Annotated in this window: 46 protein-coding genes (1 of these 46 cut by a window edge); 26 read left to right on the top strand and 20 right to left on the bottom strand. The window is 38.3% G+C overall.

The window, feature by feature from the left end; translation table 11 throughout:
* Positions 1 to 450 precede the first annotated feature (450 nt).
* Positions 451 to 996 carry a gamma carbonic anhydrase family protein gene (locus H4J38_RS05095; protein WP_182130010.1) on the top strand — a complete coding sequence of 182 codons (546 nt, stop codon included), beginning with the start codon at positions 451 to 453 and terminating at the stop codon, positions 994 to 996.
* 9 nt (positions 997 to 1,005) lie between these two features.
* Here the strand turns inward: H4J38_RS05095 and H4J38_RS05090 are convergent, their stop codons facing one another.
* The 6 genes from H4J38_RS05090 to H4J38_RS05065 form a co-directional block, all read right to left on the bottom strand.
* On the bottom strand, positions 1,006 to 1,239 hold the full coding sequence (locus H4J38_RS05090; RefSeq protein WP_182130008.1) for a hypothetical protein: 234 nt from the start codon (positions 1,237 to 1,239) through the stop codon (positions 1,006 to 1,008).
* Positions 1,240 to 1,259: 20 nt separating this feature from the next.
* The gene (aroE, locus tag H4J38_RS05085) at positions 1,260 to 2,072 is read right to left on the bottom strand and encodes a shikimate dehydrogenase (protein WP_182130006.1); all 813 of its coding nucleotides are present in this window, start codon (positions 2,070 to 2,072) and stop codon (positions 1,260 to 1,262) included.
* 117 nt (positions 2,073 to 2,189) lie between these two features.
* The gene (locus H4J38_RS05080) at positions 2,190 to 2,867 is read right to left on the bottom strand and encodes an OmpW family protein (protein ID WP_182130004.1); all 678 of its coding nucleotides are present in this window, start codon (positions 2,865 to 2,867) and stop codon (positions 2,190 to 2,192) included.
* A gap of 230 nt (positions 2,868 to 3,097) precedes the next feature.
* Positions 3,098 to 4,003 (bottom strand): oxygen-dependent coproporphyrinogen oxidase, encoded by a 906-nt coding sequence (gene hemF / locus H4J38_RS05075; protein WP_182130002.1) that lies wholly within the window; start codon positions 4,001 to 4,003, stop codon positions 3,098 to 3,100.
* Complete coding sequence (locus H4J38_RS05070; protein WP_182130000.1) at positions 4,000 to 4,545, bottom strand: Sua5/YciO/YrdC/YwlC family protein; 546 nt, start codon at positions 4,543 to 4,545, stop codon at positions 4,000 to 4,002. The genes hemF and H4J38_RS05070 overlap by 4 nt, the downstream gene beginning before the upstream one ends.
* Positions 4,546 to 4,688: 143 nt before the next feature.
* Positions 4,689 to 6,320, bottom strand: coding sequence for an acyl-CoA synthetase (locus H4J38_RS05065; protein ID WP_182129998.1), 1,632 nt, complete (start codon positions 6,318 to 6,320; stop codon positions 4,689 to 4,691).
* 282 nt (positions 6,321 to 6,602) lie between these two features.
* Here H4J38_RS05065 and purE point away from each other — a divergent pair, with 282 nt between their 5' ends.
* The gene (gene purE / locus H4J38_RS05060) at positions 6,603 to 7,085 is read left to right on the top strand and encodes a 5-(carboxyamino)imidazole ribonucleotide mutase (RefSeq protein ID WP_182129996.1); all 483 of its coding nucleotides are present in this window, start codon (positions 6,603 to 6,605) and stop codon (positions 7,083 to 7,085) included.
* Positions 7,086 to 7,095: 10 nt separating this feature from the next.
* Positions 7,096 to 8,250 carry a 5-(carboxyamino)imidazole ribonucleotide synthase gene (locus tag H4J38_RS05055; protein ID WP_182129994.1) on the top strand — a complete coding sequence of 385 codons (1,155 nt, stop codon included), beginning with the start codon at positions 7,096 to 7,098 and terminating at the stop codon, positions 8,248 to 8,250.
* A 54-nt stretch (positions 8,251 to 8,304) separates the two neighbouring features.
* Here the strand turns inward: H4J38_RS05055 and H4J38_RS05050 are convergent, their stop codons facing one another.
* From H4J38_RS05050 to H4J38_RS05035, 4 genes are all read right to left on the bottom strand, one after another.
* Positions 8,305 to 8,871 carry a type I DNA topoisomerase gene (locus tag H4J38_RS05050; protein ID WP_182129992.1) on the bottom strand — a complete coding sequence of 189 codons (567 nt, stop codon included), beginning with the start codon at positions 8,869 to 8,871 and terminating at the stop codon, positions 8,305 to 8,307.
* A 93-nt stretch (positions 8,872 to 8,964) separates the two neighbouring features.
* The gene (locus H4J38_RS05045) at positions 8,965 to 9,438 is read right to left on the bottom strand and encodes a DUF494 family protein (protein WP_182129990.1); all 474 of its coding nucleotides are present in this window, start codon (positions 9,436 to 9,438) and stop codon (positions 8,965 to 8,967) included.
* Between the two features lie 2 nt (positions 9,439 to 9,440).
* Positions 9,441 to 10,580, bottom strand: coding sequence for a DNA-processing protein DprA (gene dprA / locus H4J38_RS05040; RefSeq protein ID WP_310733441.1), 1,140 nt, complete (start codon positions 10,578 to 10,580; stop codon positions 9,441 to 9,443).
* 32 nt (positions 10,581 to 10,612) lie between these two features.
* Positions 10,613 to 11,701 carry a LysM peptidoglycan-binding domain-containing protein gene (locus H4J38_RS05035; RefSeq protein ID WP_182129988.1) on the bottom strand — a complete coding sequence of 363 codons (1,089 nt, stop codon included), beginning with the start codon at positions 11,699 to 11,701 and terminating at the stop codon, positions 10,613 to 10,615.
* Positions 11,702 to 11,817: 116 nt separating this feature from the next.
* Between H4J38_RS05035 and def the strand changes: the two genes are divergently transcribed.
* The 4 genes from def to trkA are packed head-to-tail and all read left to right on the top strand — an operon-like array spanning position 11,818 to position 16,097.
* Positions 11,818 to 12,333 (top strand): peptide deformylase, encoded by a 516-nt coding sequence (def, locus tag H4J38_RS05030; RefSeq protein WP_182129986.1) that lies wholly within the window; start codon positions 11,818 to 11,820, stop codon positions 12,331 to 12,333.
* Positions 12,334 to 12,383: 50 nt separating this feature from the next.
* Positions 12,384 to 13,385, top strand: coding sequence for a methionyl-tRNA formyltransferase (fmt, locus tag H4J38_RS05025; protein WP_182129984.1), 1,002 nt, complete (start codon positions 12,384 to 12,386; stop codon positions 13,383 to 13,385).
* A gap of 3 nt (positions 13,386 to 13,388) precedes the next feature.
* Positions 13,389 to 14,705 (top strand): 16S rRNA (cytosine(967)-C(5))-methyltransferase RsmB, encoded by a 1,317-nt coding sequence (gene rsmB / locus H4J38_RS05020; RefSeq protein ID WP_182129982.1) that lies wholly within the window; start codon positions 13,389 to 13,391, stop codon positions 14,703 to 14,705.
* 12 nt (positions 14,706 to 14,717) lie between these two features.
* Complete coding sequence (gene trkA / locus H4J38_RS05015; protein ID WP_182129980.1) at positions 14,718 to 16,097, top strand: Trk system potassium transporter TrkA; 1,380 nt, start codon at positions 14,718 to 14,720, stop codon at positions 16,095 to 16,097.
* A 31-nt stretch (positions 16,098 to 16,128) separates the two neighbouring features.
* Here trkA and H4J38_RS05010 read toward each other — a convergent pair whose 3' ends face one another.
* From H4J38_RS05010 to H4J38_RS04995, 4 genes are all read right to left on the bottom strand, one after another.
* The gene (locus H4J38_RS05010; protein ID WP_182129978.1) at positions 16,129 to 17,595 is read right to left on the bottom strand and encodes a TrkH family potassium uptake protein; all 1,467 of its coding nucleotides are present in this window, start codon (positions 17,593 to 17,595) and stop codon (positions 16,129 to 16,131) included.
* A gap of 8 nt (positions 17,596 to 17,603) precedes the next feature.
* Complete coding sequence (locus tag H4J38_RS05005; protein WP_182129976.1) at positions 17,604 to 18,227, bottom strand: YigZ family protein; 624 nt, start codon at positions 18,225 to 18,227, stop codon at positions 17,604 to 17,606.
* An 11-nt stretch (positions 18,228 to 18,238) separates the two neighbouring features.
* Positions 18,239 to 19,558: a Xaa-Pro dipeptidase gene (gene pepQ / locus H4J38_RS05000; protein WP_182129974.1), complete on the bottom strand. Its 1,320-nt coding sequence runs from the start codon at positions 19,556 to 19,558 to the stop codon at positions 18,239 to 18,241.
* A 73-nt stretch (positions 19,559 to 19,631) separates the two neighbouring features.
* Positions 19,632 to 21,551, bottom strand: a complete 1,920-nt coding sequence (locus H4J38_RS04995) for a transglycosylase SLT domain-containing protein (protein ID WP_182129972.1) — start codon at positions 21,549 to 21,551, stop codon at positions 19,632 to 19,634.
* Positions 21,552 to 21,784: 233 nt separating this feature from the next.
* On the opposite strand from H4J38_RS04995, the gene tusA reads away from it, so the two are divergent.
* Complete coding sequence (gene tusA / locus H4J38_RS04990) at positions 21,785 to 22,033, top strand: sulfurtransferase TusA (RefSeq protein WP_182129970.1); 249 nt, start codon at positions 21,785 to 21,787, stop codon at positions 22,031 to 22,033.
* A 309-nt stretch (positions 22,034 to 22,342) separates the two neighbouring features.
* Here tusA and glyS read toward each other — a convergent pair whose 3' ends face one another.
* The 6 genes from glyS to dnaA all read right to left on the bottom strand — a co-directional run bounded on the left by glyS (position 22,343) and on the right by dnaA (position 31,498).
* Complete coding sequence (gene glyS, locus H4J38_RS04985; RefSeq protein WP_182129969.1) at positions 22,343 to 24,409, bottom strand: glycine--tRNA ligase subunit beta; 2,067 nt, start codon at positions 24,407 to 24,409, stop codon at positions 22,343 to 22,345.
* Positions 24,409 to 25,344 carry a glycine--tRNA ligase subunit alpha gene (gene glyQ, locus H4J38_RS04980; RefSeq protein ID WP_182129967.1) on the bottom strand — a complete coding sequence of 312 codons (936 nt, stop codon included), beginning with the start codon at positions 25,342 to 25,344 and terminating at the stop codon, positions 24,409 to 24,411. Before glyQ ends, glyS begins: the two co-directional genes overlap by 1 nt.
* Positions 25,345 to 25,521: 177 nt before the next feature.
* Positions 25,522 to 27,966 (bottom strand): DNA topoisomerase (ATP-hydrolyzing) subunit B, encoded by a 2,445-nt coding sequence (gyrB, locus tag H4J38_RS04975; protein WP_220465410.1) that lies wholly within the window; start codon positions 27,964 to 27,966, stop codon positions 25,522 to 25,524.
* 10 nt (positions 27,967 to 27,976) lie between these two features.
* Positions 27,977 to 29,074, bottom strand: coding sequence for a DNA replication/repair protein RecF (recF, locus tag H4J38_RS04970; RefSeq protein WP_182129965.1), 1,098 nt, complete (start codon positions 29,072 to 29,074; stop codon positions 27,977 to 27,979).
* A complete protein-coding gene (gene dnaN / locus H4J38_RS04965; protein WP_182129963.1) occupies positions 29,074 to 30,177 on the bottom strand; it encodes a DNA polymerase III subunit beta in 1,104 nt (367 codons plus the stop codon). The genes recF and dnaN overlap by 1 nt, the downstream gene beginning before the upstream one ends.
* Before the next feature lie 28 nt (positions 30,178 to 30,205).
* Entirely contained in the window at positions 30,206 to 31,498 is a 1,293-nt protein-coding gene (dnaA, locus tag H4J38_RS04960; protein ID WP_404842588.1) for a chromosomal replication initiator protein DnaA, read from the bottom strand.
* A gap of 548 nt (positions 31,499 to 32,046) precedes the next feature.
* Between dnaA and rpmH the strand changes: the two genes are divergently transcribed.
* The 18 genes from rpmH to atpD all read left to right on the top strand — a co-directional run.
* The gene (gene rpmH / locus H4J38_RS04955) at positions 32,047 to 32,181 is read left to right on the top strand and encodes a 50S ribosomal protein L34 (protein ID WP_182129960.1); all 135 of its coding nucleotides are present in this window, start codon (positions 32,047 to 32,049) and stop codon (positions 32,179 to 32,181) included.
* Between the two features lie 41 nt (positions 32,182 to 32,222).
* Positions 32,223 to 32,579 (top strand): ribonuclease P protein component, encoded by a 357-nt coding sequence (gene rnpA / locus H4J38_RS04950; RefSeq protein ID WP_182129958.1) that lies wholly within the window; start codon positions 32,223 to 32,225, stop codon positions 32,577 to 32,579.
* Positions 32,546 to 32,794, top strand: a complete 249-nt coding sequence (gene yidD / locus H4J38_RS04945) for a membrane protein insertion efficiency factor YidD (protein ID WP_182129956.1) — start codon at positions 32,546 to 32,548, stop codon at positions 32,792 to 32,794. Before rnpA ends, yidD begins: the two co-directional genes overlap by 34 nt.
* Before the next feature lie 6 nt (positions 32,795 to 32,800).
* A complete protein-coding gene (gene yidC / locus H4J38_RS04940) occupies positions 32,801 to 34,447 on the top strand; it encodes a membrane protein insertase YidC (protein WP_182129955.1) in 1,647 nt (548 codons plus the stop codon).
* Positions 34,448 to 34,635: 188 nt separating this feature from the next.
* Positions 34,636 to 36,021, top strand: a complete 1,386-nt coding sequence (gene mnmE, locus H4J38_RS04935) for a tRNA uridine-5-carboxymethylaminomethyl(34) synthesis GTPase MnmE (protein WP_182129953.1) — start codon at positions 34,636 to 34,638, stop codon at positions 36,019 to 36,021.
* A gap of 39 nt (positions 36,022 to 36,060) precedes the next feature.
* On the top strand, positions 36,061 to 36,504 hold the full coding sequence (mioC, locus tag H4J38_RS04930; protein ID WP_182129951.1) for an FMN-binding protein MioC: 444 nt from the start codon (positions 36,061 to 36,063) through the stop codon (positions 36,502 to 36,504).
* 411 nt (positions 36,505 to 36,915) lie between these two features.
* Positions 36,916 to 38,805: a tRNA uridine-5-carboxymethylaminomethyl(34) synthesis enzyme MnmG gene (gene mnmG / locus H4J38_RS04925; protein ID WP_182129949.1), complete on the top strand. Its 1,890-nt coding sequence runs from the start codon at positions 36,916 to 36,918 to the stop codon at positions 38,803 to 38,805.
* A 30-nt stretch (positions 38,806 to 38,835) separates the two neighbouring features.
* Positions 38,836 to 39,462: a 16S rRNA (guanine(527)-N(7))-methyltransferase RsmG gene (gene rsmG, locus H4J38_RS04920; RefSeq protein WP_182129947.1), complete on the top strand. Its 627-nt coding sequence runs from the start codon at positions 38,836 to 38,838 to the stop codon at positions 39,460 to 39,462.
* Positions 39,463 to 39,501: 39 nt separating this feature from the next.
* The gene (locus tag H4J38_RS04915; protein ID WP_182129945.1) at positions 39,502 to 40,302 is read left to right on the top strand and encodes a ParA family protein; all 801 of its coding nucleotides are present in this window, start codon (positions 39,502 to 39,504) and stop codon (positions 40,300 to 40,302) included.
* A gap of 14 nt (positions 40,303 to 40,316) precedes the next feature.
* Positions 40,317 to 41,207 carry a ParB/RepB/Spo0J family partition protein gene (locus H4J38_RS04910; protein WP_182129943.1) on the top strand — a complete coding sequence of 297 codons (891 nt, stop codon included), beginning with the start codon at positions 40,317 to 40,319 and terminating at the stop codon, positions 41,205 to 41,207.
* 331 nt (positions 41,208 to 41,538) lie between these two features.
* The gene (locus tag H4J38_RS04905) at positions 41,539 to 41,937 is read left to right on the top strand and encodes an ATP synthase subunit I (RefSeq protein WP_310733440.1); all 399 of its coding nucleotides are present in this window, start codon (positions 41,539 to 41,541) and stop codon (positions 41,935 to 41,937) included.
* A gap of 24 nt (positions 41,938 to 41,961) precedes the next feature.
* Positions 41,962 to 42,771, top strand: coding sequence for a F0F1 ATP synthase subunit A (gene atpB / locus H4J38_RS04900; RefSeq protein ID WP_126670568.1), 810 nt, complete (start codon positions 41,962 to 41,964; stop codon positions 42,769 to 42,771).
* A 172-nt stretch (positions 42,772 to 42,943) separates the two neighbouring features.
* Positions 42,944 to 43,171, top strand: a complete 228-nt coding sequence (gene atpE / locus H4J38_RS04895; protein WP_077284459.1) for a F0F1 ATP synthase subunit C — start codon at positions 42,944 to 42,946, stop codon at positions 43,169 to 43,171.
* Positions 43,172 to 43,203: 32 nt separating this feature from the next.
* Positions 43,204 to 43,674 (top strand): F0F1 ATP synthase subunit B, encoded by a 471-nt coding sequence (gene atpF / locus H4J38_RS04890; protein WP_182129941.1) that lies wholly within the window; start codon positions 43,204 to 43,206, stop codon positions 43,672 to 43,674.
* A 14-nt stretch (positions 43,675 to 43,688) separates the two neighbouring features.
* On the top strand, positions 43,689 to 44,222 hold the full coding sequence (gene atpH / locus H4J38_RS04885; protein ID WP_182129939.1) for a F0F1 ATP synthase subunit delta: 534 nt from the start codon (positions 43,689 to 43,691) through the stop codon (positions 44,220 to 44,222).
* A 13-nt stretch (positions 44,223 to 44,235) separates the two neighbouring features.
* Positions 44,236 to 45,777: a F0F1 ATP synthase subunit alpha gene (gene atpA, locus H4J38_RS04880; protein WP_182129937.1), complete on the top strand. Its 1,542-nt coding sequence runs from the start codon at positions 44,236 to 44,238 to the stop codon at positions 45,775 to 45,777.
* Between the two features lie 29 nt (positions 45,778 to 45,806).
* Complete coding sequence (gene atpG / locus H4J38_RS04875; RefSeq protein ID WP_182129935.1) at positions 45,807 to 46,667, top strand: F0F1 ATP synthase subunit gamma; 861 nt, start codon at positions 45,807 to 45,809, stop codon at positions 46,665 to 46,667.
* A gap of 57 nt (positions 46,668 to 46,724) precedes the next feature.
* A protein-coding gene (gene atpD / locus H4J38_RS04870; protein ID WP_182129933.1) for a F0F1 ATP synthase subunit beta crosses the window boundary here: on the top strand, positions 46,725 to 47,133 show its beginning. It continues 977 nt past the right edge of the window; 409 of the gene's 1,386 nt are visible here — the first part of the coding sequence; the start codon lies at positions 46,725 to 46,727; the stop codon falls past the right edge of the window.

The raw sequence follows: 47,133 nt of genomic DNA, 5'->3' as shown, positions 1-47,133 counted from the left end.
CCTGAAGCGAGATGCGCATTCTACGCACCTGAGTTTTAATGTCAACGTTTTATTTAAATTTATTTTAAAAGTTTGAAACTTTCAAAACCAACCAGTTTAAAACGTTAAGTTAATCAAACTGGCCTGAACCGCATTAGATAACTTATTAAAACAGCTCGTTGGGGTTACCCCTTGGAACTGGAGCGCATTTTAGAGATTTTTGGCTTCACGTCAACACCTAAATAGCATTTAATTGTGAATAAGGGTTTGTTTGCTTTTTATTTGTACAACGCCTACTGTGATTGAGTTTTTAATGTTCAATACGTTGATTAATCACACGGTTTTATCTCCTGCTACTTCTCTGCTTATAATTAGTTTAGATAATTAGCATTAAACTATTATCCACAGAACACTATTTAATGGCTGATTTTTGCTAAGATATCTGAATCAATCATTTAAAACCTTTTATTTATGCATAAAAATAATTTTCGAAACTATCGTGGCATCACTCCTATATTAGGTAATGCTGTTTATATTGATGAATCAGCTGTGCTTGTTGGAGACATTACTTTAGGTGATGATACGAGTGTTTGGCCTTTGGTCGCCGCTAGAGGAGATGTGAACAAAATTACTATTGGTGCTAGAACCAATATTCAAGATGGTACTGTTTTACATGTCACCCGCAAAAGCGCGGGTAATCCCGATGGTAATCCTTTAATAATTGGTGATGATGTTACTGTGGGGCATAAGTGTATGTTGCACGGCTGTGCTTTGGGTAATCGTATACTGGTGGGTATGGGCGCTATTATTATGGACGGTGCTATTATTGAAGATGATGTTTTTATCGGTGCGGGTAGTTTAGTACCACCAAACAAAACACTTAAAAGTGGCTATTTATATGTTGGCAACCCGGTAAAGCAAGTTAGAGAGTTAAAAGAGAGTGAAGCTAACTTCCTCAAGCAATCAGCAATTAACTATGTTGAATTAAAAGCTGAATACTTGGCTGATAATAGTTAACTTATTTAGTTATCTCATTTCTACATGTATTTCGTTATCTTCTGGTTCGTTTTTCTCGAGCCAGAGTTCCGTTATTTCTTCTAAATCATATTTAGTGCAATTATCAATTTCTGCTAACTGCTTTAATTGCATGGAATGAAAATATACCGTGACCTTCTGTCCCGACAGTTGACCAGTGAAACACCAAGCGTCATGATGCTTATTAAAATGTAAATCATCATTAAATAAAATTGCTTGGTTCATATTGTTATTCTCTAAATTTTCTACTTTAATTGAGTTCTTAAGGATGCAAGTACAGATTCAACATCTGGGCTAACGCCTCTCCATAGCTGAAAGCTTGCGGCAGCCTGCCCCACCAACATACCTAAGCCGTCAATAACATGTTCAACGCCAAGTTGTTTTGCTTGTTTTAAAAAGGCAGTTGGCTCTTTGCCATACACCATGTCATAGCAAGCTATTGAGCTTTCAATAGTTTGATCTAAAATGGGTAAGCTATCACCCGATAAACCTGCTGATGTCGCGTTTATGATGATATCAAAGACTAAATTTTCGGTATCGGCAAAAGTAACTGCCTTGATAGAACCTTCGGGATACTGCTGGGTAATTGCTTGTGCTTTGCTTAATGTTCTATTGGCGATAGTCAACGACTTAGGAGATTGTTCCAATATTGATTGCACAACACCCTTCGCTGCTCCGCCAGCCCCCAGTAATAAAACCTTAGTATCTCGCAGTTGAACTTGAGATCTGAGTAAGTCACTCACTAAGCCTACACCGTCAGTCGTATCGCCATAAATAACGCCGTTAGAAAAAATCAAGGTATTGACAGCACCAGCTAATTTCGCTCTTTCACTGAGCTCATCGCACAATGCAAATGCTTGTTCTTTAAATGGCGCAGTCACATTAGCGCCCTTTCCTTTGTTAGCAATTAAGTTTTTGACCGCGCACGAAAATTGGTCAAGCTCAACCAACTCACTTAGGTAGTTCATTGTTTGCTTTGTCTGCACAGCAAATTGTTGTTGAATAAAGGGAGATTTTGATTGGGCAATAGGATTACCAAATACGCGATATTGATCCATTGGATTACTAGCTTAAGTGTTTAGTTGTAGACTAACGCAGTTATGAAACGATGAAAACAAAAAAGCAGTCACTCAATGACTGCTTTTTATATTAATTCTCTCTGACTAAGAATCTAATTAGAACTTATAGCCTAACATTAATGAATAAACCATAGGGTCAATATCGATATCTGCTCTACCAATGTTACTACCAGCGACATCAAACGTTGCATCGGTATTAATATCGATATAACGAATAGAAGCGTTTAGAGACCATTTTTCATCTAAATGGTAGTCAGCGCCAATTTGTGCGGATAACCCAAATGAACCATCTAAATCCAAATTACTTAAACCTAATGATTTTGGTGCCGCAGCGAAATCTTCATCAAAGAAAACCGTGTAGTTTATGCCGACTCCAAGATAAGGTTTAAATGCACTGTGGGTATCAAAATAATATAATGCACTTAATGTTGGTGGTAACTGTGATACCTCACCTAAGTTTGCACCGTCAACACCAAGTACTGAGTTTTTATCTTGAATGGTAATATCATGGGTGAAAGGTGTTGCGGCTAAAAGCTCTATTGCCCAGTTGCTATCGTAAAAATAAACGAAGTTCAAACCTAGCTGGGTATTATCATCAACCGTGAGTGTCATACTTGAATCTGCACCACCTAACATTATAGTTGATTTATCACTGTCTGGATTAACCATAGTTGCCCCACCACGGATAATAAAATCGCCAGCTTGGTTTGCAAGTGCGAGTGGAGATAATGTAAGAGTGGAAAGAATTAGTACATTAATTATTGAAGTTTTCATGAGAGCATTACCTTTTGTAAAATAAAGAAGATATTAAATTTTCACTAGGGTAATTTTACGCCTGCTCAATAATAGAGTAATTGATCTAGCACAAGGTTTGTTTAAAACCTTAAAAAACATTAGGGTTTAATATAAAAATATAGCTTTTGTGATTTAACGCACAAACATCATGATAGCAGGCATTTTCTGCTGATATATATTTGTGCGTTATTGAGAGTCGCTAAAACAGCTTACAACCAATCTTGAGCGACTAAGTAGTCTTGCAATTCAGCTTCTGCACTGCCAGTGCCTGCTTGAAAGTTATATTCCCATCGCACGAGTGGTGGCATCGACATTAAAATTGATTCTGTTCTACCACCTGATTGCAATCCAAATAGCGTACCGCGGTCGAAAACTAAGTTAAATTCAACGTAACGGCCTCGGCGATATAGTTGGAATTGACGATTATTATCATCAAATGGTGTGTCTTTGCGCTTTTCCATCAAAGGTACGTAAGCATCAATAAAACCAGTACCAACCGCTTTAATATAATCAAAGCACTGCTCAAAGCCCCATTGATTAAGATCATCGAAAAACAAACCACCAACACCACGTGTTTCATCGCGATGCTTTAAATAAAAATATTCATCACACCACTTTTTATATTTAGGATAAACGTCATCACCAAAAGGTTGGCAGATGTCTTTCGCCGTTTGATGCCAATGCACAACATCTTCTTTGAATGGATAAAATGGCGTGAGATCAAAACCGCCACCAAACCACCACACGGGTGCTTCACCTTCTTTTTCAGCAATAAAAAATCTTACGTTAGCATGAGACGTTGGAATAAAAGGGTTTTTAGGGTGAATAACTAATGAAACACCACAAGCTTGCCATTTTCGGCCCGCTAATTCTGGTCGGTGTGCCGTTGCAGACGGGGGTAATTTATCACCAGAAACTACCGAAAAATTCACCCCACCTTGTTCAATAACACTACCATTGGTTAATACACGAGTTCTCCCACCACCACCTTCTGCGCGCACCCAATTATCTTCAATAAATTTGCCACTACCGTCAGCGGCTTCTAGCGCAGAACAAATTTGATCTTGCAACGCTTTTAAAAATTCAACAACAACATCGATATTTATAGTGCTCATGAGCGAATAACATCTCCAGATAATGCATCAATAATAGTAGAAGGCTGATCAAAGCCTAAAGTTTTGCCTTTAAGAATAAAATCAATTTTATCAGCGAGTTCATCAGGAATTTCTTGCCAAGTTTTGGCTGGGGGTTTACCACTTAAATTAGCGCTGGTAGATACAATTGGCTTATTGGTTGCCAAACAAAGTGCCACTACGTCTGGCTGGCTAGTAACACGCACAGCAATCGTGTCGAAGCGCCCAGTTAACAAAGTAGAAGTGTCCGCATTTTTAGCGACTAATTGCGTAATACCATCGGGCCAGCGAGATAACACAGCAAAGCGTTTATCTTGCGGTATTTTACTGTCGTCTATATAGGGTAAAAGCTGAGAATAGTTGCCAGCAAGCAATATTAAGCCTTTGTCGACCGAGCGTGACTTAATAGACAATAGCTTCTCAATTGCTTGGTCGTTATCAGGATCACAGCCTAAACCAAAGACCGATTCGGTCGGGTAAGCTAAAATCCCTCCCTGTTGAAATGTTTCTAATGCTGTTGCCATTGGTTTTATGATGTAAGTTAAGTAAAATTAATTAACGGGGATTATACGTTTTTTACACTTAAACTACATGCCTAGAAATAAAAAACGGTAAGAGTTTATAAAACGCTTACCGTTAAATACATAAACTTTAAGTTGAGCATAGCTTACGACTCAAACAAATCTTTAACCTTCTGGCGTAAAACAAACTTTTGCACTTTACCTGTTGAGGTTTTTGGTAATTCACTAAAAACAATAGTTTTAGGCACTTTGAAGCCAGCCATATGCTCACGACAATGTTTTATAACCTCTTGTTCTGTTAGTGTTTGTCCGTTCTTCAAGCCAACAAAAGCACAGGGTGTTTCGCCCCATTTATCATCTTTTTTTGCTACAACAGCGGCTTCTAAAATAGCAGGATGCATATAGAGTATCCCTTCTACTTCTACCGATGAAATATTTTCACCTCCAGAAATAATAATATCTTTAGAACGGTCGCGAATTTCAATATAACCATCTGGGTGCTTTACTGCTAAATCCCCTGAGTGAAACCAACCATGTGCAAAAGCTTCTGCCGTTGTTTTTTCGTTTTTCAAGTAACCTTTCATGGTGGTGTTGCCACGAAACATGATTTCCCCCATGGTTTCGCCATCAGCAGGAACAGGATTCATAGTGTCGGGGTCGAGCACGTTAACTTCTTCTTGTGTAGGGTAACGCACACCTTGACGGGCTTTTAATGCTGCTCGTTCATCAGCACTTTTGTCATTCCATTCATCCTTCCATTCGCTAACCACACATGGACCATAAACTTCAGTTAAACCATAGCTTTGTGTTATTTCAATGCCGAGGTTTTCAATGCCTTTAATCACGGCGGCAGGAGGTGGAGCACCTGCAGTCATCGCTTTGATATTTTTAGGTAATTTTGCCAATAAATTTTCGTCTGCATTTAATATCATATTAAGCACAATAGGCGCACCACAAAAGTGGGTAACTTTATGATCTATCATCGCATTAACGATTGCCCCTACTTCAGCTTGTCTCAAACAAATTTGCGTGCCACCAACCGCTACTATGGTCCAAGGAAAACACCAACCATTACAATGGAACATGGGTAAGGTCCAAAGATAATTTGTTTTATTGTTTGTTGGCCAAATAAAGTTATGTCCAATGGAGTTAAGGTAAGCACCACGATGTGAATAAACGACACCTTTGGGGTTACCTGTAGTGCCCGACGTGTAATTTAGTGCCAATGCTTGCCATTCATCATGCACAAAGGATTGGGTAAAACTCTCATCGCCTTGCGCTAATAACTCTTGATACTCGATCGTTCCAAGCCTGTCACCGCCTGGCCCTTCAATATCATCAATATCTATAACTAGTGGTTTACGCGATGAAAGTGCCAGTGCTTCTTCGATAACACATGAAAATGCCGTATCGGTTAGCAATACATCACATTCGCCGTGATCTAATATAAAAGCAATATTTGCTGCATCGAGACGAATATTGATGGCATTAAGTACAGCGCCTATTTGCGGCACAGCGAAATGTGCATCGAGAAATTGGGGGATATTCGCCGCCATAATACTAACGGTTTGTCCTGGCTTAACACCAAACTTAATCAAACTTGACGCTAAACGACGAACATTTTTACGATATTGTTGATATGTAAATTTTTGCTTGCCGTGAATAATGGCTATTTTGTCTGGATAAACATCGGCTGTACGATTTAAAAAATTAATCGGCGTAAGTGGCTGACTATTCGCAGCGACCTTATCTAAACCTTGGTTATAGATGTTACTCATGAACTTCCTCACTTGTTTACCTAAATGATTTTCAACATGGCTGTTTAGCTACATTCGGCTTTTCAATCTAAAATATCATACGCACATAATTAAATTAAAAAACTATCCTTTGGTCTACATCAGCGCAAATTAATAGTCATTCATCACTATCGTTAAAGATTTCTCATTTCAGAATATTTGTAAACACGTTATAATCTCAGATTAATTTTCACCTGATCGTTAAGTCAGACTGCTAGTTTTAACGTTAGGTTTCAAATCACATTATCAAAAGGCACTACGCGTATGAAAGTTGGGATTATCATGGGGTCAAAATCAGACTGGCCAACCATGCAGCACGCTGCTGAAATGTTAGATTTATTTAATGTTCCTTATGAAACAAAAGTAGTTTCAGCACATAGAACCCCGCATTTACTTGCTGAATATGCCGAGAGTGCTAGAGATCGAGGCATTACCGTTATTATTGGTGGCGCCGGTGGTGCTGCACATTTACCGGGTATGGCAGCTGCTTATACTAGCTTACCCGTGTTAGGTGTTCCTGTGCAGTCGAAAGCATTAAATGGCCAAGACTCATTACTCTCAATTGTACAAATGCCAAAAGGCATTGCAGTTGGTACATTAGCCATTGGCACTGCAGGTGCGGCTAATGCTGGTTTATTGGCTGCTCAAATTATTGGTACCTTTGACCCCACAGTACAAGCTGCTGTTGAAAAATTTAGAGCAGAGCAAACACAAACGATTCTTGATAATCCAAATCCTGCAGAATAAGGCTAGCTAGATGAATGTTTTAGTATTAGGAGCAGGACAACTGGCTCGTATGATGGCATTGGCTGTTAAGCCTTTAGATATCAATATACGAGCTTTTGATGTTGGTTCTAACAATGTAGTAGACCCACTTTCAACGAACATTACGTTTGGCAATTTAACACAAGGCATTGATTTTGCTGATTTTATCACCGCAGAATTTGAGCACATTGACCATCAAACACTTGCGCTGTGTCAGGCATCAGGAAAACTACGCCCTTCAAGCCAAGCCATTAAAGTTGGCGGTGATAGAAGATTAGAAAAAGATCTTTTGGTAAAATGTTCTGTAGCAAATGCTGAGCACAAAATTATCGAAACAAAAGCTGATTTTGACCAAGCGTTAAATAACTTATCTTTCCCGCTCATTTTAAAAAGCGCATTAGCCGGTTACGATGGTAAAGGTCAGTGGCGATTAAAAGATAAAGCAACAGCGGAAGAAACTTGGCTTGATATTAAAGCTTTTTTTGATGGCGGTGAGCAAGGTGTTAAGCATGCTGTAGTCGCTGAGCAAATGGTACCATTTGATCGCGAAGTCTCTTTAGTGGGTGCTCGTGATAGCCAAGGTAATACAGTTGTTTATCCGTTAACCGAAAACCATCATACTCATGGTGTGCTGAGTATATCGATCGCCACTCAAGTAGATGAAGTTCTGCAAACACAAGCAAAGAAAGTGTTTGATAGTATCGCAAAAGAGTTAAATTACATTGGCGTGCTAGCGATTGAGTTCTTCCAAATTGGCGAGCAATTGTTAGTGAATGAAATTGCTCCTCGTGTACACAACTCAGGTCATTGGACCCAACAAGGTGCGGATACTTGTCAGTTCGAAAACCATTTGCGCGCTGTATGTGATTTGCCTCTTGGCAGTACTGAACTAATTCGTCCATCTGCTATGATTAATATACTGGGTGAAGATGAAGTACCTAATGAAATATTAAACGTGGCGAGCACCACTTTACATTGGTATGGAAAAAGTAAACGCGCTGGCCGTAAAATGGGCCATATCAATGTTTCAGGCAATTCTGAACAACAATTAGCTGCGCGATTAACGTTATTGGCTGACATTTTGCCAGCATCGGCATTTGATGAGCTTAAACCTTATGTCACTGCATACCAGAGCAAAATAAGTTAAAGTCAGAATGCGCAAAAAAAAACCAGCTTGTTGCTGGTTTTTTATATCAACAGATTAATTCTTTTGAAAGTGGCCGCAAGGTTTAGACGCGCATTGCAATTTTTCGCCTGCCGCCATTTGTCTTTTCAATAATAAATCAAAACCGCACTTTTCGCATTCGCCAACAACAGGCTCATGATTAACAACAAACTTACATTTAGGGTAATGATCGCAGGAATAAAAGGTTTTACCAAAACGGCTAACTTTTGACTGTAAGTTGCCTTTTTTGCAATCTGGACAAATGACATTTTGTTGCTCAAGTTCATTGTTATCTTGCGCCACGATATAGTGGCATTTGGGATAGTTTGTACAGCCAATAAACATACCGTAGCGGCCTTGCTTTACCGCCAGCTCATTACTGCATTCAGGGCATTCGCTGCCAACCAGTATTTTGTCGTCAACTCGTTCATGCTCTACAACAGCTCGAGTGTATTCACAGCTAGGATAAGTAACACAACCAAAAAATGAACCTGATTTACTGTGTTTAATAGCGAGCTGAGCACCGCATTCAGGGCAAACTTCAGCTGTTTTCTCTAAGGCATGTTCATGACGTGAAAATAGTGGTTTTTCAGAGTTTGACATAATGTACACCTAAAATATTAGGAGCACATTATGTCATATTTTTGCAGTATTACTGTAGGGTATTTTTCGTGCAAGCGCGGCTTAAAAACTTAACTAGTGCAACGGACCTTCTTGCTCATCAAAAATAAGGTCTTCCATTTGAGAATAGGCATTTTCTTTACCTGGCACATTAAATAGCACCATAAGTACAACCCACTTTAAATCATCAATACAGAAAAATTTAGTATCTAATTCCATCACACGATCAATAACCATTTCACGGGTAGTAAAATCTAATAAATTAACCTGCTCTAAAAACATTAGAAAACCACGACATTCTACATCAAGAATTTGGTTCTCTTGTGCTGTATAAATACGAATAGATTGATTACCTACTCGCGTTAAATAAGGATAAGCTTCAGTGTCTTGCAAGGCGGCAAGCTTTTCTAGCCAAGCAAGTGCTTTATAAATTTCATCTTGGTGAAAACCAGCACGCGTTAATTCATCCGTGAGCAGTTCATGATCCACCATTACCTCGGCTTCACTATGAATATAGTTTTCAAAAAGGTACATCAAGATATCAAACATAACTAGCCCCTATTCAATTTAAGGTAGCCCCCTGGCACGGCAGACACCAGACCTCTAAGCTCAAGTACTGTTAAACGAGTTAGCACTACATCTATAGGTAGTTTACTGCGTGAAACCACTAAATCCACAGGAGTGATTTCATATCCCACACTAGCTAACATTGGATCGTTACACAAGTCTTGATTTTTACTTTTTTCTGTCAGATTATCTTTCTCTTTGTTTCTACTTAAGTTTAGGCTATCTGTAACAATATCCTCAAACTCTTCTATTATATCGGCAGTATCTTCAACAAGTTTAGCGCCTTGTTTAATTAACCAATGGCAACCTTTTGCTTGTGCATTATAAATAGAACTTGGTACGGCAAATACTTCTCTACCTTGCTCTAATGCACAACGCGCCGTGATCAATGAGCCACTTTTCAATGACGCTTCAACCACCAAAACCCCCAAACTTAAGCCACTAATTAAACGGTTTCTCTTGGGAAAGTGCCCAGCCTTAGGTGCTACACCTGGCGCAAACTCACTAATAATAAGACCGTTATTTTCAATAATATTTTTTTGTAGTTCTTTATGTCGAGCGGGATACGTTATATCTAATCCTGTTGCTACCACGGCTATAGTATAGCCCTGATTATTTAAAGCCCCTAGGTGCGCTTGTGCATCAATACCGAGTGCTAAGCCGCTAGTAACAACAAATTTTTCTGTTAACTGCCCGGCCAACTTATGCGCAATTTCTCTACCTGATATGCTGGCATTTCGACTACCAACAATGGCAATTTTAGCTAGTGATAAAAGTTCAACATTACCGCGGGCAAAAAGTACCAGAGGCGGATCATAAATTTCTTTTAATAAGTGCGGATATAAGGGATCGTCGAAGGCTATAATTTGACTTTGGCATTGCTGGGAATCAGATATTATTTTTGTCAACAAATCCCAATCAATAGAACTTATTGCAAGGCGTTGCGGATTGGTTAGACCTGACAATGTTAAGTCAGTAGTCGCCGCGAATAGCCTGGCTAAACCAAACTTTTCGACAAGGGCGATTTTTTTATGATTGGCTAGCCGTGGAATAGCTTTCACCGCTAGCCAATAATGCGCAGATGTTAATTCCGTTGTATCACTGCTATTTATCGTATTTGCCACCTGCTTCTCCTTAAGAGTGGCCAACTCTAAGGTTACGGTGCAGCAACCCCATCAAGCACGCGTAATGGTATTTCAGAATGAAGAATTAACGCCATACTGACCTTGTCATACACTTTAAAAACCATCACTTGGCCAATTACTTCAGCCGGCATATCGTAATCTGAATGGTTGTTATTGGCTAATTTGTTCCAACGAGAAGTGTCTTTGGTGTATTGCGGACCCTTGTCTGTTTCGACAACGCCAGGGCTTTTTCTGCTAACGGTTAACACATCACCAACCTGAACGGCATTGCTGACGCCTTGATTAATCATTACCACATCAAATTTAGCAAATTCACGGAGCTTAGTGACAGAACTAACGATTAAGCCTTTGGTATCTTTAGCACCAGCTCGCATGGTAAAAACAGACGGGTAATGTTGCTCCTCATTTACTGGCACAACATAAGCACCAGAACGAATTTCACGTTTTGCGCCATCAACAAAAACAGTACTTGGCTGTTTCTTGCTCATATCACCGCTTTGTGATGCTTTACCTGTACCAACAAGCCTAATGTTATAACCTAAAGTTTCGTTGGTTACGGGATCAACAATGGCATCACCTTTTTGATATATGCCATAACTTTGCCCAACAATCAGGTCACTATTAATATAAACCTTAAAGCCATCAATACTCGAGTTATAGCCTTCATCACTACCAATAACATGAGGTAGACCTTCTAATTCAGCTAAACTTTTAACACTGTCATAACGAATATAAGGTGCGATAGCGTGTAAAGGTAAAGTACTAACGGGGTTTTGGTCTTTTAATTGCTTACGCACTTTAGGTGACCATTTAAGTTCTGGCTTGCCTTTAACCAACATAGGTTGGCCTTGCGAGTCAAATACTAAGCGCAATTCATCACCAGGATAAATTAAATGTGGATTATTAATTTCAGGGTTGAGGCGCCATAATTTAGGCCACAACCAAGGTTGATTGAGGAATATACCTGATATATCCCACAAGGTATCTCCTTTCTTAACGACGTAAGATTTAGGAGCATCTGATTTTATTGTTAGCTCATCAGCCATTATAGATACTGACAAAGCAATGCCGAGTATCAACGAAAATATTCTTATTAGCATGTTAATCTGCCTATTATTATAGGTTTTATCCTAAACCACTATGATTAATTATAAATAATGGCTAAAATTGAAACATAACACTCTATGCGACATTTCGCGAACACTTTTGATAAATTATGGCTATTTTACCTGTATTACGATTTCCTGATGAGAGATTGAGAACAAAAGCACAACCTGTAACTGAAGTTAACGATGAAATTCGCACTATAATCAGTAACATGTTTGAAACTATGTATGACGAGAATGGTGTCGGTTTGGCAGCAACTCAAATTGATATTCACCAACGAATTGTCGTCATTGATGTTTCAGAAAATAAAGAACACCCTTATGTATTAATCAATCCTGTCATCACCCGTAAAAGCGATGACACACTTATCAACGAAGAAGGTTGCTTATCGGTGCCTGGCTGTTATGCCAAAGTTGACCGAAGTGTTGATGTAACGGTTACCGCCCTTGATGAAAATGGCAAAGAATTTTCCTTAGAGGGAGAAGAACTATTAGCCATTTGTATTCAACATGAACTTGATCATCTTGAGGGAATTTTGTTTGTCGATTATTTATCGCCACTTAAACGCCAACGCATCAAAACAAAGTTAGAAAAAGAAGCACGTATAGATAAAGCTAACGCTTAAGCTTGTTTGTTTGTTTAATAATATAACTCAATTGCATTTTGGAAATAACTTTGCCCAGCCCCGTATCTAAACCATTGAATATTATTTTTGCTGGTACCCCTGACTTTGCCGCGCAACATTTAGCGGCACTTATACAATCAGAGCATAATATCGTAGCGGTTTATTGTCCGCCTGATAAACCCGCGGGTCGCGGCAAAAAACTTACGGCTTGTGCAACTAAACTATTAGCGTTAGCACATAATATTCCAGTGCAGCAGCCTGACAACTTTAAAACCTTAGAATCACAGTTAACCATGGCAAGTTATCAGGCAGATGTCATGGTAGTGGTTGCGTATGGATTACTACTGCCAACCGTTATTTTAGAAACACCTGAGTTAGGCTGTATTAATGTTCATGGTTCCATTTTACCAAAATGGCGCGGAGCAGCACCTATTCAACGTGCTTTAGAAGCAGGTGACCCGCAAACGGGCGTGACCATAATGCAAATGGATAAAGGCCTAGATACCGGTGATATGATTTTAACCGCCACTTGCGACATTACAGCGATAGACACCAGCACCAGTTTGTACAACAAGTTAGCTGAGCTGGGACCAAAAGCGTTATTAGAAACATTAACGTTGATGGTTTCGGGCGAATATAAACGTCAACCGCAAGACAATGCGCTAGCAACGCACGCCGCCAAGCTTGATAAAGCCGACGCTGAGTTAAATTGGCAACAGCCTGCCACTGTACTTGATAGTAAAATCAGGGCATATATTCCATGGCCTGTCGCGCAATTTACTTTTAATGAAAACAATAAAGAGCATCGTATTCGAGTATGGCAAGCCAGTGTTATTGAGCTTGAGCATAATCAAAACCCCGGCACTATTATTAGCTGCGATAAACAAGGCATTGTGGTTGCCACAACAACAAATGCTTTACGGCTTGAAATATTGCAACTTCCGGGTAAAAAAGCGTTAGCCGTAGCTGACATACTTAATGGCAAAGCTGATTGGTTTGCCATTGGCCAATCGATCAATGGGCTAAGACAGTCACAACAAGAGTTAACTTAAATTATGGCCGCTAACCTCAGAGCACTCGCTGCTCGCTGTACCTTTGCCGTTGTTGATAAAGGGCGTAGTTTGTCTGACGAACTACCACAACAAATCGCAAAAATAGATATTAAAGATAAAGGCTTATTACAAGAACTTTGCTATGGCGTATTAAGACATTTACCCGAACTTGAAAATGATGTTCGTGACTTCATTAAAAAGCCTTTTGTCGGTAAACAACGCGTAGGTCACTTTTTATTATTGGTTGGGGTTTATCAAATTAAATATACCCGTATACCTGATCACGCAGCGTTTAATGAAACCGTTTCAGCCTGTAAACAGCTAAAGTGTGAGCATTTAAAAGGTGTTATTAATGGCATATTAAGAAATTTTCAACGCCAACAAGCACAATTAATTGATAAAAACGTGCAGCCTGATACCAGCAAACTACCTGCAGCTATCGCATTTAATCACCCTTCTTGGTTTATTAAAAAATTACAAGCTGGCTACCCTGATAGTTGGCAAAATATCCTCACCGCTAATATGCATAGACCACCAATGTGGTTGCGCGTTAATGTGCTACATCACAGTCTTGAACAATATCTGACACTATTAGCTGATGCAGAAATTGAATATGCCTACATTGATGAAAAATCCTCTGCCATTCGATTAGTTGAAGCTGTCGACGTTAACAAACTGCCAGGATTTCAACTTGGTTGGGTATCAATTCAAGACGGTGCAGCGCAACAAGCCGCACTTTTACTTGATTGCCAACCTGATGACAATGTACTCGATTGCTGTGCTGCCCCTGGCGGTAAAACCTGCCATATTCTCGAAGTAAGTCCAAAAATAAAAGCGATGACAGCACTCGATATTGAAGAGTCTCGTTTGCTGCGCGTACATGAAAACCTCCAACGTTTAAACCTGCAAGCGAATGTTATTACCGGTGATGCCGCCACACCCGAGAAATGGTGGGATGGGCAACTTTTTGATCGAATATTACTTGATGCCCCCTGTTCTGGCACCGGTGTAATTCGCCGTCATCCTGATATTAAATGGTTACGTAAAAGCCAAGACATCGCAGTATTAACTGACTTACAGCAAGATATATTAAAAAATGTATGGTCTTTACTTAAACCCGGTGGTACTTTGCTGTATGCAACATGTAGTGTATTACCAGAAGAAAATAGTGAACAAGTTCAACGTTTTGTTGATGAAAACTTTGATGCTGAACATGTATCGATAACCAGCAATATAAATGATATTGGTTGGCAGATATTGACCAACGAAAATTCGATGGACGGTTTTTACTACGCCAAATTGGTTAAAAAACAACAATAAAAGCAATCTTAAATGAAAATTATAATTATTGGTGCTGGGCAAGTTGGTGGAACATTAGCAGAAAACCTTGTCGGTGAAAAAAACGACATTACGCTAATAGATACCAACAGTGAAACCTTGCGTGAATTACAAGACAAAATGGATTTGCGCGTTGTTACCGGTCACGGCTCTCATCCTGATGTACTAAAACAAGCTGGCGCTGAAGATGCTGAGCTAGTTGTTGCCGTAACCAACGACGATGCCACCAACATGATTGCTTGCCAAATTTGTTATTCGCTATTTAACACTGCGAATAAAATAGCCCGAATTCGCTCAAGTAAAATCCTAAAATATCAGAAAGAACTCTTTCAAAATAAAAATATTCCTGTTGATCATGTTATTGCACCTGAGCAACTTGTTACCCGAGATATCGCTCGACTCATTGATTACCCAGGCGCATTGCAAGTTCTAGAGTTTGCTCAAGGTAAGGTAAGTTTAGTCGCGGTAAAAGCATATTACGGTGGTTTATTGGTTGGTCATGCGCTATCAACTTTACGTGAACATATTCCGAATATTGATACCCGGGTGGCGGCGATTTATCGCAATGGTAAACCCATTCGTCCACTGGGCACTACAGTTATTGAAGCAGATGACGAAGTATTCTTTATTGCCGCCTCAATTCATATTCGCGCGGTAATGAACGAACTGCAAAAGTTAGAAGCACCTTATAAAAAAATTATGATCGCCGGTGGTGGTAATATCGGCTCAGGATTAGCGCGACTATTAGAAAAAAATCATCAAGTAAAATTAATAGAACACTCAGCTAAACGAGCAGCATATTTAGCGTCTGAATTAAACGATACGCTAGTATTTACCGGTGACTCGTCTGATCAAGAACTGCTAATGGAAGAACATATCGATCAGTTTGACGTGTTTATTGCTGTAACAAACGATGACGAGGCAAACATTATGTCGTCGTTATTAGCCAAACGTTTAGGTGTGCGCAAAGCGATGGTGTTAATTCAGCGCAGCGCTTACATTGATTTAGTGCATGGAAGTAATATCGATATTGCTGTCTCACCTCAGCACGCAACCATTTCAGCATTATTAACCCATGTACGACGGGGTAATATTGATAATGTATATAGTTTACGAGGTGGTGCTGCAGAAGCGATAGAGATAGTGGCTAAAGGTGATGAAAAATCATCGAAAGTGGTGGGTAAAACTATTCAACAAATAAAATTGCCACCAGGTACAACCATTGGTGCAATTGTGCGTGACGAAGAAGTGCTAATTGCTCATTCAGATACCAAAATTCAAGCCGAAGATCATGTAGTACTATTTTTAGTTAACAAACGCTATATCAATGACGTTGAAACTTTGTTCCAACTTGATGCGATCACATTTTTCTGATCAATAATTATTTGTAGCGAGATAATATAAATCAGGTTTTCCAAAATGCTGGTGTGAATAATACCAGCAAGGTAAATATTTCTAAACGCCCAAACAACATAGCTACAACCAACACCCATTTACTAAAATCATTAATTTCGGCAAAGTTTGCTGCAACCTGCCCCAAACCTGGACCGAGATTATTCAAACATGCTGCAACCGCGGTAAATGCTGAATACTCATCCATGCCAGCCGCTAACAGCAACAGCATACAAAAAACAAAAACAGCTGCATAAGCAGAAAAGAAACCCCAAATAGCTTCTACAACGCGATTCGGTAACGCTTTTTTACCCAATTTAATGGTAAAAACCGCTTTCGGATGCACTAATTTATTTAACTCTCGCACACCTTGTAAATATAGCAGCACTACTCGAATGACTTTCATGCCGCCACCCGTGCTACCAGCACAACCACCAATAAAACTTGAAAAAATCAATAAAATGGGTAGCAGCGTAGGCCAATTAGAAAAAGTAACCTCGCCAGAAGATGTTCCGGAAAAGCCTGCTGTAGTGCTAATCGACACGGCATGAAAAAGTGCTTGCTCAAAATTATCAAAACCTGATTGGTAAACATTAAAACTAGTTAGCACAATAAAGCACAATAAAATTAAAACTAACTGGATACTCAAAAATGCTTTAAATTCTGAATCATAAAAATAGCTACGTAATGATCGACTATTGACTACCGCAAAATGTAGCGCAAAATTAACGCCAGCAACCAGTAAGAAAAATACACAAATGAAGTTGATTAATGGACTATTAAAATAGCCCATACTTAAGTCGTGTGTTGAGAAGCCGCCAATAGCGATAGTAGAAAAAGAATGACATATAGCGTCAAATAAATTCATCCCAGCAGCCCAATAACTCATTGCGCAAGCAAAGGTTAATGTTACATAGATTAACCACAAATGCTTGGCGGTATCAGCAATGCGTGGGGTCATTTTTGAATCTTTCACCGGGCCAGGAGTTTCCGCGCGATATAGCTGCATGCCACCTATACCTAGCATAGGTAAAATAGCCACCGCCAAAACAATAATCCCCATACCACCTAACCATTGCAGTTGCTGGCGATACCAAAGCACCGCGTGCGGTAATCCATCAATCTGGGTTAATATGGTTGCGCCTGTAGTCGTAAGGCCAGAAAAAGATTCAAAAAATGCGTCGGCAACGGAAAGGTTAGGCTCATCTAATAACAATAATGGCACAGCTGAGAAGCTTGCCAGAACAGTCCAAAAAAGTACGACAATTAAAAAGCCTTCTCGCGCCCTTAAATCGCTTTTTTCAGCGCGATAAGGGTACCAAAATAATAAGCCAGCAATGAGGCAAAAAATAAAAGACATTAAAAATGAAACACCACCACCATCTCGATAGAGCAGAGAAATAAAAGCAGGCGGCAGCATAGTTACACTTAGTAAAGCGACTAACAGCCCTAATATTCGGATGATATTTTTAAATTGCACAGTATTTATTATTGCTTTTTAGTTATGGGTTGAAGCGTTAACTGCCCAGCAGATAGTAATTGTAATTTCTGTTGGAAAAGCTCAAGTTTTTCATCAGGTAATGCGAGTGTAAGAACAACGTTTTCATTGTAGTCTTGCTGGATAATTTCACCACCAACTTGACCAATAAAATACAAAACATCATTCACTTGGGTATATTGACACGCTAGTGTTTTGCGTACCATAGGAATTTTCAATTTTGTTGGTAAAACAGCCAAGGCTTGCTTAACACTACCGCCATAAGCTCGTTGTAATCCACCAGGACCAAGCTTAGTACCACCAAAGTATCTTACAACAACGGCACAGATTTCGCCGATATTGCTCCCCATTAATATACTTAACATAGGTTTACCTGCGGTGCCTGACGGCTCTCCATCATCAGAAAAGCCATACAATTGGCTATTTTCAGGACGGCCAGCAATAAAAGCGTAACAGTGGTGATTAGCTTGTGGATGTAATACTTGCAAGCTTTTAATAAAAGCTTTGGCATCCGCGGCACTAGTACAAGGCTTGAGGTAGCAAATAAAGCGACTGCGCGTAACTATTGTTTCATCAATAATTTCTTGAGCCGCTATTTGATAAGGTGAAGACACGTGTATATAACTTAGTTTAAGTCAAAATCTCGCGTCATATTCTCATTATGCGATTGATGCACAATAATATTATCTTCTATTCGAATACCGCCAAATGGACGCATAGCATCAACCTCGCTCCAGTTTACCATTTTACCATGAGCAGATTGCTTTAAGTCAGCAAGTAACGAGTCGATAAAGTATAAACCCGGTTCAATAGTAAAAACCTGATTAGTTTCTATCACGCGCGAGGTACGTAAAAATGCATGCGGTTCAGGGCTATTAACATGGGTACCACGTTCGTCTGCCATAAAACCGCCAACATCATGAACTTGTAAACCTAGATGATGCCCTAAGCCATGTGGGAAGAAGGTCGAAATAATGCCAGTTTCCACTGCCGTATCTACATCAACATTTATATAGTTAAACTCTTTTAATACCTTACCAATTTCGCGATATGTTGCGATATGCAGATCAACATAACTAAGCCCTGGTTTTAAAGCATCGACGGCATTTAGCATTAAACTATCCATGCGAGCAATTAGCTCAGCAAAACGATCACGCTTGAAAGAATAAGTACGCGTAATATCTGAAGCATAACCATGAAAATTAGCACCGGCATCAAGTAAAAAAGAACGGTGTGCTTGTGGCACACCGCGGTCTAAAGCGGTGTAATGCAAAATGGATGTATTTTCATTTAACGCCACTATATTACCGTAAGGTGTTTCACTTTCAACATGTTGTGTAGCTTTTAAGTAAGCATGCTGAATATCGTATTCTGAGGCACCATCAAAAAAAGCCGCTTTTGCTGCTTTATGCCCTTTTACCGCGATAGCGCTAGAACGACGCATACATTCTTGCTCGTACGAGGTTTTATAGGCACGATGAAAATGTAGATAATTAATCAGCGGTTCAGGATTAATATGCTCAAATCCTAATGCCTTTGCAACTTCAATATGCGCGCCAATATAAGCAAAGGCTTTTTTATCGTAAGGTAGTAATTTATCTACTTCACTGGCTTTGGCTAAAATCTTTATATCGAAAAATTCATTCCAATAATCATCCGCTAAACCAATAACTTTATGCCAAAAATCAACTGGTTGATAATAAATTAACGTTGGTTTATCTGTACCATTTACTAGCAACCAACAGTTGGCAACATCAACTAAAGGTAACCAAGCTTTAAAATGTGGATTAACACGAAATGGATAGCTGTTATCGTCTAAGAATGCTTTAATTTCTTGACCAGAATGAATAACTAAACCCTCAAGATTTTCTCTTTTTAATACGGCTTTAGTGCGTTTTTGTAACTCAGCAACGTGAGCTGGGTAATGGCTAGCTAGTGTATTCATCTGGTAACTCTCTAAATTTCTTTGATTTTAATTATACCGTGTTTGGCGCAATATTATAATGCTTAGCGCAATGCTACTCGTTTATGTTCATCGCGATAATCTGATCAAATAAAGACCCTGTTTGCCCTACTTTGTGTTGATAAATTTGCTGATAAGCTAAAACACTTTTAACGTATTCTCGGGTTTCTTTAAACGGTATCGTTTCTATCCAAACGTCTGCTGGCAAAGCCTCTGCGTCTTTTAACCAACTTTTTACTCGATAAGGTCCAGCATTATAAGCAGCAGTAGCAAGCACCTGATTACCGTCATGTCTGTCGAGTAAGTTCCGTAAATATTTCGTGCCTAATTTAATATTATTTTTAGCTTTGAATAAATATTGAGTCGACACTTTTCTTCGTGCCAGCTGTTTTGCTGTAGCTGGCATTATTTGCATCAACCCTTTAGCGCCTGCTGGAGAGTTAGCATCTGACATAAATGAGCTTTCACGTCGTGCAATGGCAAACGCCCATGCAGGATTAATTTTTTGATTGCCCGCATAGTGTTTAATTTCAGTCTCAAAGCCTAGCGGAAAACGTAAATTCACATCATTTAAATAACCAACCTTAGCTAAGGTAAATATTGCTCGGTCGTACCATTGCATTTCATTCGCCACTTTAGAGGCTACTAACTTTTCGCGTTCGTTTAATTTTGACAACCAGTAATTCCACTCTAAGCGGGCGTGATGAAATCGCCCTATGGCAAAAAGCTCAAAAGCTCGTTTTGCTTCAGGACTTTTAGTAATCAAGGATTTCTCCTCTGCGCTGACAACAAGTGGCATATTTTGAAAGTTAGAGGCTTTATTTAAGTAACTAGCGGCTAAAAATCCATAGTAATGTCGACTTTGAGCAAGTTCACTTAACAGTTTAGTACCTTGTACTAAATCATTGGTGGCTAACAAACTTCTGCTATACCAATAACGCCACTGCAGGCTCAGTTGCGCGGTTTTTGGTAATTTTAATAATTTATCTTTTATGTGTTGCCAATTTTGATCGCGCAGTGCATCAGTTATATACCATTGCGTTAAATTACTACTAAATAACTTTTCATCAACTTGCTCTAACCAACTAGCGGCATCGGCATGATCTTTACTGGCTAATGCCAAGGCGAACTTTAAAGTAATTTGTTGCTGCTGTTGCTTAGTAAATGGCAATAGCGCCTTCGCCAATTCATAAGTATCAAGTGCTTGCTCAGGTGACCGCCATATAAAACGCTTTAGGCCATAAGCGACTATTTCAGCTTCACGTTCTGTTTTATTATTAAATATAGACAAGTTTATGATGTATGCAGGATCACGACGAACCTTATGCCAAATCTCTGCCAAGGCTTGTTCTTTTTCAGGTAATAGCTTAGTTAAATAAGGAATTAAACTATGTTTACCTCCATCAGCCGATAAAACAATGCGTTGCCAAATAATATCATTGGTACGATAACCCGCTTGTTGCCACTTTTCAAACAAGGGATCACACACTTTAGGTTGTGACTTACCCACCAACCAAAGTGAATTAACTTTCGGTAAAACTCTCGATGGCGCGACACCGGTTTGTAATTCAAAGCTGTAATGCTGACACGTTAACTCAACATTACTGGTGGGTTTGAAAAAAGTTTGGAAAAGTAAGGGCTTTTTGCGCTTGGCTAAATAAGTTAACCACTTTTTTCTTAGCGGCCAATCAAGCGGTGTACCTTCATATTTTGTTAGGAAGTCACTTATTTCTAAAGCTGAAGACAACTTCATTTTTGTCATTAACCGCTTCTGATCTAAATAGGGCTGTAGCGGGTAGTAATGCAGTTGGTTATATAAGTTTTGATAAGTCGCAGAACTGTTGTTCCAAATTTGCTTTTCGGCTTGTAGGAAAGTTTTTCTTTGCATGCTTTCATCACTAGCAAATGTTGAAACACTAGCCAATAGGCCACTTAATATGATGGTTTTAATAAATCGGAAACTACCTAACGGCATTTGATGACCTTGGAAAAATAACTGTAGATCAATTATTCACCTCTAACGTGACAAAGCAAGTCTATTCAGCACAATTATCCGCTTAATTGCCGATATTTTGTCTTGATATTATTAAGAGCCAACTAAAAAATAACTTATTAATAAATTAACCAAAGTAAATTTATAGTTGCGTCATTTTAAATAGGCTTTAAAATTGCCACCAAATACTATTTTCTAACTAGGTTCAGTAAAGCATGATCGACAGCCATTTTTCTAACACAGATCAGCAATTAGATGCGATTGGGCTTCGCTGCCCTGAACCTGTGATGATGTTACGTCTTCAAATTCGTAAAATGGCTGTAGGTGAAACGCTTCTGGTAAGTGCTGACGACCCGTCAACCGCAAGAGATATTCCAAGCTTTTGTCGTTTCATGGAACATCAACTTATTGAACAACAAGTTAAAGAAATGCCTTTTCAGTATGTCATTAAGAAAGGATTGTGATATTAAATAATCAGCAGATGGACTTCCGCTTTGCGCATAAAGTGAACATTAATTTTATATTGCTAACGGCAGCAATCTGCTGAAAGGTCATTTCAACTAAATCATCCAGTTGATTTGGAATTAGTACCCTATTATCATTATTTTTAAAAACATTAAAAATTCTTCTTATTATGAAAAGGCTTAACTTTTTATATAATCAATTAAGTTTTACAAATTAGATTTCTATTTTAATGGTGTTTGGTAAAAATCAAAAAGGGAATGCCTTAGCATTCCCTTTTTAGTTTTTAACTTTTAATTGTCCACAGCTATTTATTGTAATAGTGAAATATCAGCAATCGCAAAAAAGCTATTACGAATTTCACTTAGTAACGTCAGTCGATTAGTTTTAACTTGTTCGTCATCTGCCATGACCATGACATTATCAAAAAAGTTATCAATTGGTTGTTTCAACGCTGATAGCTCAGTTAATGCGCCTTGATAGTCTTTTGCAGCCATTAATGGGGCTATTTTAGCTTTTACTACTGTAAATGCAGACGCAAGCTCAGTCTCAGCAGTTTCAGTGGCTAAATCAAGATTGAACGCGTTAAAAAGCTCGCCACTAAATTTAACTAAGATATTACCAACACGTTTATTAGCGGCTGCTAATGTTGCTGCTTCTGTTAAAGTTTTAAAATGCGTTACCGCATGAATACGCTTATTAAAGTCTAATGGTGCAGACGGTGCATTTGCTAAAACGGCTTGTATAACATCAACACTAATATTTTGATCTTGATAGTAAGCACGGTAGCGCCCAAAAACAAAATCAAGCACTTGTTTAGTTACGTCTTGGTTCGTAAGTTTGTCTTGATAAAGCTCGACACTTTTCGCTACTAAATCAGCAATATCTAAATTAAGGTCTTTCTCGATGATAATACGGATTAAGCCAATGGCCGCACGGCGTAAAGCAAATGGGTCTTTATCGCCTTTAGGTGCTTGGTTAATACCGAATATACCGACTAAGGTATCTACTTTATCAGCAATAGCTACAGCGCAACCTATGGTTTGTTCTGGCAGTGTGTCACCAGCGAAACGTGGACGATACTGATCTTCAAGTGCTTGTGCAACGGCAGCGGGTTCGCCATCATGCTGAGCATAATATTTACCCATGGTGCCTTGCACTTGTGGAAACTCAAGTACCATATCTGACATTAAATCAGTTTTACTCAATAAACCTGCGCGATGTGCCATGGCTGTATCGTCACCTATGACACTAGCAACGAATTCACTTAAGCTAGCAATGCGCTCTGACTTAGCTTTTACCGTACCGAGTTGTTTTTGGAACAATACAGACTCTAAACTTTCTAATCTTGATTCAAGTGATTGTTTTTTATCTGTTTTAAAGAAAAACTCTGCATCAGCCAAACGTGGACGAATTACCTTCTCATTCCCCTTAATAACTTGGCTTGGGTCTTTACTATCTATATTTGACACAAAAATGAACTTATTCAACAAGTTACCTTCAACATCAGTAACCGGAAAGTATTTTTGATGATCTTTCATCGAATAAATTAATGGCTCTGCTGGTACATTCAAAAACTCTTCATCGAAGCTACCTGTCAATACAACTGGCCATTCAACTAATGAAGTAACTTCTTCTAGTAACTCATCGTCAGGTAAAACGATACCGCCAATTTCTGTTGCTGCTGCATTAATTTGTTTTTGGATAGTTTCTTTACGTGCTTGGTAGTCAACTACAACATGTGCAGCTTTTAACGCACTTTCATAATCATTCGCATGACTTAATGCCACCACACCGTGATGATGAAAGCGGTGACCAGTCACTAAGTTGTTAGAACGAATATTTAAAGACTCACCTGGAATAATACTTGAGCCGTACATCAATGTTAATGTGTGTACTGGTCTAATAAATTGAGTTCTACCTGAGCCCCAACGCATAGGTTTAGGTACAGGTAATTTTGCAATGGCATTGTTAACCATAGTTGGAATTAGTTGCTCTACATGCTTGCCTTGCTCAATCGTTTTATAAAGTAGCCACTCACCTTTATCGGTAACCAAACGCTCAGCTTCTGCAACCGTAATACCATTTGATCGCGCCCAACCTTCTGCTGCTTTACTTGCGTTACCTTCAGCGTCAAATGCTACGTTTACCGCTGGTCCACGCTTTTCTATGGCTTTATCGGCTTGGTTCGCTATTAAGTTATCAACCTTTACGGCTAAACGTCTTGGTGTTGCATACCAGTGGATATCAGAATAAGTTAGTTTAGCATCGTCTAACTGCAACTTAATATGTTCAAAGAAAGTAGTTGCTAAGGTTTTTAATGATTTCGGTGGTAACTCTTCAGTACCTAGTTCAATCAGAAGTGTTTCTGTAGTCATTATGATTGTTCCTTAGTAGTGTTACCATTTACTGAATTGTTTTTACAAAGCGGAAATCCAAGTTCTTCACGTTTCGTATAATAAGCTTGTGCACAGGCTTTAGATAACGTTCTGACCCGCAAAATGTAACGTTGACGTTCTGTTACTGATATAGCATGACGAGCATCAAGTAAGTTAAAAGCATGAGACGCTTTCATCACTTGCTCGTAAGCCGGCAATGCTAAACCTGCTTCAATCAATTTTTCACTGTCTTTTTCACATTGGTCAAAAGTTTTAAATAATGCGTCAACATCTGCATGTTCAAAGTTGTAAGTTGATTGCTCAACTTCATTTTGATGAAATACATCCCCATAAAGCACTTTACCCATAGGACCATCAGCCCATACGAGATCATAAATACTATCTACGTTTTGAATATACATAGCTAAGCGTTCTAAGCCGTAAGTTATTTCACCGGTAACGGGAGCACACTCTAAACCACCAACTTGTTGGAAGTATGTAAATTGTGAAACTTCCATACCATTTAACCAAATTTCCCAACCTAAACCCCAAGCGCCCAATGTTGGTGATTCCCAGTTGTCTTCAACAAAACGAATATCATGTACAAGCGGATCGACACCCATCTCTTTTAAAGAGTTAAGGTAGAGCTCTTGTATATTATCTGGAGAAGGCTTTAGCATTACTTGAAATTGGTAATAATGTTGTAGTCGGTTTGGGTTTTCACCATAGCGACCATCCGTAGGACGTCGACATGGTTGCACATAAGCACTACTCATTGGTTCAGGACCAATAGAACGTAAAAATGTCATCGGGTGAAATGTGCCTGCCCCTACTTCTAAATCTAATGGCTGAACTATGACACAGCCCTGGCGTGACCAATAATCTTGCAACTGCAATATTAGTCCTTGAAAGGTCTTTACATTAAAGGTACTCATAACATTCCGAATCTATGGTTATAGTGTAATAAATATGGCTAATTATACCGTTTGTCGCTTTATTAGCCTAGTGTCCTTGCTTAGATGTTTTGAATTTATTTACTCAAAAATACAAGGTTAGAAACAAAAAATGCCCGATTTGATGATCGGGCATTTTTATCTATACAATTTTACAGGCTAGACATCTAAGTTAGCTACTTTAAGTGCGTTTTCTTCAATGAAGTGTCTACGCGGTTCTACATGGTCACCCATTAAAGTAGTAAATAATTGATCCGCAGCAATAGCGTCTTCAATAGTTACTTGTAGCATTCTTCGTGATTCTGGATCCATGGTTGTTTCCCATAATTGACTTGGGTTCATCTCACCTAGACCTTTGTAACGTTGAATGTATTGGCCACGTTTTGACTCAGCCATTAACCAATTTAAGGCTTCATCAAACTCAGTAATTTGCTTAATTTTTTCGCCACGTTTAACGTAAGCACCTTCTTCCATTAAGCCATTTACTGCTTTGTTTAAACTTTGAATTGATGCAAACTCTTTTGAGTCAAAAAATTCATAGTCACAGTCATACACCGTATCAATACCGTGCTTACGAACATTAAAGCTTGGGTAGTAAACATTACGCTCTGGGTCTTGCTTAACTTCAACAGTATAGATAGAACCATTACCGTCTTGGTCAGATAACTGTTTAAGTAAATTTGCTGTCCAAGATTCAACTTTATCTTTATTGTTAAAGTCTTCAGTAGAAATCACGTCACCGTAAATCATTTTCTCTAGAATATCAGCAGGAATCAAACGAGAAACACGCTTAATAGTTTCATGAGTTTTACGGAACTGTTTTACTAAATTCTCTAAAGGTAAGCCTGATAACGCCGGTGCAGATTCATTTACATGTATTTCTGCATTCTCTAGAGCAAGCGTTGTTAAATATTCAGTTAAACCATTTTCATCTTTTATGTAACGTTCTTGCTTACCTTTTTTCACTTTATAAAGTGGTGGTTGAGCAATATAAATATAGCCACGTTCCATTATTTCTGGCATTTGACGATAGAAAAATGTTAGTAATAATGTACGAATGTGAGAACCATCGACATCGGCATCGGTCATGATGATGATGCTGTGGTAGCGTAGTTTCTCAGGATTATATTCGTCACGGCCAATACCACAACCTAAGGCTGTGATTAACGTACCTACTTCTTGAGAAGATATCATTTTATCAAAACGCGCTTTTTCTACGTTAAGAATTTTACCTTTCAATGGCAATATAGCTTGGTTTTTACGGTTACGTCCCTGCTTGGCTGATCCGCCAGCAGAGTCCCCTTCCACAATATATAGTTCAGACAGTGCAGGATCTTTTTCCTGACAATCAGCTAACTTGCCCGGTAAACCTGCAATATCTAATACACCTTTACGGCGTGTCATTTCTCTCGCTTTGCGAGCTGCTTCACGAGCGCGAGCAGCATCAACAATTTTCATAATAATAGTGCGAGCGACAGAAGGTTTTTCTAATAGGTATTCACCTAGTTTCTCACCCATAGCTTGTTCTACTGCAGTTTTTACTTCTGAAGAAACAAGTTTATCTTTAGTTTGAGAAGAGAACTTTGGATCAGGGACTTTAACTGATATTACTGCCGTTAAGCCTTCACGAGCATCATCACCAGAGGCACTTGTTTCCGTGCTGCCACCTTTCTTGGTTTTATTCAAACCTTCTTTAACCATGTAGCTATTTAGCGTACGGGTTAATGCTGTACGAAAGCCACTTAAGTGAGTACCACCATCGCGTTGAGGAATATTGTTCGTAAAACAATGAATACTTTCTTGAAAGCCATCGTTCCATTGCATTGCCACTTCAACAATAATGCCATCGTCTCGCTCTAAATCGAAGTAGAAAATTTCTTCATTAACTGGAGTTTTGTTAGTATTTAGATAGTCAACAAACGCTTGAATACCGCCATCAAATTGAAAGTGATCCGATTTTCCAGCTTCGCGCTCATCAATAAGTCTAATTGATACGCCTGAATTCAAAAATGATAGTTCACGAATTCTTTTAACTAAAAGGTCATAATGAAATAATACATCGGTAAATGTATCTTCACTTGGCCAAAATCTTACTTCTGTACCATTTTTATCACTTTCGCCTACAACTTTCAAAGGCTCTTGAGGAATACCATGGTGATAAAACTGTTCGAATAATTTACCATCACGACGAATATTCAGTTTTAATTTGCTACTTAAAGCATTTACTACTGAAATACCCACACCGTGTAAACCACCAGAGACTTTATAGCCTGAGTCTTCACCACCGAACTTACCACCAGCATGAAGTACTGTCATGATAACTTCCGCTGCTGATATACCCTCTTCAGGGTGAATTTCTGTAGGAATTCCACGACCATCATCTTTTACAGATACTGAACCGTCTAAGTGAATTTTAACAATAATATCACTACAGTGACCTGCAAGAGCTTCATCAATTGAGTTATCCAATACCTCAAATACCATATGATGAAGACCTGTGCCATCATCGGTATCACCTATATACATCCCTGGTCTTTTGCGAACTGCATCTAAGCCTTTAAGTACTTTTATACTTGCCGAGTCATATTCATTTTCTATTGTCATAGCTTCTAGCCTACTCACTAATTACTGATAGTTTGCCATGTTTCACGTGAAACATTTTATAGTTTTCTTTCTGTGGAACGAGTTGTTCTACTGCTGTTTTATCAATTGCGGTTATGATCACCTGACATTCAATTTCTGCTATCGCATTATTTAATAACACCCTAGAATTAATATCTAGTTCTGCACCTACATCATCAATTAATAAAATTGGTTTTACTAGGTTAACTCTTTCTATTAACTTTGCTTGTGCAAAAGTTAACGCTAGTAAAAACAACTTCTGTTGTCCTCGTGACAACTGGTTATCTATCGAAGCACCGTTTAGTAAAAATCGAACATCAAATTTTTGTGCACCGAACAAACTATAACCGTTAGCTAATTCTTTTTCTTTATATTGTTGTAGAACATCAAATAAACTTTTCTTGCTATTCCAGCCCTGCAGATATTGAATAACAATTTCGTCGGATACTGAAGGTAACATTATTTTAAGCCAATAACTTAACTCTTTAGTCAACTCTTGAACATATTCTGCACGAAGGTTTGCAATTATTTGAGAGCTGTCAATAAAGACCTCAGTCCAATACCCTAAAGTACTATCTGATGCTTTACTACGTAAACAAGCATTACGTTGTTTAAGTATTCGTGAGAACTCTTTCCAGTGATCTGAAAATGAATGTTTCACGTGAAACAATCCTAAATCTACAAATCTTCTTCTTTGCTTTGGTCCGCCAAAAAATATTATAAAACTTTCTGGTGTAATAACTTGCACGGCTATATTTTTTGCTAAAACAGAAAACTTAGTCTGCTTTTCACCATTAATTCTAATTTCGGTATTTGCTGTAATTTGGCCATGAAAAATCTTACGTACACCCATCTGGCAGTCTTTATTTGTTCTTGCACTAACAGTAAAGCTATTTTTATTATGCTGAAGCAAGTTTTCTACTTTTGAACTACGAAACGACTTGCCGTGCCCTAAATAAAATATGGCCTCTAGTAAACTGCTTTTACCACTACCATTATCGCCAATAATAAAATTTAAATCTGAATGTAATTCTACTGAAACACTTTCTATATTACGTAAATCTTGAATAATTAATTTACCAATACTCATTACAATCGCATTGGCATAACAACATACAAGGCTTCTCCAGTTTCACTACCTTCGATAACAACGCTGCTGTTAGCATCTGCTAAGGTAAATTTAACATCGGTTTCTTTAATGGCATTGAGTACGTCTAAGACATAACTAACATTAAAACCAATTTCAACTTCCTCGTAAGGAAAGTCAATTTCAATCACTTCTTCTGCTTGTTCTTGCTCAGGGTTGTTAGCCGTAATCTTTAGCTCTGTAGTTCCAAAGTTAAGACGAACACCTTTAAATTTTTCGTTAGATAAAATAGACGCACGAGACAATACTTGTCTAAGAACATCTTTATTAGCATTAAGGATTTTATCACCGTTACGCGGCAATACTCGACGATAATCAGGAAAACGTCCATCGACAAGTTTGCTGGTAAATGAAAATTCACTATCTATAATTCGAATATGGTTAGAACCAAGAAAAACCTGTACGGGTTCATCAACAGGATCTAATAAACGAATTATTTCTAAAATACCTTTACGTGGCACTATCACTTGTCGAGCTGGTAGTTCAAGTTCAGGGTTAGAAATTTTACAAATAGCTAATCGATGGCCATCAGTTGCAACAGAGCGAATTTCGTGACCTTCTGTCTCAATCGACATACCATTTAAATAATAACGAACATCTTGGTTCGCCATAGAGAAATGGGTACTTTCTATCAAGCGTAATAATTCAGACTTTAATAGTTTGAATTCAACATCACCTTTCCATTGTTCAATATTTGGAAAGTCATTGGCTGATAACGTTGAGAGTGAATATTTACTGCGACCTGTACTTATTTTAATAACATCATTATCAGATTCAAAGGTAAGCATGGAATCATCTGGCAAGCTTTTACAAATATCAAGGAGCTTACGTGCTGGGATAGTCACTTTTCCATCCTCTGCATGATTTTCTACCGTAGCATAAGCCACCATCTCTAACTCTAAATCAGTAGCTGTTAGCGTAAGTGATTGCCCACTTACATCAAAAAGTATATTCCCTAAAATAGGTAGCGTACTTTTCCGTTCTACAGCTCCAGAAACCAATAACAAAGGCTTCAACAGTAATTCTCTATTCAATGAAAATTTCATTTCTGACTCACTTTTAACTTACTTATTATTATGATGACAATGTTCTGGTTAAATTTGAATAATCTTCTTTAATATCATGAGATTCTTCACGTAAAGCTTTTACCTTGCGGCAAGCATGCAATACAGTTGTATGGTCTCTACCACCATAAGCATCTCCAATTTCAGGTAAACTATGATTAGTTAACTCTTTAGATAATGCCATGGCAATTTGTCTTGGTCTAGCTACTGAGCGATTTCTTCGCTTAGAAAGTAAATCGGCAACTTTAATTTTATAGTATTCAGCAACAGTGCGTTGAATATTATCGATAGTCACCAATTTATCTTGTAAAGCTAATAAATCACGCAGTGCTTCTCTGACAAAATCAATCGTTATGGCTCGGCCAGTAAAATTAGCATTTGCAATCACCCTATTCAAGGCGCCTTCCAATTCACGCACGTTTGAGCGTAAACGTTTGGCGATAAAAAATGCGACTTCATCAGCCAAGTTAATATGACTTTCCTGTGCTTTACGTTTTAAAATGGCGACACGAGTTTCAAGCTCTGGCGGTTCAATTGCGATAGTTAAACCCCAACCGAAACGTGATTTTAGACGATCTTCAACGTCAACTTCTTTCGGATAACGATCACTGGTTAATATTATTTGCTGATTACCTTCAAGTAAAGCATTGAAAGTATGAAAGAACTCTTCTTGAGTTCGATCTTTACCAGCAAAGAATTGAATATCATCGATAAGCAAAGCATCAACTGAACGATAATATTGTTTAAATTTTTCCATAGCATTATTTTGTAGCGCTCGTACCATATCTTGTACAAATCGCTCTGAATGCATATAGGCTATTTTTGCATTAGGTTTATTAAGTAAAATACCATTACCAACCGCATGCAATAAATGGGTTTTTCCTAGGCCTGTGCCACCATAAATAAATAAAGGATTATAAGCTGCACCAGGGTTATCAGCAACTTGTGACGCGGCAGCGCGAGCCAATTGGTTTGATTTACCTTCAACAAAATTATCGAAAGTATATTTAACTCTGATATTAGTCGTTTTAGGTAAATTACTTTCCGGTGCTGATGTATCTCTGTTCGTTGGTCTAATATTGGGCTGTATTTGGCTAATGCTATTTTGAACATTAGTTTTTTGAGTTGGAATACTACCAACATCGAAACGCAATAGAGGTGGATTTGAACTGTCTTGCATACCTACTAGTTCGTTAATGCGATTTACATACTTATCTCTGACCCAGTCCAAAACAAAACGATTTGGCGCATATAACGTCATAATATTGTCTGTAATCACACACTGTAGTGGGCGTATCCACATACTAAATTGTTGTGCGGGTAATTCTTCTTGAAGAACAGACAAACATTTTTGCCAAAGTGTATGATCCAACAACCGACTCCTGATAAATACTATGCGTCCTGCATTTAATAACGTGAAAATATGAACGGTAAAAAAACAGAATAGTAAAAAAACTAATTTTTATAATTAGCCTATTATCTCTATAGTTATCCACAACATCAATATTGACTTTTAAATAAATCACTTTTATTTTCACTTATTTTTCTTAAACTCAATTAAATTAAGCACCTTGCCTATTCTTAATAGCCAAATAATGCTAAAAAAGTTTCAATATACTATTTAATTATTACTAAAAATCAGCAAGGTTATTAGATAGGAAAATGGTAAATTGTTATAAAACTGTGGATATATTTTAGATCTGGACGATCCGCAAACGATCTTTGAAAAAAAGCTAGTGAATAAGCATTGACAAAGTATCATTCTCTATATAGAATTTCGCCTCATTTTTAGACCCAGTGTGCTCATGAAGGCTGTTTTGCCAGGGCAACAACAACAGACGGATTAGCGTAATGAAAAGAACATTTCAACCTAGTGTATTAAAACGTAAGCGTAACCATGGCTTCCGTGCTCGTATGGCTACAAAAAACGGACGTGCTGTAATTTCACGTCGTCGTGCTAAAGGCCGTGTAAGCTTAAGTGCTTAATCTTTTAACTTGCAATTTAAGTTAAAGGAATAGTAACCGCTATGGTTACTTATGAATTTAATCGGGAGTCACGCCTGTTGACTCCCGGTCAATTTCAAGCTGTGTTTTCAAAACCTCTTCGTTTTGGCTCTAGCCACATCACAATTCTCGTCACACCAAATTCTGATAATAATAACCGTCTCGGTCTTGCCATTGCTAAAAAACGGGTTAAATTAGCTGTACAACGAAATCGTATCAAACGACAAATTCGCGAGAGCTTCCGTTTAAATCAACATGACCTCCCCCATATAGATATAGTCGTTATGGTAAAATCTGGTACTGACAAGCTCGAAAATGCAGAAATTAATCAGCAATTGGAAAAAATATGGCGCAAAGTAATTCAACGCCACAAAAAATAGCTATTACCTTTGTAAAAGCTTACCAGCGTTGGGTTAGCCCATTGCTTGGACCCAATTGTCGATTTGATCCAACATGCTCTTTTTACGCGATAGAAGCAATTAATCGCTTTGGTGTGATAAAAGGTTGTTGGTTAGCAAGCAAACGTATACTAAAATGCCACCCACTCCATGCGGGAGGACTAGATCCCGTGCCACTATCAAAAAAAGAGAAATAAGACATTATGGAATCCCAACGCAGTTTTCTTTTTATTGCGCTTATGGTTGTTACCTATTTGCTATTTAATCAATGGCAAACGGACAATGCTCCAGTTATTGAGCAACCAGCAGTAACTCAACAAACAACTCCAAGCAATAATAACGGTGAATTTGTTCCTGAGTCATCAGTGACAACAACGTCTATTAGCAATGAAAAAAAAGTAGTTAGTGCTACATTAATTACCGTAAAAAATGATGTTTTATCACTAAAAATTGATACTAATGGTGGTGATATAGTAGAAGCAAAATTACTTAAGTTCTATACAGAACAAGGTAATGGCATACCTTTCACTATTTTACGTAACGACCGTGATCGTTATGTAGCACAAAGTGGTTTAACGGGTGCACAAGGGTTAGACCGTATAATTCCAGGTCGACCTATTTATCAAACATCTGCAACCTCATATCAAGCCAATACAAATGGACCACTAGTGGTTGATTTAAAATATGTTGATACAGCGGGTTTATCTGTGACCAAGCGCTTTACGCTTAACCACGATAGCTATGCTATTAATGTTGAATATTTAATACAAAATAATGCTAGCACTCCTGCAAGTGTGCAAATGTATGCCCAACTTAAGCAAACAACTTTGATTGACAGTGGAAGTGGTTTAATTCCAACGTACAAAGGCGCTGCTTATTCAACCACAGAAGACGTATACGAAAAGTATGACTTTGATGATATAGCTGAAGCGAACTTAAATGTTTCAACTCAAGGTGGCTGGGTTGCCATGTTGCAACACTATTTTGTTTCATCTTGGGTGCCTGAAAAATCATCAAATAATCAATTGTATACTAGCTACTCAAGTAACAAAGATGCGGTTATTGGTTTTAAAGCTCCAGCAATAACCGTTGAGCCAAATAGTACAGCTACAACGTCAGCAATTTTTTATGTCGGTCCAAAAGACCAAGATGTATTGGAAAGCATCGAAGAAAACCTTGATCTGACTATTGATTACGGATTTTTATTCATGATCAGCCAACCACTATTTTGGTTGCTAATAAAAATTCAGTCTATTGTAACTAACTGGGGTGTAGCAATAATCATCATTACCCTTATCGTTAAAGGTGGTATGTATCCATTAACGAAAGCACAATATACTTCAATGGCTAAAATGCGTGCACTACAACCAAAAATGACGCAGCTCAAAGAACGATTTGGTGATGACAAACAAAAAATGTCACAAGCTATGATGGAACTTTATCGTAAAGAAAAAGTAAATCCTGCTGGTGGCTGTTTACCTTTAATTATTCAAATGCCAATTTTCCTAGCATTGTATTGGGTATTTTTGGAAAGTGTAGAATTACGTCATGCGCCATTTATGTTGTGGATACAAGATCTATCAGCACAAGACCCGTTCTACATTTTACCAGTACTAATGGGTGTTAGTATGTTCATTATGCAAAAAATGCAGCCAATGACAGTGCAAGACCCAATGCAACAAAAAATAATGCAATATATGCCGGTAATGTTTACGGTATTCTTTTTCTGGTTCCCATCAGGATTAGTACTTTACTGGTTAGTCAGTAACATTATTTCAATTGTACAAATGAAAATAATATTCTCGGGCATCGAAAAGAAAAAAGAAAAAGAAAAGGCCAAAGCGAAATAACATTATTTTGTCTTCTAAAAGGTAGCTTAGGCTGCCTTTTTTTATGAGAAAAATTCAATAATTTAATAACATTATCAGCTGAGTAATACTCAAAAACCCAAACAAAAACTCAGTGCGCATTTCATGCAAGTAATTAACGGTTTATAATATCGGCAATTAAAGAATTTAACGTTAAATGAGAACATGTCATGTCAGACCTAGCTTTTTCGTCAAGCCATAAAGAAACTATCGCAGCACAGGCTACAGCCCCTGGCAGAGGTGGTGTTGGAATCATCAGAATTTCAGGGCCTGAAGTTAAAAATGTTGCTCAAGCCATTTTGGGTAAAGTACCAGAATTAAGAAAAGCAGAATATTTAACCTTTAACGATCACAAGGGAAAAGCGTTAGACCAAGGAATCGCAATATATTTCAAAGGGCCTAATTCATTTACTGGTGAAGATATTTTAGAGCTGCAAGGCCATGGCGGGCCGATTATATTAGATATGTTATTAAAAGAAATTTTGGCCTTACCTAAAGTGCGTATGGCAGGTCCTGGTGAGTTCAGTGAACAAGCATTCCTTAATGATAAGCTGGATTTGACTCAAGCCGAAGCTATTGCAGATTTAATTAACTCAAGTTCAGAACAAGCAGCACGATGTGCTTTACATTCACTACAGGGCGATTTTTCAAAACTGGTACACCAAATGGTGAACGACACCATACATTTACGCATGTATGTTGAAGCAGCCATTGATTTTCCTGAAGAAGAAATTGATTTTCTCGCCGATACAAAAGTAGTTAACGACTTAAAAGCAATTATTGCGCAAGTAGCTGAAGTAAAAAATAAAGCCCAGCAAGGCAGTATTATACGTGAAGGTATGCGCGTAGTTATTGCGGGTCGACCTAACGCCGGAAAATCGAGTTTACTTAATGCGCTAAGCGGTAAAGAAAGCGCAATAGTCACCGACATTGAAGGCACTACTCGTGATGTACTGTCTGAACAAATCCACATAGACGGCATGCCACTACACATTATTGATACTGCTGGATTAAGAGAGAGTGTTGATAAGGTTGAACAAATTGGTATTGAACGGGCATGGCAAGAAATAAAGCAGGCAGATCGTGTCTTGTTAATGATTGATTCTGCACATGATGAAACAGATGATCCAAAAGCAATCTGGCCGGAGTTTTTTGAAAAATTGCCCGATAATATAGGTTTAACTGTTATTAGAAATAAAGCAGATATTAGCCAAGCAAAAACTGGTTACAGTGAGTTAAACACAATACCAACGGTAACCTTGTCAGCTAAAACAGGCAAAGGCATTATAGAGCTAACTGAGCACCTTAAACATATCATGGGTTATCAAGGTAGCACTGAAGGTGGTTTTATGGCGAGACGACGCCATTTAGTCGCGCTTGAACAAGCTCATCAGCACCTAGAAATTGGCTTAGAGCAACTTGAATCTTATGTTGCCGGCGAAATACTGGCGGAAGAACTAAGATTTTGCCAACAGGAACTCAATAAAATAACGGGTGAGTTCACCAATGATGACTTGTTAAGCGAAATATTTTCATCCTTTTGTATCGGTAAATAATTTTTAATAGCGTTAAAATTTCAATAATAGGAACGATAAATGAGCTCATTTCAAGTAATTGTTGGCAGTATGTTAGGCGGTTCTGAATATGTTGCAGAAGCCTGTGAAGAAACATTAACAGCACTAGGTCATCAAGTTGAACTACATTTCGAGCCTGAATTTGCGCAAATATTAAGCAAAAATCAAACTTGGTTAATTTGTACTTCAACTCATGGCGCTGGAGACTACCCCGACAATATCCAAGCATTTGCTACAGATCTTGAAAATAGCGAGCAAGATCTATCCTCAGTTAAGTTTCTAACGATCGGTATTGGAGATTCAAGTTATGATACCTTTTGTTATGCAGCAAAAAAATTAAATAAACTACTTTTATCAAAAGGTTGTATTGAAATAGTATCTTTAATTACACTAGATATGAGCGAAGATATAGATCCAGAAGAGCAATCTCAAGCCTGGCTAAATGAAAACAAAGATCATTTATAACCTACTTACCCATAAGTTATTAACAATTACCCATCATTAAAAACGCTATTGTGGATAACTCTGGGTAAAAGCTATTAATTTTCTATTATTATTCAGTGTATATAATCTAAGTTTATTTTACTTGTGGATAACTAGCCATTTTGATCATAGCTTATAACTGAGTTGATCAAAGCTTGATCACAAGAATGGACATCTATTAATTATTTGTTTTATAAAAGGAAAAGTGACTTATCAACAGAAAACAAGGATCCTAATAAGTAATAATAATAAGATCTTTAAATAGATCTTTATATATTATTTAAGGATCAAGCTTAGATCTTTTCCTAAATTAGATCATTCCCCTGAAGCAAAAAAAGCGCTAAAATATCGCTCTTAATTATTTAATAGAAAACAATCTAAGGTCAGTAATTTATGTGGTATCAAGAGTCTTATGACGTAATTGTTGTTGGTGGTGGACATGCTGGAACAGAAGCGTCACTTGCAGCAGCACGCATGGGATGTAAAACATTATTGTTGACTCACAACATTGATACGCTTGGCCAAATGTCATGCAACCCAGCGATTGGTGGCATTGGCAAAGGTCATTTGGTTAAAGAAATTGATGCGCTTGGTGGCCTGATGGCGACTGCCGCTGACCATGCAGCGATCCAATTTAGAACCCTGAATGCTAGCAAAGGCCCTGCTGTACGGGCAACTCGTATACAAGCAGATCGAAATTTATATCGAAACTTTGTTCGTAACTATCTAGAAAACCAAGAAAATTTAACTATATTTCAACAACCTTGTGATGATCTTATTTTAGAAAATAATAAGATCGTGGGTGTTTCTACTCAAATGGGGTTGAAATTTAAAGCTAAAAGCGTGGTTTTGACTGTAGGTACTTTCCTCGCAGGTCAGATCCATATTGGCTTAAATAATTACCAAGGTGGAAGAGCAGGTGATCCTGCTAGCGTTAATCTTGCTGCTCGTTTACGTGATATGCCATTTAGAATTGATCGTTTAAAAACGGGTACGCCACCCCGCTTAGATGCGAGATCGCTTGATTTTTCAGTAATGGCAGAACAACCAGGTGATGATCCTCGCCCGGTATTTTCTTACATGGGCTCTGCAGAGCATCATCCAGCACAGGTTTCATGTTTCATTACTCATACCAATGCCAAAACGCATGAAATTATAAAATCAGGCTTAGACAGATCACCTATGTACACCGGTGTTATCGAAGGAATTGGCCCTCGTTACTGTCCATCAATTGAAGATAAAATACATCGCTTTGCAGACAAAGACAGTCATCAAATATTTGTTGAACCTGAAGGTTTAAACACTCACGAAATTTATCCAAATGGTATATCTACAAGTTTACCGTTTGATGTACAGATGGATCTTGTTAGATCGATTAAAGGTTTTGAAAATGCTCATATAACCCGTCCAGGATATGCAATTGAATATGACTTTTTCGATCCTCGTGATTTGAAGCAAACACTCGAAAGTAAATTTGTTGAAAACCTTTATTTTGCTGGTCAAATAAATGGTACAACCGGCTATGAAGAAGCAGGTGCACAAGGCCTTGTTGCAGCAACCAATGCAGCAGCAAGAGTGCAAGGAAAGGAAGAACTGGTATTAACAAGAGATCAAGCTTACATGGGCGTTCTTATTGATGATTTAGCAACTCTAGGCACTAAAGAACCTTATCGCATGTTTACCTCTCGTGCGGAATATCGCTTATTGTTGCGTGAAGATAATGCTGATATACGTTTAACTGAAAAAGGACGTTCTTTAGGTCTAGTCGATGATTTACGTTGGCAACGATTTAATGAAAAAATGGAAAATGTAGAGTTAGAGCGCCAACGTTTACGGTCAACTTGGTTACAGAAAGATCATCCTGCAGTTGCTCAAGTTAATGAATTACTGAAAACACCATTAAGTCGTGAAAACAGTTTAGAAGATCTTGTTCGTCGCCCAGAAGTTAGTTATGACGTTTTAGTTTCTATTGAAGGACTAGGACCTAAACTTGCTGATAAAGAAGCCGCAGATCAAATTGAAATTCAAATAAAATATGCGGGTTACATTGATCGCCAACTCGATGAAATAGCTAAAAAGAAACGTCATGAAAATACTCTAATCCCAATGGATTTTGATTTTACCCAGATATCGGGCTTGTCAAATGAGGTTGTCGCAAAGCTTTCTGATACTCGGCCTGAAACTATTGGCAAAGCATCGCGTATTTCTGGTATTACTCCAGCAGCAATTTCGTTATTATTGGTTTATCTGAAAAAACATGGCTTATTACGCAAAAGCGCTTAAAGAGCCAGCATAAATGAAAGATTTTACCTTATGACATTATCTGAACAGCTCGTTGCTCTGATTAAAGAAACCTCACTTGAGGTTTCAACAGAGCAAATATCCTTACTTATCCAGTATGTTGAATTATTAAATAAATGGAATAAGGCATACAATCTCACCTCAATACGCGATCCTAAAGATATGATAGTCAAACATATCATGGATAGTTTAATGGTAGGTCCATTACTTAAAGGACAATCATTTATTGATGTTGGAACCGGGCCTGGTTTACCAGGAATTCCACTTGCTATCTTGTATCCTGATCGTAATTTTGTATTATTAGACAGTTTAGGAAAAAGAATTACCTTTTTAAGACAAGTTGTTTTCCAATTAAAACTCAATAATGTAACACCGGTTAAATCACGGGTGGAAGATTATCATCCAGAACAGCCTTTTGATGGTGTGCTCAGTAGAGCATTTTCATCATTGGTCGACATGGTAACTTGGTGTGAACATTTAGTGAGTGTTGAACATGGTCGATTTTTGGCCCTGAAAGGTATTTATCCTAGTGACGAAATATCAGCTTTACCAATTAATATATCTGTTACAAATAGTTATGCTATTGTCGTTCCTCAGTTAGAAGGCGAGCGCCATTTGATTGAATTAGTTAAATCATAAATAATAATAAACTTTGATCAGAAAAGTATTGAGGATCCTGTGGGAAAAATAATCGCGGTTGCAAATCAAAAAGGTGGTGTCGGTAAAACGACAACCTCGGTCAATCTAGCTGCTTCTCTTGCAGCGACAAAACGTAAAGTTTTATTGGTCGATCTTGATCCTCAAGGTAACGCTACTATGGGTAGCGGTATAGATAAATATGAAGTATCAGCAACTTGTTATGAATTATTAATTGAAGAGCGTCCATTCGATGAAGTGGTATGTAGAAATACCGCCGGTGTTTATGATCTTATTGCCGCAAACAGTGATGTAACAGCTGCTGAAATAAAATTGATGGAAGTTTATTCTCGAGAACATCGGCTAAAAAATGCTTTATCAAAAATAAGAAAAGACTACGACTATATTATTATAGATTGTCCGCCTTCTTTAAATATGTTGACGGTAAATGCCATGACCGCAGCAGACTCTGTTTTAGTACCGATGCAATGCGAATATTACGCTTTAGAAGGCTTAACGGCATTAATGGATACCATTTCACAATTAACTACAGTCGTGAATGGTAAACTCCATATTGAAGGTATTTTACGTACTATGTACGACCCCCGTAATCGTTTGGCCAACGATGTTTCTGAGCAATTAAAGCGACATTTTGGTGATAAAGTATATCGTACGGTTATTCCACGTAATGTACGTTTAGCAGAAGCACCAAGTTTTGGTGCACCGGTAATGTATTACGATAAATCTTCAACCGGTGCAAAAGCTTATCTTGCATTGGCGGGTGAGATTTTACGCCGTGCAGAACAAAAAAAACAACCTACACCGCAAGCTACAACTGAGTAGTAATAAGGAATATCATGAGTCAAACAAAACGTAGAGGTCTAGGTCGCGGTCTTGATGCCTTATTAACAAAACCATCAGGAAATTCAGCAGATAATACTGGTGAAAAATCTGAGTCGACAAACAAAAATGCTGAATTACAAAATTTACCGATAGAGCAACTGCATCCAGGTAAGTATCAGCCTCGTAAAGATATGTCAGCAGAAGCATTAGACGACCTGGCTAACTCAATTAAGTCACAAGGTATAATTCAACCTATTATTGTGCGTCCCGTCAGTGATCACAGTTATGAAATTATAGCCGGCGAACGTCGTTGGCGTGCAGCGCAAATTGCTGAACTAGATACAGTACCTTGTATAATAAAACATGTGCCTGATGAAGCGGCAGTTGCTATTGCTTTGATTGAGAATATTCAGCGTGAAGATTTAAATGCGATGGAAGAAGCCATTGCATTAGAGCGTTTATTAATTGAGTTTGAATTAACACACCAAGAAGTGGCTGATGCGGTAGGTAAGTCAAGAACCACGGTTACTAACTTATTACGCTTAAATAATCTTAACAGTGAAGTTAAAACCTTATTAGAACATGGCGATATCGAAATGGGCCATGCGCGAGCTTTATTAGCATTAGATAATGATATTCAAACCAATACCGCCCGTATCGTGGTAGCTAAAGAGTTAAATGTTCGTGAAACAGAAGCGTTAATTAAAAAAGTACAGCAGCCACCTAAAGAAGTAGAAGAAAAACCAGTTGATCCTAATACCAAAGCACTAGAGCAAAATTTGTCTGAAAAATTAGGCTCCCATGTTGCAATAAATCACAATAAAAAAGGTAAAGGTAAATTGGTTATTTCATACAGTGACTTGACTGAACTTGATGGTATTGTTTCACGCTTCAATTCATTTTAGCTCAGTCTATGTATTAGTTTTTAAATAGCTGCAGTTTAATAATAAAAAAAAAGTCTGTTTAAATATTAATTTATGAGTAGCTGAAAAATAGTAATTTGTTTTCTGTTTATCTTTCTACTTTTATAATTGAACAGTAAAGTTTTTATATTCGGTTATACATTAGTCGTAATTTCTTCATTTAGCGAAAAATTTTGCAGATAATAGCGCCAATGAGCGCCCTATTTTGTTGCATTCACTCTGTAATTAAGTATACTTGCGTCGGCTTTTTAAAGATGAATATTGTTCTTTAAAAAACTGTAGGCATTACGAAAAATATCGTACGGAGTTTCTGGTGAGTTTATTTATTCACAATGAGTTAGCTAAACCAGGAAGAGAATTTGCTTTTAGACAAATTTTTATTTCCATTATTATTGTACTAGCTTGCAGTATAGCAACATATTTTATTTGGGGATTATCTTTTGCACACTCCGTATTAACGGGTGGAGCGATAAGTATAATCCCTAATTTTGTCTTTGCTCTTAAAGCATTTAAATATGCTGGAGCAAGATCGTCAGAAAAGGTTTTAGATTCCTTTTATAGTGGCGAAAAATTGAAAATAGTATTAACGGCCATTTTGTTTGCGCTAGCCTTTAAATTTTTAGCGATAGAGCCAATAGCTTTTTTCAGCAGTTTTTCTTTAGTAGTGGCTTTGCCGTTATTAACACCGTTTTTTATGAACAAAAATTTTTAAACTTTAATCATTAGGGTAATTAATATGTCATCAGGTGCTGAAATAACCAGCCAAGAGTATATTAAACATCATTTAACCAATTTGAGTGCAGATAGTCAGGGGCTTTGTTCCGCTAACTCTTTAAATCCATGTGATGGGTTTTGGACTGTGCATTTAGATACGCTTGGTTGGTCGGTGTTTTTAGGCTTAGTTTTTATTACATTGTTTCGTTCAGTTGCCAAAAAAGCAAGTACCGGTGTCCCTGGTAAGTTGCAATGCGCTGTTGAAATGATTGTTGAGTTTGTTGACGATAGTGTCAAAAGTACCTTTCATGGTAAAAACTCACTTATTGCACCATTAGCGTTAACTATTTTTGTCTGGGTTTTGTTAATGAACGCTATGGATTGGGTGCCGGTAGATTTAATACCACGCATTTTTGAGTTGTTTGGTGTGCATTATATGAAAGCAGTGCCAACTACTGATCCAAATATGACCTTTGCTTTAGCATTAGGTGTATTCGCACTTATTATTTATTATTCAATTAAAGTAAAAGGTATCGGCGGATTTATTAAAGAGTTAACGACTCAGCCTTTTGGCCACTGGTCGCTCTACCCGGTTAACTTTATTTTAGAGATGGTTACTTTACTAGCTCGTCCGTTATCACTTGCGCTTCGTTTGTTTGGTAACTTATACGCGGGTGAATTAATCTTCTTATTGATTGCGACAATTGGTGTATTCCAATTGCCAGTACACTTTTTATGGGCAGCTTTCCACTTGTTGGTTATCCCATTACAAGCGTTTATCTTCATGATGCTGACGATTCTATATTTGAGTCTAGCGCACGAAGATCACTAATTTGTAGGGAACAAATTAGAACGAATTTATTCGGCCCCTTGGGGTATAAGGCAGGATGCCTAGAATACTAAATTTTTTGCCCTTGTTACTCTAAAGGTAATAAGGGCATGAATAACAGTTTCAACCTTAGTTTTTTAACTTTATAACTTTACTTAAATAATCGGAGATAAATATGTTATATATCGCTGTTGCTTTATTAATCGGTCTAGGTGCTCTTGGTACTGCGATTGGTTTTGGTTTACTTGGTGGCAAATTCTTAGAGTCTGCTGCACGTCAACCTGAATTAGCACCTCAACTTCAAGTTAAAATGTTCATCGTAGCGGGTCTTATCGATGCTATCGCAATGATCGGTGTTGCTATTGGCTTATACCTATTATTCGCAGTTGGTGTTCCAGCTTAATTTAAACGCGAATTTGAATAGGAGATACATAAATGAATCTTAATATGACCTTAGTTGGTGAATTAATCGCATTTATCGTATTCGTAATTTTTTGTATGAAGTATGTATGGCCACCAATTATTGGTGCCATCGAAGCTCGCCAAGCAGTTATTGCTGACGGACTTGCTGCTTCTGACCGTGCCGCTAAAGAACTTGAGCTTGCTCAAGGAAAAGCTACAGCACAATTAAAAGACGCTAAAGCGCAAGCAGCTGGTATTATCGAAGCTGCTAAAAAGCGTGAAGCTCAAATAATTGAAGAAGCTGCAGTTAAAGCACAAGCTGAGAAAGTTAAAATCTTAGCTTCAGGTCATGCAGAAATTGATACTGAACGTAACCAAGTGAAAGAAGAACTACGTCAACAAGTTGCTATATTAGCAGTTGCTGGTGCAGAGAAAATTCTTGAACGTTCAATTGATGCCGCTGCACATAGCGACATTTTAGATAAACTTGTAGCTGAACTTTAGAGGGAAATGAGCTTATGTCTGAATTGACAACCATCGCTCGTCCCTACGCTAAAGCGGCGTTTGATTTTGCTATCGAAGCAAATGCAGTAGAAAACTGGTTAGAAATGCTAGTATTCGCTGCAGAAGTTGCTAACGACACCACCATTAAAGATTATCTTTCTGGTGGCGCGTCAGTAGAACAATCACAAGACATTTTTTTGAAAGTCTGTGATGTTCAACTTGATAGTAATGGCCAAAACTTAATTAAAGTTATGGCTGAAAATCAACGTTTATTGGTGCTACCACAAGTTGTTACTCAGTTTCGCGAACTAAAAGCGGAACATGAGAAAATAATTTCTGTGGATGTAACGTCTGCTGTTGAATTAACGGCAGAACAAGAAACTACATTATGCGCTGCGCTTGAAAAGCGTTTGGCTCGAAAAGTAAAACTTAATTGTAATATTGATGCAAACGTAGTCTCTGGCTTAGTAATAAAAGCTGGTGACATGGTAATAGATGGTTCAGTACGAGGTAAATTGAGCCGCTTAGCAACAACAATGCAATCCTAACGGGGAACAGAGTATGCAACTGAATTCCACTGAAATCGCTGAACTGATCAAGAGTCGTATTGAACAGTTTGACGTAGTTAGTGAAGCTCGTAATGAAGGTACTATCGTTTCTGTAACTGACGGTATCATTCGTATTCATGGTCTTGCAGATGTTATGCAAGGTGAGATGATTGAACTTCCTGGCAATCGCTTTGCTATCGCTTTAAACCTTGACCGTGATTCGGTCGGTGCGGTAGTTATGGGTCCTTATGCGGATCTAGCTGAAGGCGTTAAAGTAAAATGTACTGGTCGTATTTTAGAAGTACCAGTAGGACGTGGCTTATTAGGCCGCGTTGTCAATACCCTTGGTGAACCAATCGACGGTAAAGGACCTATCGAAAACGATGGTTTCTCTCCAGTTGAAATGGTAGCTCCGGGTGTAATCGATCGTAAATCTGTTGATGAACCTGTACAAACAGGTATTAAATCAATCGATGCAATGATTCCAATTGGGCGTGGCCAACGTGAACTTATCATTGGTGACCGTCAAATTGGTAAATCTGCAATCGCATTAGATGCAATCATCAATCAGAAAAACACCGGTATTAAGTGTGTATATGTAGCTATTGGCCAAAAAGCCTCTACTGTTGCTAACTTAGTTCGCTCATTAGAAGAGCACGGCGCGTTAGATAATACTATCGTTGTTGTTGCTGGTGCTTCTGAAGCAGCCGCACTACAGTACTTGTCAGCATATTCTGGCTGTACTATGGGTGAATACTTCCGAGATCGTGGTGAAGATGCACTAATCGTATATGATGATTTGTCAAAGCAAGCAGTTGCTTACCGTCAAATTTCATTACTTTTACGTCGCCCGCCAGGTCGTGAAGCTTACCCAGGTGACGTTTTCTATCTTCACAGTCGTTTACTTGAACGTGCTGCTCGTGTAAACGAAGCATACGTTGAACGTTTCACGAAAGGCGCAGTTAAAGGAAAAACAGGTTCTTTAACAGCATTACCTATCATTGAAACGCAAGCGGGTGATGTATCTGCATTCGTACCAACTAACGTAATCTCAATTACCGATGGTCAGATTTTCTTAGAATCTAGCCTATTTAACTCAGGTATTCGTCCTGCTGTTAACGCCGGTATTTCTGTATCTCGTGTTGGTGGTGCTGCTCAAACTAAAATCATCAAGAAGTTAGGTGGTGGTATACGTTTAGCATTAGCACAATATGCCGAATTAGCAGCGTTTGCTCAATTTGCCTCAGATTTAGATGACGCTACACGTGCTCAATTAGAGCATGGTCAACGTGTTACTGAATTGATGAAGCAAAAGCAATACAGCCCATTGTCAATTGCTGAAACAGCTGTATCTTTATTTGCCGCAGAAAAAGGCTTTTTAAATGATATCGCAATCAACAAAGTTGTTGATTTTGAAGATGCATTACGTTCATACGTAAACAATGATCACGCTGAGTTGATGGCTACTATCAATGAAAAAGGCGACTATAACAAAGATATCGAGTCTGGTTTAGCGAAAGCGATTGAAGCTTTCAAAGCTACCCAAACTTGGTAATTTAGTTAACCTTTTCGGGGAGAATAGTCATGGCCGGTGGTAAAGAGATAAAATCGAAGATCGGAAGTGTAAAAAATACACAGAAGATCACCAGTGCGATGGAAATGGTTGCAGCAAGCAAAATGCGCAAAGCGCAAGATAGCATGGCTGCTTCTCGTCCATACGCTGAAAATATGCGAAATGTGATCGGTCACATCGCGCTCGGTAATTTAGAATATCGTCATCCTTATATGGAAGAACGTGAAGCTAAGCGCGTAGGTTATATCGTAGTCTCAACAGACCGTGGTTTGTGTGGTGGTTTAAACATTAATTTGTTTAAAAAAGTACTTGCTGATGCTGGTAAACAGCAAACAGCAGGCGCCGAAGTTGAATTTGCCGTAGTGGGTTCTAAAGCTACGTCTTTTTTCAACAATATGGGTGCCAAAGTCGTTTCACAAATTTCGGGATTAGGTGACAACCCTTCACTTACTGACTTAGTTGGTAGTGTAAAGGTGATGTTAGATGCCTATGATAATGGTGAGATTGACAGATTGTTCATTGTATATAACAAATTTGTTAATACCATGACGCAAAAACCGACAATCGATCAACTTTTACCTTTGCCTAAGTCAGATGATGACGCTATTAAGCATCGCTGGGATTACATTTACGAACCTGATGCTCAAGCAATACTTGAACATTTGTTAGTTCGTTATACGGAATCTCAAGTATATCAAGGTGTGGTTGAAAACCTCGCATGTGAACAAGCCGCTCGTATGGTTGCAATGAAATCTGCAACTGATAACGCGGGTGACTTAATTGATGATTTACAATTGGTATACAACAAAGCGCGTCAAGCAAGTATTACTCAAGAATTGGGTGAAATTTGTGCTGGTGCAGCAGCGGTATAAGCAAAGGTTCTTTGTTTATTTTTTAGTAAATAAGAGCACAAGATTAGAGGATTAAACATGAGTACAGGTAAAGTCGTCCAAATCATTGGCGCAGTTGTGGATGTAGAATTTCCACAAGATGCTGTACCTCAGGTATATGACGCATTAAATGTAACTGAAGGTGACCTTTCAGGCTTAGTACTAGAAGTACAACAGCAATTAGGTGGTGGTGTAGTTCGTACTATCGCTATGGGTTCATCAGACGGTTTGCGTCGTGGTCTGAACGTAGAAAACACAGGTAATAACATCCAAGTACCAGTAGGTACATGTACATTGGGTCGCATTATGAACGTATTGGGTGAGCCTATCGATGAAGCTGGCCCAATCGGCGAAGAAGAAAAGTGGTCAATTCACCGCGAAGCGCCAGCATATGCTGACCAAGCGATGTCTAATGAATTACTTGAAACTGGTATCAAAGTAATCGATT

The sequence above is a fragment of the Colwellia sp. BRX10-3 genome (assembly GCF_014077505.1).
Lineage (GTDB): Bacteria > Pseudomonadota > Gammaproteobacteria > Enterobacterales > Alteromonadaceae > Cognaticolwellia.
Note: the sequence above shows the minus strand (reverse complement) of the source record. Positions and strands in the feature narration are given on the sequence as shown.

Bases quoted from the DNA above. Each gene is read 5' to 3' on its own strand.
- atpB (WP_126670568.1), top strand. From the start codon at position 41,962: ATGTCATCAGGTGCTGAAATAACCAGCCAAGAGTATATTAAACATCAT.
- dnaN (WP_182129963.1), bottom strand. From the start codon at position 30,177: ATGAAATTTTCATTGAATAGAGAATTACTGTTGAAGCCTTTGTTATTG.
- rnpA (WP_182129958.1), top strand. From the start codon at position 32,223: ATGGTTACTTATGAATTTAATCGGGAGTCACGCCTGTTGACTCCCGGT.
- dnaA (WP_404842588.1), bottom strand. From the start codon at position 31,498: ATGTGGATACGCCCACTACAGTGTGTGATTACAGACAATATTATGACG.
- recF (WP_182129965.1), bottom strand. From the start codon at position 29,074: ATGAGTATTGGTAAATTAATTATTCAAGATTTACGTAATATAGAAAGT.
- H4J38_RS05055 (WP_182129994.1), top strand. From the start codon at position 7,096: ATGAATGTTTTAGTATTAGGAGCAGGACAACTGGCTCGTATGATGGCA.
- H4J38_RS05035 (WP_182129988.1), bottom strand. From the start codon at position 11,701: ATGCTAATAAGAATATTTTCGTTGATACTCGGCATTGCTTTGTCAGTA.
- H4J38_RS05065 (WP_182129998.1), bottom strand. From the start codon at position 6,320: ATGAGTAACATCTATAACCAAGGTTTAGATAAGGTCGCTGCGAATAGT.
- mioC (WP_182129951.1), top strand. From the start codon at position 36,061: ATGAGCTCATTTCAAGTAATTGTTGGCAGTATGTTAGGCGGTTCTGAA.
- H4J38_RS04995 (WP_182129972.1), bottom strand. From the start codon at position 21,551: ATGCCGTTAGGTAGTTTCCGATTTATTAAAACCATCATATTAAGTGGC.
- rpmH (WP_182129960.1), top strand. From the start codon at position 32,047: ATGAAAAGAACATTTCAACCTAGTGTATTAAAACGTAAGCGTAACCAT.
- def (WP_182129986.1), top strand. From the start codon at position 11,818: ATGGCTATTTTACCTGTATTACGATTTCCTGATGAGAGATTGAGAACA.
- tusA (WP_182129970.1), top strand. From the start codon at position 21,785: ATGATCGACAGCCATTTTTCTAACACAGATCAGCAATTAGATGCGATT.
- atpE (WP_077284459.1), top strand. From the start codon at position 42,944: ATGTTATATATCGCTGTTGCTTTATTAATCGGTCTAGGTGCTCTTGGT.
- H4J38_RS05045 (WP_182129990.1), bottom strand. From the start codon at position 9,438: ATGTTTGATATCTTGATGTACCTTTTTGAAAACTATATTCATAGTGAA.
- purE (WP_182129996.1), top strand. From the start codon at position 6,603: ATGAAAGTTGGGATTATCATGGGGTCAAAATCAGACTGGCCAACCATG.
- yidD (WP_182129956.1), top strand. From the start codon at position 32,546: ATGGCGCAAAGTAATTCAACGCCACAAAAAATAGCTATTACCTTTGTA.
- H4J38_RS05050 (WP_182129992.1), bottom strand. From the start codon at position 8,871: ATGTCAAACTCTGAAAAACCACTATTTTCACGTCATGAACATGCCTTA.
- hemF (WP_182130002.1), bottom strand. From the start codon at position 4,003: ATGAGCACTATAAATATCGATGTTGTTGTTGAATTTTTAAAAGCGTTG.
- rsmG (WP_182129947.1), top strand. From the start codon at position 38,836: ATGACATTATCTGAACAGCTCGTTGCTCTGATTAAAGAAACCTCACTT.
- atpF (WP_182129941.1), top strand. From the start codon at position 43,204: ATGAATCTTAATATGACCTTAGTTGGTGAATTAATCGCATTTATCGTA.
- mnmG (WP_182129949.1), top strand. From the start codon at position 36,916: ATGTGGTATCAAGAGTCTTATGACGTAATTGTTGTTGGTGGTGGACAT.
- mnmE (WP_182129953.1), top strand. From the start codon at position 34,636: ATGTCAGACCTAGCTTTTTCGTCAAGCCATAAAGAAACTATCGCAGCA.
- yidC (WP_182129955.1), top strand. From the start codon at position 32,801: ATGGAATCCCAACGCAGTTTTCTTTTTATTGCGCTTATGGTTGTTACC.
- aroE (WP_182130006.1), bottom strand. From the start codon at position 2,072: ATGGATCAATATCGCGTATTTGGTAATCCTATTGCCCAATCAAAATCT.
- H4J38_RS04910 (WP_182129943.1), top strand. From the start codon at position 40,317: ATGAGTCAAACAAAACGTAGAGGTCTAGGTCGCGGTCTTGATGCCTTA.
- atpA (WP_182129937.1), top strand. From the start codon at position 44,236: ATGCAACTGAATTCCACTGAAATCGCTGAACTGATCAAGAGTCGTATT.
- pepQ (WP_182129974.1), bottom strand. From the start codon at position 19,558: ATGAATACACTAGCTAGCCATTACCCAGCTCACGTTGCTGAGTTACAA.
- rsmB (WP_182129982.1), top strand. From the start codon at position 13,389: ATGGCCGCTAACCTCAGAGCACTCGCTGCTCGCTGTACCTTTGCCGTT.
- H4J38_RS05090 (WP_182130008.1), bottom strand. From the start codon at position 1,239: ATGAACCAAGCAATTTTATTTAATGATGATTTACATTTTAATAAGCAT.
- glyS (WP_182129969.1), bottom strand. From the start codon at position 24,409: ATGACTACAGAAACACTTCTGATTGAACTAGGTACTGAAGAGTTACCA.
- H4J38_RS05095 (WP_182130010.1), top strand. From the start codon at position 451: ATGCATAAAAATAATTTTCGAAACTATCGTGGCATCACTCCTATATTA.
- H4J38_RS05070 (WP_182130000.1), bottom strand. From the start codon at position 4,545: ATGGCAACAGCATTAGAAACATTTCAACAGGGAGGGATTTTAGCTTAC.
- atpH (WP_182129939.1), top strand. From the start codon at position 43,689: ATGTCTGAATTGACAACCATCGCTCGTCCCTACGCTAAAGCGGCGTTT.
- glyQ (WP_182129967.1), bottom strand. From the start codon at position 25,344: ATGAGTACCTTTAATGTAAAGACCTTTCAAGGACTAATATTGCAGTTG.
- atpG (WP_182129935.1), top strand. From the start codon at position 45,807: ATGGCCGGTGGTAAAGAGATAAAATCGAAGATCGGAAGTGTAAAAAAT.
- trkA (WP_182129980.1), top strand. From the start codon at position 14,718: ATGAAAATTATAATTATTGGTGCTGGGCAAGTTGGTGGAACATTAGCA.
- gyrB (WP_220465410.1), bottom strand. From the start codon at position 27,966: ATGACAATAGAAAATGAATATGACTCGGCAAGTATAAAAGTACTTAAA.
- H4J38_RS05080 (WP_182130004.1), bottom strand. From the start codon at position 2,867: ATGAAAACTTCAATAATTAATGTACTAATTCTTTCCACTCTTACATTA.